This is a genomic window from Streptomyces virginiae (genome assembly GCF_040638905.1).
GTDB lineage: Bacteria > Actinomycetota > Actinomycetes > Streptomycetales > Streptomycetaceae > Streptomyces > Streptomyces virginiae_B.
Genome location: NZ_JBEZYV010000030.1, coordinates 55,532 through 96,227 on the forward strand (window position 1 = coordinate 55,532; position 40,696 = coordinate 96,227).

Sequence of the window (40,696 nt, forward strand, 5' to 3'; positions counted from 1 at the left end):
GAGCTGGGCGAGCAGGCATGGCGCGAGTCAGGGCTGGAGATTCCCACCGACGTCGACGCGCTCCAGCGCCGGATCACCGGCCTGAAACAGCGCAACGTCGAACTGACTGCGGCCCTAGAAGAGAGCCAGGCGGACCTGAGCGCGGCGCGGGAAGCCAACCGCGAACTGACCAAAGCCATCAACCAGCGCGGGCAGCCCAGCAACGTGGCGGGGTGACTGTCCAGTCCCGCCCGCCGCAGCGAGCGAGGTGTGCCTGTCGTGCGCGTCCGGTGCAGCCTGCCGTGTGACGCAGGGACTCAGTGGCCGTCCGACTGGCCATCCGCCTGCGGACAGCTTGCCAGGGGTGTTCACGAGAGAGTCTGACCAGCTCGGCTTCTCCGTCGTCGTAGATCGTTGCCCGTCTCGAGGGTGATCGTTGCCGGACTCAGGCGGGGTACAGGGCCGCGATACGGGGCAGGTGGCGGGCGATGCGTTCGTGGTCGCCGAAGTCGAAATCCCACTCCGGGTCGAACTCGGGATAGCGGATGGTGAAGCTATCGGCCGGTGGCTCGCTTCCTGTGGCGGCCCGGTAGGCGTTCCAGACGATGGGGAGGCTTGCTTCTCCGTCGAGGTCCCAGCCCTCTGCGGCAGCCAGTTGGACGACAGGAAGGTCGGCCAGGCTGTCCGGATCGTTGATGACCTGCTCGAAGGTGGCGCGGCCCTGTGCGATGAGCCAGCCTCGGAAGTAGTCGAAGCCGTCGTCGGAGCAGCCACCGTTGATCTGGTACGCGGCGGCCCACAGCGGGGCGAGGTAGGAAGCGGCCATCAAGTCCCACAGGACCTGCTCCGCTTGGAGGATCTCTGCTGGTTGATGGTCAGCGAGCAGTGTGGTGGCGTGGCTGGCGACCTCCTCGGCATCGGTCGGGTCGACGGCGAGGCGGCGGGCTTGTTCAATCAGGTGCCAGAAGCGGTCGTTGTCCATGGTCAGTCCCACCAGAACTCCCAGCAGTTCAGATCGATGAGGTGCTCGGCATACGCGACCAGGTCGCGGTGCGCGCCTTGCCAGATGTTGTCGGGGCAGAAGGCGAAGTGCTCAGCGGCAATGGCCAGAGCCTCCTCAAGTCCGCTGGGCGGTGCGGCAACGCTGAGGTGGAGGGTGCTGAATCCGACGCCGACAACGCGCACACCGAAGCGATCCTCCCAGCCGCGGACGACGGCCGAGAAGGTGGCTGTGTCGTTGTCGTAGTTGGCAGGTCCGTCCCACCCGACGGCGGTGAGGGTATCGGCTCCGCAGGGTGCCGAGACGAGGCCGAGACGTGCTTGCGGGTTCTGGGCCAGGAAGGCCCGCGCGTACTGCTCGGCCATTCCGTCGGGGTCCGCGGAGATCTCGCGGGTGGCTGCAGTACCGGGCCAGGTCTGGCCGAAGGGAGCGGTGACGGCCAGGCGTTCCTCGGCGGTGAGCTGGTCGTCGTCTTCGTCCGTGGCCGTGTAGTCCTGCCACCAGCGGGCGAGAAGTTCCTCGGCGTCGTGCTCGTCGGGGGAAGACATGCGCTCGGGAGACAGTTCGCCGCAGCCCCAGGGCCGGAAGTCTGCGTCGTGCGGGTCCAGGGAGTCGAGCAGCAGCGGCCACAGCCCGGAGGCGGCATGTTCGCCACGCAGCTGCGCCCACAGGTCGGCAAAGGCGGGGCTGTCGCTCAGCCACAGAGGTTGCAGGTCGCCGGCACCTTCATCCGAGGTGATCATGCGTCCAGGCGGCAGGGATATTCCGCGGGACAGAAGGAGGTCGAGGTTCACGAGCGGATGCTATGAGGTGGGTCTGACATCCGGTCCTTTCAGCGGGAGTGGTCACCACAAGTCGATGGACCAGACATCGCCCACCTGATGCCCGTCTGGATCAGGGGTCCCGGACCCGTATGGCTCGAGGTCGGAAATGACGTGGATGCGGGCCGCGGAATCGGATACGCGATAGCAATCCATGTCTCGCGACGTGTTGTCCGTGTCGAGCTCGAGGGTGTGCCCGAGGGCCAGGATGGCGGCCTGCAGTTCATCGAAACGGACTGTGGGCGCGAAGTCCCCATACTTCCGCGCGAGCACAGGGGGCACCATGTCCGCCGATGGGACGTACAGCAGCCGTTGGATCTTCACACCGAAGCCGAAGCATGACATCTGTCCCTGCAGCCCCGGCTGCTCTGCCGAGAAGTTGATCTCCACGAGTCCGTAGTCCCGGCGCAGGAGGCCGCCACCGGGCACGTCGAGGAATTGGCCGCCCAGGGCGGCTTCCCAGGCGTCGGGGTCAGAACCCAAGCCGATGTCGAGTACGTCGCTGTGGGTGGCGACATGGGCATAGAAGTCCAGTGCGGACACCCGCCGACCTCCTCAGCTGTGCAAACGGGGCTTCTTGCACGGTAACAACAGCGGTTTCGGTGGGTGCGGTTGCGTGGACTGGGGCAGCTGCAATTGATCCGCTAATGACTGGCTTGGGGATGTTGGGATCTGCCCCGGCGCTAGCGATTCGCTCGATCTAGCGATAGCACTACACCTGTTGCGCCCACTACCCTCGTCCGCAAAGCCGCTGAGCTGCACCGATCCCTCTGGGAACGTGTTGCGCCACACTTCTCCCCTAGAGAAGCGACGATGTCGCCGTGGTCGGCGCTGTCTTGGCGCCGGACGGTGACGATGTCGCCGTCGCAGATGGCGGCCTCGATCATGCTGTCGCCGACGACCGTCAGCGCGAACAGCTCGCCCTCGCCGACGAGGTGCCGCGGCAGCGGCAGGACGTCTTCGACGACCTCCTCGGCAAGTATCGGCGCGCCGGCGGCGATGCGGCCGACGAGCGGAACCTGGACGGCCTCCGGCGCCGTACCGAACTGGTCGGCGGGCTGGGCGCGCCGGACGCGGTAAGCGCGGGGACGGTGCGGGTCCCGGTAGAGCACGCCCTTCTTTTCCAGGGCCCCGAGCTGGTGCGAGACAGAGGAGGTGCTCCTGAGGTTGACGCCTTCGCCGATCTCCCGCATGGAGGGCGGGTAACCCTGGCGAGCGACGGCCTGCTCGATGAACGCCACGATGGCGGCCTGGCGGGTTGTGAGTCCATCGGGGCCCGGGCGGGTGACGCCGGGCGGGCGCCCAGGGCGGGCTCCGGATTCGACGACGTACATGTGGTGCTCCCCCCTGAAGGGATCTTGCGTGCAGGGACAGTAACCCGCATCCCACCTGTCCCGGAACATCTTTTCGATAACAGGGCGTGCCGACCTCACAGCGAATGGTGAGGGGATCAGAGGGCGGAGGCGCCCTCGCAGCTCCCGGCTTGCAGCACGGAGGCCGCCCGCTCATGATCCGCATGTGCCGTTTCACGTCAGGCTTCGCTTCGGGCCACCCACATCTCCCGCCGTCACCGGTACTTGGGACAGCTCAGAGAGCGCCGAGCGGAAGTTCCGGGGGTTCATCGGCCGCTACGGCAGCCGGGCGGACGTACGGATCGAGCTGGTCGAGGAGGGACCCGAGGGCGAGCACACCATGCGCTCCTGGACGCGGGAGCGCGGCGAGGTGGAAGGGCCCTGACGCCTGTCGAGGGCTTCCCTGCCGCGCCGGAAGGTGGCTGGCGGCTCGGCGGCCGGGGCTGCCGTTGCCGGTGGGGGGTGATGGGGCGCAGGGTGGGAAGACGCCCAGGTGGACCCGCGGTGAAGGGTGGTGAGGGCGATGGCCAGACCGGTGTGGACGGGGGTCTTGGGGTTCGGGCTCGTCAGCCTTCCCATCGGCCTCTACACGGCCACCGACAGCCACACGATCCGCTTCCACCAGCTACAACGCGGGACAGCGGACCGGATCCGCAACCGGCGCGTGAACGAGCGCACCGGCGACGAGGTGGACCTCGCGGACATCGTGAAGGGCTACGACACCGGGTCCGAGTACGTGATCGTCGAGCCGCAGGAGCTCGACGAGATCGCTCCCGGCCGGTCCCGTTCTATCGACGTCGTCGGCTTCGTCGACCTGGACACCGTCGACCCGGTCTTCTTCGACAAGACGTATTTCCTCGGGCCCCGGGGAGCCCAGTACGGGAAGGTGTACGCCCTCCTGGAGCGCGCCCTGGCCGAGTCGAACAAGGCCGGCATCGCCACGTTCGTGATGCGCGGGCGGGAGTACCTGGTCGCCTTGAAGGTGGAGGAGGCGGAGGGCCTGCTCACGATCCACACGCTGCACTGGGCCGACGAGCTGCGCGATCCGCACGCGGAGGTGCCTGACCTGCCGGGGAAGGTCGAGGCGACGGCGGCGGAGGTGAAGATGGCCATGCAGCTGATCGATGCCCTGGCCATGGAGTGGGAGCCGGAATCCTTCCACGACACATTCCGCGAGAAGGTCGAGGCCCTGGTGAAGGCGAAGGCGGCCGGAGAGACGGTGGAGAAGGCCGAACCGCCGGCGGAGCCGACCGGTGCCGTCGACCTCATGGAGGCCCTGCGCGCCAGTGTCGAGCGGGCCCGAAGTCCCAAGGACACCGGCGAAAAGGCCGCCTCCCCCGGCGCCCGGGCGGCCGGCGGAAAGAAGGCGCCCGCCGCGAAGAAGCGGGCGCGCTCCGGGCCAGCAGCCAAGGGCCGGGAGCTGATGGCACTGACGAAGGCGGAGCTGTACGAGAAGGCGGCCGCGGCCGGCATCCCGGGCCGCTCGTCCATGAACCACGACCAGCTCGCCGACGCTCTCGCCCACACCGGCCGCGACCGGCGCAAGGCCTGACCGCCACGTGGTGGGCGGTCTGACGGGCACAGCCGTGGTCAGGCCACCGTGACGCGCAGGACGTACGGCTCGCCCGTACTGATCGCCTGCGCCTGTTCCCGGAGGTCCGCGTCCGTGAAGCCGAGCAGCGCCTCGTCCGCGGCCCGGCGCAGCAACGGGAAGATCTCGGCGACGGGCCGGCCTCGGTGCGCTGCGGCGAGCTCGGCGAAGGCCCGCTGGTAGGGGGCTCCGTACGTGCTCGCGCTGTCGGCCAGCAGGTGGTCAAGGTGCTGTCGCTCGATGCTGATCTCGCCCATGGCCCGCTCCTTCGGTCCTCCGGGGCCCCGTCCGGTCCGGGGCCTCGCCGTCGACGCTACGAGGCCGGTCTGACATCGCCCCCCTACCCGGCAAGGGGCGCGTCCCGGCCGATGAGGTCCTGGAGCTGCTCGCGGACGGGTGGCGGCAGCAGCCCCTCGGTGGCGAGGAGGGGCCACTGGCAGCCGGGCATGAGCCGGTCGAGCCGGTGGAACTCCCCGAGCTGGTAGAGCAGCACCAGGGCGTCGAGGGCGTGCTGGACGGGGGGCCGGTCGCGCTCCTTCAGGGTGCTGAGCACGGCCAGCCCGGCCATCGCGTAGCGGCCGTTCATCCACTCCAGGGCCGCCTCGCCCAGCTGCCCGGCAGCGAGTTCCGCCTCGACCCGGTCGCACAGGTCCAGGGCCCACTGCCGTACGCCGGCGGCGGTCTTCCAAGTCCGCGCCAGGTCCTGGAGCGGAGCGGTGGCGGCCAGATGACGCAGATGGTCGCGGGCATCGCGCACCGGGCCGAGAGCCAGATGGTTGTCCTCGGTGAGGACCGCGTCGGCAAACTCGGGAACATCGTTACGGGTGGTCTCGACCAGGGACGCGATCGGGTTGGCCGTCGCGGTGGGGTTCATCGCGCGCAGCAGGTCACCGATTTCCACCAAGGACATCGTCCCGTTGATGGTGGCGGCGGCCGCGGCCAGCGCGGCGTCCTTGGGTGTGACGGTCGGCGTGCCGGGGTTCTTGTCGAGGGCCGTGAGCTCGGGCGGAGGCCAGGTGTGTCCGGCGGCGCGGGCGAGGCGGGCGATGCCTTCGTCGATCCGCCGGGCCCGGGCGGGGACCAGGGTCACGGTCAGGCCGGCGTCGGCGATGTGGTCGGCGAGGTCGTCGAGCCGTTGGTCCGGGTCGGTGTCCGGGTCGTCGTCGCCGGGGACCGTGAGGGTGTCCACCGCGGCGGTGAAGGCGGCCCGTACCGTCTGCTCCGGTACGGGCAGCTCTTCGTCGAACAAGAGCAGTGCCACGTCGGCCGGGCGTTTGCCGCGGACGGGCGAGGCCGAGGACGAGGTCGAAGCTCTCGGGCGCCGGGGTGGAGGTGCTGCCCCTGCCGCGGCCCAGGCCCCCGCCGGGGACATTGCCGGGCAGCAAGCGGCGGCTCCTCCAGACCTCCAGCATCTTCGCAGTCACGGTGAACCCGTGGCGGTACGCGTGGTCGATCAGCAGCTGATCGGCCGCGCTCGGGGTGTCAGTGGACATGCCAGGGAAGGTACCGACACCTCTCCTGGCCATGACGGGGCTTTCACCTCATCCGGTGACTCCCCGCGGAACTGAAGCCAAAGGGCTACCCCATGACGTATCGGTGGCGCCCCTTTAGAGCCCCCCTACCTCCGCCGGGTCACCTCGGAGCTCGTCCGCTCAAATGGCGTGGAGCTGAAGGGGGTTGCGTGGCTAACCCCCCGAACCCGCACTGTGCCGCCCGGGACGCGACGTCAGTGCGCGGCTCTTCATGCTCCGCCCGTCATCACACAGAGACAAGGACACCACCATGCTCACCGACGTGCTCACCGGCTGGACCGCGGAGACCCTGGGCGGCCTCACGCTGCTGGCCGGGGCCACAGCCTGGGGCTGGATCCGCCGGCGCCGGAACCAGGCCGGCCCCGGCGCGGCCCCGGCCATCGGGGCCGGCGAGGCCGTGCGGCCGGTTCGCATCTACACCCTGCTCGGAGCCCGGGCCGCCGACGGCCAGCCTGTGCACCTGCCCAGCAGCCGCCCCGCCGGCATCCGGGTCACCTGGACCGGCCCCGCAGGAAAGACGGAGCAGTTCGAGTTGACCGACGCCATGCTGCCGGACGGCACCTACGCGGCGGAGCGCGTATCGGCGTACCTGGAGCCCGGCACCCTGTGACTGGTCTTCATTGAAACGAGTCCTCACAGGCCGGAAGGAAGTCCCGTGGAACTCCACGTCATCGAGCGGTCCGCCAACGCCTTTCAGCAGGGTCTGACCGAGCGCCAGATCCTGGCGGTCGCCCGGCGCGCCTTCGGCCCGGGCGCCGAAGTACGTGCCGCGAGGGAGCTGGGCGGCGGCATGTACAACACCACCTACCGCATCGCCCTCGCCGAACGCGGGGAGCCGGTCGTCCTGCGGGTGGCCCCGAAGCGGGCCGCCAGTTCCGCTCCGAACGGGAGCTGATGCGCGCGGAGTACGCGTCGGTGCCGTGGCTCGCCCCGATCGCCGAACTGATGCCGCGGGTCCTGGCAGTCGACTTCACCCAGGCTGTCATCGGCCGGGACTGGATGATCCAGTCCTTCCTGCCCGGCACCCCGGCGCCGGACAAGGGACGGAATCAACGCCGTGGGGGGACCTGCGGTCCCAGGCTCCCGCCCAGGAGCGACGGTACCAGCGTGATCATGATCCGGGCGAGCGGTCTGCCTGAATGCTGCGCACTTGCCGGCTGCGCCATGGTGGGGCCGTGATGGCCGGTCAGCCAACAACGTCAGGCTTGTGACCTGGGCGTTTGCCGACGGGCGGTGGGGACGCCCGTCGGGGCGGACCTGCGGGGGGCGGTGGCTGCCCGGCCCACGCCTTACACGCTCCAGCCGACGAACCCGGTCGTGAAGGCGCTCCAGCCATCCCGGTCCCCAACCCCGGCCCGTGCAGGTAGCCGTACTTAAAGTCACGGACCCCAGGAACCTCTGGAGCCTCGCCACACGTCGTACCGGGCATGATCGTCATACCTGATGCCCGCACGGCCGAGCTCTACGCGCAGTGGTCCCGGACCGACGCCCGCACCGATCCGGCAGAGGCCGAGCCGCTCGTGCTCGAGCCTGCTCGCCGGCTGGGCGCGGTACCCGATCGTCGCGATGGACGAGCGGTACGAGGAGATGGACGACGAGGATGACGATGACGGATCGATCTTCCGCTGAGCGGGCGGACGCACTGGTCGACGCCTGGGACGAGATGAGGGAGTACGTCGACCACGAACCGCAGACGTACGAGCGGCTCGTCGTCGAGTGCGCCCGTGAACTGGCCGCCGATCCGCGCGGGCCGCTCGCCTACAGCTGGACGCTGGGTCTGGTGCTCGCGCTTCCGTACCTGGCTACAAGGAAACCGGAGGACGGTGACGTCGAGGCGGTGTTCGGCGCGGCGCAGGCCGTCGACCGGGCGCTGCGGGACGCGCCCTGCACGCACCAGGACCACCCCTTTCAGGGCGACTTGGAGGCGGAGCTCGGGAACATGGCGGACGTCCTGCGGGAGCTCGCCGACGACGAGCGGCCCTGGACGGACCTCAGACCGCGCGACGCATGGCTGTGCCCGCGCAACGTCGCCGGGCACGCGCGCGTGGTGATGGAGTCGCTGCGCCCCGGCTCGGCCGGCGACGTACCGCCGTTCCTGCCGTTCGAGGACCGGTACCAACTGGAGGGGCTCACCGCGATCATGGAGGGCTACCCACTTGCCAGGACTTTCGACGTGGCCTGGGACCTCTCCTTCGCGGCCTCCGCGCTGCAGGAGGCGGCGGACGACGAGCTGGCCGGCCGGGTCTTCGTGGCCACCGCCGTCGCGTGGTACATCGAGGCCGAGGCGGACGACGCCGACGCGCAGGAGCTCGTCGACGAGTTGGCGGACGCCTTCGAGCGCGCGATCGGCCCCCTCGACGACGGGCACTGCCCCCATGGCGCGCACCCGGACCTTCCGAGCGACACCACCGAGACCCTGTGGGTGGGCATGCACCTGGCGAGCGCCCGCGGCCGCGCGGTGTACGAGAAGTGGCCCGAGCCCTGGGCCCCACCCCTCGACACCGCCCTGTGTCCGGCGTTCGTCGCGGCCACGGCCCGAGACTCCCTGACACGGCTGAGGAACGACTGATGACGTACGAACAACTGGTCCGCTCCTGGAGCGAGACCGGACAGGACCGCTACGGTCCCGACGACGTTTAGGACCAGGTCGTCCTGGAGTGCGCACGGGCACTGGCGGACGATCCCGGCGGGGAGCTCGCGTATCAGCGGGTGTTCGGGCTTGTCCTGATGCTGCCGTACACCGAACTGGCCGGCGGGGACGTGCCGCTCGTGGTGGCCGATGCGGCGCGGGCCGTGCGCCGGGAACGCGTGGGGCAGGGCTGCGGTCATGAGGGGCACCCGTTCGACGAGCAGTGGGAGGACCTCGTCGACACGCTCCCGGACGTGCTGCTGATGCTGGCCGACGACAGTACGGAGTGGTGGGAGAACCACTCGCGGGAGCAGTGGCTCTGCCCGCGTTCCGTCACCGGGTTCGCGGCCATGGTCCTGGAGGCGGACCGCGCGTTCGCTGTTCACCGGGATCGAACACCGGCGTTGGTCGTGGAATGGCCGACTCCCCGACCCCCTTGTGTATGAATTCCTACGGGTGTAGCTTTTCGTACACCCAACTTTTGTGGAGGATTCCTGACCATGCGGATCACCTTCGACCTGCCCGGCGTCTCCGGCGGGTCTCAGACCGTCGACCTTCCCGAGGACGTCGCCCTCGCCCTGTACGACGGCCTCACGAACAGCCGTGCCGTCATCGACCCCAAGGCCGAGGACTTCGACGAGCTCATCGCCTCTACTAGCCTGCTCAGTCGGCTCATCGCCCACCTGACGCTGTCCCGCGAGCGCCACATCGCCGCGGCTGACGCCACCAGCCCGAACGCCAACCGCCGGGCCATCGGCATCGCCGCCGCGATGCAGCCCTCGCAGCTCGGTGTCGTGCTGGAACGCAACGGCCGGCCCCGCAACCGCAGGACCTGACCAGCAGACTCCAGCCCAGTTCCCCGAAGTCCTCACAGCCCGGAAGGAAGTCCCGTGGAACTCCACGTCATCGAGCGGTCCGCCAACGCCTTTCAGCAGGGCCTGACCGAACGCCAGATCCTGGCCGTCGCCCGGCGCGCCTTCGGGCCCGGCACCGAGGTCCGTTCCGCGACGGAGCTGGGCGGCGGCATGTACAACACCACCTACCGCATCGACCTGGCCGGCCGTGAGGAGCCGGTCGTCCTGCGGGTGGCACCCGAACCGGACAGGCAGTTCCACTCCGAGCAGGAGCTCATGCGCGCGGAGTACGCGTCGGTGCCGTGGCTCGCGCCGATCGCCGACCTCATGCCGCGGGTCCTGGCGGCCGACTTCACCCAGGCCGTCATCGGACGGGACTGGATGATCCAGTCCTTCCTGCCCGGCACCCCGGCGCCGGAACTCCTCGGGTCCTACCCGAAGGAGACGCACGGCGCGTTCTTCCGGCAGATGGGCGAGATCACGGCGGCCGTGCACGCCGTCGCCGGCCCGTGGTTCGGCCCGGTCACCGGTCCCGGGCACGCGCGTTGGAGCGAGGCCGTCGTCACCTCCCTGCACCTGATCGCCCAGGACGTCGAGAGCTGCGGCCTGGACGCGGCCGACCTCCGCAAGGCCGCCGACGCCGCCCAGACCGGCGCGCAGGTCTTGGACGAGGTCGCGGTGCCGCGGCTGCTGACCGGAGACCTCTGGACAGTGAACACGATGCTCGCGGCCGCCCCGGTGCCCACGATCTGCGGTGTCCTGGACATGGACCGCACCTGGTGGGGGGATCCGGAGGCGGACTGGACGATGCGGATGGCCCGGGCCAAGCAGGACGCCCGCCTGGCGTTCTTCGACTCCTACGGCCACCCGGAGGAGACCGAGGCCGGCGCGTGGCGGCGGCACCTGTACGAGGTGCGCCACCTCGGCGCGCTGCGCCTGGAGCGGCACCGACTCGGCAACCAAGCTGGCGTCCGGGATTCCTATCCGCTGGTGGCCGAGGAGGTGTCGGCACTCACGTCCTGACGGCGACGGGCGCCTTCCTGCCCGGAAGGCGCCCGTCGGGTGGTTCGGTCACGACGTCGGCAGGGCCCGGCCCAGGACGGAGGCGACGGCGCGGGGGTGGACGAGGCCGGCGCGGATGAGGTGGGTCTGGTCGTCAGCGCAGTCGACGATGGTGAGGTGGTTGGCCGCCGGGCATACTCCGCCGTCCATGACGACCGCGTCGAGGTCGACGCTGGCGAGCGTCGAGAACTTGGTGCCTTCGTCGCTTCCTGCTGTCACAGGTGCTCGGGGAGCCAGGGTTCGTGATCTGTGGTGGCGCGGATCAGCTGGGTCAGGGTTTCGTCGGACTTGGCGGTGACTCCTGTGAGGCGGGCTGCGGCGGCTGTTCGGTAGCCGCCGGCGTACCAGACGGCGAGCTGCCCCCGGGTGAGCTGGACGTCGCCATGGGTACGGGTCTTGGTGATCTGCGCCGTGCCGTTCTTCAATTCCAGGTGGTAGGACTGCCAGTTGCCGCGGTTTTCGCTTTCGATGTCCACGGGCACGGCGATGGCGAGGTCGTTGGGCCAGCCGCGCCGCCGGATGGCTTCGGGGATGTCGAGGATGCGGAGCATCCACGGGTGCCATGCCTCCGCCGTCAGGCGGTAGCGGTACAGGTCGTGCAGGAGTGCGGGGTAGGGCGGGAGGGCGGAGCGCCGGAAGTGAATGGCAGCGGCGCGCGTGTGGTGGCTGCCGAGAAGGGCCATCATCTCGTGGAGGGTCTCCACGTCTGCGGCCCAGAAGTCGTGGACGGTCAGGTCCGTTCCGTGCCGCTGATGCCGCTTCATGGCCAGGGACAGTACGCCCGTTGTCGTTTGCCCGGATCGGAAGCGGTAGGTGGTGAGCTGTTGCTTGTCGTCCATCCAGGCGGACCACCAGCCCGGACGCTGCACGGGGCCGTTCCACTGCCTGGCCAGGCGGCGTTGTAGTTCCTCACCTGCCCCGGCCCGGCCGTGCTCGATGTGGAGCCCGGGGCTCGTGAAGCTGCGTTTGAGGTCTTCGGTGGCGATGGACCAGGCGTGCACGGGGACGGGTGCTTGCCAGCCGAGTCGGCGCATGTGGGCGTTGGAGGTCGTCCAGACGGTGGAGATCACCGCGCCTTGTTCTCGAAGGGGGCGGAGTCGTTCGGTTAGGAGGCGGCCAGCGAGGTGGTCGCCGCGTTCTTCGGGGGCGACGCATCCGGCGCTGATGATCGCGGAGGGGACAGGGGCTCCGCCGAAGAACTGCTCGGTGAGGAGGCCCAGGCCGCCGGCGACGACGCGGCCGTTCCGGACAGCGACGCGGATGTCTGCGTGTGGGCGCAGTCGGGTGATGTCTCCTACGGGGTGGCCGTAGCTGCGGGTCGCGAGGGCGTTGTAGTCCTGCCACAGCTCGTCGTCGGCTTCCATGATCCGGAGCGGCTCGGGCATGCGGTGTCTCCCCTGTTTTAGTAGTTGGTGTGGGCACGGCTGGCTTCTGCGTCCACTGGTACGAAGAATCTGCGTGTGAAGGTGATGACGGTCTTTCCGTCCTGGTTGTGGCCGGTCGTGCGGCAGGTGACGATTCCGGTGCCCGGTCGGCTGTTGGACAGGCGGCGGCCGGTGATCTGTGTCTGCGCGTAGAGGGTGTCCCCTGCGAAGACCGGGTGGGTGAAGCGGACATCCTGGAAGCCGAGGTTCGCGGTGGTGAGGCCGCTGGTGCTGCGTACGGTCATGCCGCCCACGAGGTGGAGGGTGATGCTGCTGCACACCAGGGGGCGCTGCCATTCGGTGAGGCTGCTGTACTGGGCGTCGGTGTGGATCGGTGCGTCATTGCCGCCGAGCATGGTCATCAGGACGTTGTCGGTCTCGGTGACGGTGCGTCCGGGCCGATGCTCGATAACCAGGCCCTCCCGGAGCTCGTGGTAGCCGAGGCCGACGATCTCCCGGTAGCGGTCTTCGCCGACCTGCCGGTACCCCTGGGGCATGCCGCTGATCATGCGGTCACCTCTTGGGTGGTGCGTGCGGCGGCGCGAGCAAGCAGGGATCGGGCTGCCTGGACCATGGGAGGTCCGATCATCTGGTGGCCGACGCGGACGATGCGGCCGCCCGCGTTCTCGGCCGCTGCCACGATGGCGCGGGCGGCGGCGATCTCCTCGCCTGTGGATGTGAACACTTTGGTCAGGACGTCGAGATGGTGGGGGTGCACGCAGCTCTTGCCTGCGAAGCCGAGAGCCTTGACGCGTTCGGCCTCATCTCGGAGGCCCTCGAGGTCGTCGAGGTCGAAAAATGGTGAGTCGATGGCGGGGATGCCCGCCGCGGCAGCGCTGGCGACGAGCGCGGAGCGGGCGTGGAGCATCGGCTCCCAGGCCTTGCTGCAGCCGGTGGCTGTGGCGTAGTCGGCCGTCCCGAACAGGACGCCGGCGATGCGCGCGGCTCGCACGATCGCGGGCAGGTTCTCCAGGGCGCGCGGTGTCTCGATCAGCGCGTACAGGTGGGGAGCGTGGTCGGGGGTGTCCAGGGCTCCGGCGACGATGTCGATGTCGCGTGGCGACTCCACCTTGGGGATCAGCACGATCTGCGGCCTGTCCGGGTATTCGGCGAGGGCCGCGAGGTCGAGGATGCCGTCGCGGGTGGTGGGGGTGCTGATACGTACGCCCAGGGCGGTGTCGGCCGGGAGGGGGTTGGTGAAGAAGGCGCGGGCGGTGAGGCGGGCATCGGGCTTGGCCGCGGGAGGTACGGAGTCCTCGAGGTCGACCAGGGCGACGTCCGCGCCGCTGGCTCGCGCGCTGGGGAATCGGGTGGGAGTGTGGCCGGGGGTGATGATCCACACTCCGGCAGGCGCTGGCGTGGTCATCGGCAGGCCTCCTCGGCCTTGAGGTGGCGGGCGGCTTCGGGGATGACGTCTTCTTGGCCGGCGATGATCTGGCGCCGTCCGAGTTCGTGGAACAGGTCCCAGGGATGGACACCTTCGCTGGCGGCGGCCTCGAGGACCGGCTTCTTGAATCCGGAGAAGACTCCGGCGAGGCCGCTGGCGAGGCTGGTGGAGTCGATCGTGGGCGGGGCGGGCATCAGGGTGCGTTCGGCGAGGTCGGCGGCCTCGGCCAGTAGCCGCACGTCGATCCCGGTGGGGTGGCCGAGGCGTTCGAGGACGGGGACGAGGACTTCCAGTTGTGTGTTGCCTGCGCCCGCGCCGAATCCGCGGGCACAGGCGTCGATCACGCGGGCACCGGCCTCGACGGCCGCCACGGAGTTCGCAACGGCCATGCCGAGGTTGTTGTGCCCGTGGAAGATCACCGGCACGTCCACCGCGGTGGTGATGGCCGTGATCCTGGCGGTGACGTCGCCGGGCAGGTAGTGACCGGCGCTGTCCATGATTCCGACGGCCTGCGCCCCATAGCCGACCATCAGGGCGCACTCCTCGGCCAGTTGGCTGGGGGTAGCCATGTGGCTCATCATCAGCACGCCCTGGGCTTCGGCCCCGAGTTCGCGGATCACTCCGAGGTGGCGCTCGGTGGCGCTGGCCTCGGTGCAATGGACCGCCATGCGCGCGATGTCCGCGCCGCGGCGTACGGCGGCTGCGAGGTCGGTGGAGGTGCCCCAGGCCGGGGCCATCAGGACTGCCATCCTGCTGTGGGCCAGGGCTTCGCGGGCGGTGGAGAGCATCTCGTCGTCGCTGAGCCGGCCGTGCCCCACCTGGTAGGAGGAGGCGCCCAGTCCGTTGCCGTGGCCGATCTCGACCACCGGGACGCGGGCAGCGTCGGCCGCGTTGGCGTAGGAGCGGATCTGCTCGCGGTCGAGCTGGTGGCGCACGGCGTGCTGGCCGTCGCGCAGCGTCGGGTCGTGGATGATCAGCGGCGCCTGGCTGGGGGTCATCGGGCGATCTCCTTCACGGCGGAGGTGCGGGCGAGCGCGTGCTGCTCCGCCGCGTGGATCGCGGCCGCGCTGATGACTTCGAGGTTGCCCGCGTGGGTCGGCATGCCGCCGCGGGTGGCGGTGATTTCCACGACCGCGCGCAGCGTGTCGTCGGTGACGGTGCAGGAGATGAGGCGGTAGCCGGGGACGAAGGACTGCATGGTCGCCGCGACGGACTCCACGAGGTCGCGGACGGGGTCCTGCTCGAGGCCGGTGGCGACGATGGTCATCGCGGTGCGGAAGGGCGGCGGAGGCGATGCGGGGCTGATGTTCAGCATGGTCTTGGTGGTGGTCGCGTGCGTGAAGTGCTGGATCGCTGACTGGGTCGCGTCGATGTATTCGTCGAGGTTGAGGCGGCTGGCCCGGCCCACACTGCGGCTGGCGGCTGTGGCCACCATCTCCACGTGCCGGGGTCGGTAGTGCTGGGCGACGGCGTGCAGGATGGGGATCGAGGCCTGTCCGCCGCAGGTGATCAGCCCGATGTGCCGGTGGGCTGCGGCCTGGCCTCCGTTCACGGCGGGGACGATCAGGGTGCCGCCGCTGGTGGGCGTCAGGTCGATGAGGGTCGCGACGGTGCCCGCGAGCTGGGCCCAGTGGGCGGGGTGGGCGAAGGCGTTGGTGACGTCGAAGACGATGTCGAAGTCCTCGCCCGCATCGTCCAGGGCGGCGATGCCCCCGGCTGCGGTGGCGCAGCCCATGGCGGCGGCCTGGGCCATGCCGTTGCTCTGCGCGGTGCGGCCTATGACGAGTCCGCAGTGCAGGTGCGGGGAGTTCTGTATGCGCTCGACGAGGTCGAGGGCGAGGAGACCGGTACCGAGGACGGCCGTGTTCAGCACGGTGTACTCCGTTCGCTGGTGGTGGCGGATCACAGGACGCGCACGTGCACTGCGGGGAGGTGGGTGGATGTGGCCTGGATGTCCATGCCGACGGTGAGGGGGATGCTCGCGTGGACCGACCCGGCCAGGACGATGTCTCCGGGGTGCAGGGTCGTGCCGAGGGTGGGCAGGCGGTGGGTGAGCCAGACGAGCGCCTTCAGGGGGTCGCCGAGGATGTCGCGCCCCTCCCCCGTCGCCACCGGGTGCCCGTTGACGCATGCTGTGATCTGCTCGGCGCCGAGGTCCGCGGCCGGGTCGAAGGGGACGGGGCTGCCCAGCACGACTCGGGCGCAGGCGGCGTTGTCGGCGATGGAGTCGATCAGCGTGATGTTCCAGTCGGTGTAGGAGATGTCGAGGACCTCGAACGCGAGGAACACCTCGGCCACTGCCGCCCTGACATCGCTCAGGTCTGCAGGGCCTGCGAGGTGGCGCCCGATCCGGAAGGCGATCTCGGTCTCGATCCTGGGGTTCATGAAGTCCCCGGTCCGCAGGAGGGAGCCGCTCGCTCGGACCATGTCGCCCAGGATGAACCCGGAATCGGGCTCGTGAATGCCCATCTGATCCTGCATGGCGCGTGAGGTCAGCCCGATCTTGTGACCGGTGACCCGGGCACCGTCCGCGACCCGCCGCTCCACATTGATCTGTTGAATGCGGTAGGCGTCTTCGAGAGTCAGGCCCGGAAAGCGCCCCGCCAGGGACGGCACGGGAACGCGGCAGCGCACCGCTTGAGCCAGTTCCCCGGCCACCGCTGCAAGGAGCTGGGCCTTCTCACCGCAGGCAGTGCTCGCGAGGGCAGGGCGGTGAGAGCCACGTAAGGGCCTGGCCATCTGCTACTCCCCGCTGTCGGCCTGTGGAGGGGTGTCCGTCCGGGCGTGCCGCGCTGCGAGTACGGGCAGGAAGTCCACGCTCCGCCCGCCGAGGTGTCCGACGTCCGCGGCAGTGCGAACGAACGCGATCCGGTCCAGCTCAGGAACACGGCCCTGGGCCCGGTCGGCGGAGACGAGCTCCGCGTACTGGCGGCTGAGTGTCTCGGCGGGGCAGGCGGGGGCGCGGAAGTGGATGCCGATGTTGCCCTTGTTGCCGCGGGTGACTGCCCACAGGTTCAAGTCCTCCGGCGGGACGTCGCGGCCGATCTCCTCCAGGAGCTCTCGAGAGGCGTGGAGGCGCAGGGCGTCCTGGTCCAGGCCGGTTCCGTCGGCGGGCGGTTCGATCGTGCCGCCGGGCAGCTGCCAGCGCCCCGGTGCGGCGGTGGACGTTGCCATGCGTCCCACCAGCAGCCGGCCGTCGTCCGTGGGCTGGGCGACGGACACGAACACCGACGGCGCCGAAACTGCGTGGACCGGGTCCAGCCGCAGGACGTAGAGGCGGTAGGTGGCCGGGTACCAGGTCAGTACCAGTGTTCCGGGCTCTTTCCAGTCGAGTCCTGCGCACACCGCGACAGGCCCGTCGAACATCGACGGATTGTTCGCGGTCATCTCGTTCCACCCGCGGTCCATGGCCGCGATCTGCTCCTGCGTCAGGCGGGGCGGAACCGTCTCCACCAGGTGCAGCCGGTGGACGTCGAGGAGTTCTACTGCGAGGGGGTGCGGTTGGTCGGTCAACGAAACCTCCTGAGGATGCCCCTGTACGCAGAGCTGGCTGGACGAGATGGTGCTGGTGGTCCGTGCGGGCGCGGAGCCTTCTTGCCGTGCGCGTCGGGTGGATCCGCGCAGGCACGGTCAGGGGTCAACTCTCCGGATGTCCCGTATGAGCGCTTGCCGTTCCCGTCCGGATTCGAGGCGTACCCACACGTACGCCTTGGCGGCGTCGATACCGTCCCACCCGGAGCCCACTTGAACGACGCGGCCGGTGATCTCCTCCGGCTTCTCGCGGAGCCGGTCCTCGGGCGCCACGTAGGAGGTGCCGGTGACCAGGTCGCCGACGGCATAGGGCGCTCGGCGGGTGCGGGACGGGGCCATGATGGTCACTGCTCCCCGCCTGCTCGGTCGTGGGTGATCTCTTCCATGTCCTCCCACCGCGCGGTGAACGCCATAAGACCGCCGTGCTCGGCTCGAGCGACTGCGCCGAGGAAGGGGGTGCCGTCCAGCGCTCCCGGGCGGGATCTTGAGGCGGGGGCCGCGGGGGTGTTCTCGTCTGGTGCCATGGCGCTCCTCCGTCGCGTGGCAGGGGCTGCGGGTCCAGCACAGGACCTGAATCGCACCCCTCGGGGGGATGTGCTGTGGGTAGTCAACCGGTCACGGCGAGGCCGGTCGTGGGTGCGGCCGGACTTTCCCCCGGACTTTCGTCCTGGGGTCTGACTGAAAGTCCGGGCATCGGGGCTCTACCGTGCGAGGGAGACGCCGCATCGCCTTGCACGAGGGAGCCTGATGCTCGAAGGACCGGAGCCAGCAACACCGTTCGCCGACCTCGTCGACGGATTCGGGTGGCGCTCACCCGCCGAGTTCATCCGCGTGTACGCGGCGGTCGCCGCTCGGATCGGGGAACGCGACGACGTCACGGACCGACAGGTCAGACGGTGGCGGGCACCGTCCCCGCCGTGCCCGCAACCCGGCCGCCAGCGGGTCTTAGACCGTGTCCTATGTGGTGAGGCGGTCGTTGGGTCGTTCATGGGGCGGGGTACGTGGAGTTGGATTGTTCCGGACGGGTTGTGGGAGATCGCGGAGCCGTTGATCCCACCGTCGAGAGTGCGGCCGCAGGGCGGTGGGACGCAGGACACGCCTGATGAGACGCTGTTCGCCGCGATCATCTACGTGCTGGTCAGCGGGTGCGCCTGGCGGGCTCTGCCACCCTGCTTCGGGATATCGAAGTCGACGGCCCACCGCCGGTTCCTGATCTGGTCGAGGGCCGGAGTATGGGGCCGGCTGCACGAGGAGATCCTGCACCGGCTCGACGACGGGGGCCTCCTCGATCTCTCCCGAGCGGTCCTCGACTCCGCACACGTGAGGGCTAAAAAAGGGGCGAACTCACAGGTCCGAGCCCCGTGGACCGGGGCAAGCCGGGTTCCAAGATGCACGTCCTGTCGGACGCGAACGGACTGCCCCTCGTCGTCGGCGTCTCGGCCGCCAACACACATGACAGCCAGGCACTGAAGCCCATGGTGCTCGGTCACCAAACGAGACACGACCCCCACCGCGGCCGCCACTTCAAGCCTCAGCGCCTGCACGCGGACAAGGCCTACGACATTCCTGAACTGCGGAAATGGCTCCGCGGTAAGCGGATCGGCGTCCGTATCGCACGCAAGGGAATCGAGTCCTCCGAACGGCTGGGGCGGCGCCGGTGGGTGATCGAGCGGACCATGTCCTGGCTGACCGGCTACCGCCGGCTCAACCACCGTTACGAGCGCCACCCCCGCAACTACCTGGCCTTCCTCGGCCTCGCTGCAGCCCTCTGCTGCTACAAGCGACTCGTCCGCCTCACCACATAGGACACGGTCTTAGAGGCGATGCTCGGCGTCCCGTTGGAACAGTGCGGATTCCGAGTACCGGCGCACCGACGCAACCCGGTCACCGCCCCCGTGCCGGTCCTCGCCCCCATCCCCGAACTGCGTGAAAGGAAAGACCCCATGGAGCGCCGAACCCTCCTCGCCGCTGTGGGCGGCGCCGCCCTCGGCGCCGCCGGGATGGGGGCGACCGCGACGGCTGCCGCGTTCGAGGACGGACCCCGGGTCGGCACCGAGACAATCGCCGACCTGAGGTCCGGCCTTGCCTCTCTCTACGGCCTGGACGACCGGTTCGGCGGGGCGACCGTCGGCCCGCTCGCCGCCGCTCACCTTTCGCGCATCCAGAGGCTCATCGACACCGGCAGCTACCCGGAAACGATCGGCCGTCAGCTGCGGCTCATCGGCGGGGAGACTGCCGAGCACGTGGGGTGGCTGGCCTTCGACGCGGGAGACCACGCCCGCGCCCGCCGATACTGGACCCAGGCCAGGGACTACGCCACCGAGCTGCGCGACGACAGCCTCGCCGTACTGGTCCTCGCCTCCCTCTCACTCCTTGAGCTGCGTGAAGAACGCCCCCGGGACGGGCTCGACCACGCCCGCCGGGCCGCCTCCCTCGCGGCACCGTGGGCACCGCCATCCCTCATGTCCATCCTCGCCACCCGCGAGGCGCGGGCGTTGGCCATGCTCGGCGACTCCGCCTCCGCGCGCACCACCCTCGCCAGCGCCGCCCGCCTCTACGAACAGGACCGCGGCAGCCGTCCCGCCCCGGACTGGACCCTCTTCCACGGCCCCTCGGAACTGGCCGCCGCCCAGGCCGAACTGTTCACCGCCGCAGGACACCACAAAGCCGCCGTGACGTGGCTACGCCGGTCCTTGGAGCGCCAAGAGGTGACCTACGCCCGCAACGAGGCCCTGCACCGTGGCCGCCTCGCCGGCGCCCTCGCACGCTCCGGCGAAGCCGACGAGGCGGCACACCACATCGAGCAGGGCGAGGCGCTGCTGACCGAGGTGTCATCCGGTCGAGCACGGGACGGACTGGCCGTCGCCCGCCGCGAGCTCGACCTCATCCGCCCCGTACGCTGAGGAGACCCGTGGACTACACCGTGATCACAAACCCCACCGACACCGCGCGGGCGCTGGACGACATCGCCCCCGTCTACGAAGCCGTGTTCGCGGAACCCCCCTACCTCGAGGGACCACGCGACCTCGCGATGTTCCTCGAGACCTACCAGCACGAACACAAGGCCCCGGGCTTCCGCCTCGTACTCGCCCGCACAACCGATGGAGATCTCGCCGGGTTCGCGTACGGGCTGCCCCTCTCCTCCGGCACCGGATGGTGGGACGGCCTCCTGGACACCACACCAGAAGCGGAATTCACCCGCGAGGACGGCCGACGCACCTTCGTGGTGAAAGAACTCGCCGTCCTCTGCGACCGACGCGGACGCGGCGTCGGCCGCGAGCTCCACCAGTACCTGCTCCACGGGATCACGGCTGACCGCGCCACGCTCACCGTGCGCCCCGAAGCCCGAGCAGCCGCCTGGTACGAACGCCTCGGCTACACCCTCGTCGGTCACACCCAACCCTGGGACGACGCGCCGATCTACCGCACCCTCCTCAAACCCCTGCAGGCAACTCGCGTCCACGGATGACTCACCCCACCGCCCGCACCGACCCGGGCCAGCGGAAGAAATCGTGAGGTTCCGGCCAAGGGCGGGGGCTTGTCGGAACCGAAACTGGAGCCTCTGGGGTCGCTGGTAAGGGTGCCGTTCAAGCCCTCGATGGGGCCGCAGCCTCACTCCGGCCCGCCGTCCGCAAGCTCCGCCAGGCCCTGACCGCCCTGCCGATCCAAACGGTCAGGAAGCCCGTCATCCGCTCGATAACCCCCCTTGCGATCAGTCGCCACGAGCTCCGAATCGCATCGTTGATCGCGGGGAGAGACCTTCTCCGACGACGTCGTGGCCGCTCAAGGGCGGCGACGCCGTCACGGACGAAGGAGAATAGAGACCGTGGGAGACATCGACGACGCTCTGGAGCGCGCGGACCGGGAAGTCTTCACGCGGGAGCCGCCCAAGACGCTGAAGGGCCGCATCAACTTCCTGATGGGCAAGCTGAAGACCACCAAGGCCGTCGCCGCAGAGCTGGGGGTCAGCCAGCGGTCGGTGGAGCGCTACCGCACCGGCGAACGCAAGACCCCGCCGAAGGCGATCACCGACCGGATCGACACCGCCGTGCGCGCCCGCTGGCAGCCAAGGGTCCGCGACCGCCGGCGCAAGGAAGCCGCCACCCGCACCGGCATCACCGTCGAGACCCGCGCCCGCTTCGGATACACCGCACCCATCGGCACCACTGACGACGGCCGGATGCGCCGCCTCACCGTCCACCTCCCGCCCGCCTACGCGCAGCGCCTCTTCGACGCCCAGCAGCACGGCGCCCAGGATACGGAGCTGCGCGCGATCGTCGCCGAAGGCCTGCAAGACATCTACTTCACGGACGGCGGAACCCGCGCCGACCAACTCGAAGTCGAATTCACCGACATCGACTACATCGACGTGTCGTTCTAGGCGGTTACGTCCACCCGGAGCAGTCATACCCCGTGTGGCTGAGCAGCTCGGTTGTCCCGAGCACTCGGCTTGGCCGGCCTCGTGATAAGTCGCGTGGGTTCGAGCCAGCGCGAGACTCGAAGCTGGCCGCATCCGCTCAGGACGTCCGGGAGCCGTATCCGGCCGGCGGCCAGACGGGGTCACCGCCCCATGTGTCCTCAGCGGTCAGGGTGAGTACCAGCCTCCCGTCCACCACGGCTGCGGCCACGTCCTCGTCGTCGGCGGCGGCCTCGGCGAAGTCAGCGGGTGGCACGCGGTCGAGCAGGAAGACGAAGTGGAGGGCGAAGGGTGAGCCGTAGGAGTGGGGCTCACCGTCGGGGTCGACCATGAGGTTGGCCCGCCAGGCGCCCGCGCACAGGGTCCACACGAGATCACCGAGAAACTCCGCCCCCAGCAGCCGGTCCGCGCCGTCGATCACCACCGCAACATCCTGCTTGCCGTGCCCGGGCCCGTGCCAGTCGCCGAGGCAGTCCACCATGGCGTCCCAGTTGTGCCCGAAGTATCCGGGGAACCCCAGTTCACGGGCGAACGCCCGGTACAGACAGCCCTCCTCGTGCAGCTCCTCGCCGTCCAGGCGCAGAACGATCCCACCCCGAGCCCGCAGCTCGGCCTCGGCCGCGGCCACCCAGGGGTCGGCGGAGGAAGTGAAGGTGACCCAGGGCGACCGGCGTTCGGTGAGGGTGGGAAGGAAGCTGCTCATGCGGCATGCTCGCACCCCGCCCGCCCGGGGCGCCCCCGGATTACGCGCCTGCTAAACAGTTGGGGGAAGGTCGGGTGCTGATCCTTTTCCCGTCCTCGCGAACAGCGCCGCCGGTGCGGGAACAGCAGCGCACTTCACCGCATCCGCTTAACCGGGCGGCCGGCAGCGAGGCGGGGACCCGCTGACAGCGCGCTGCGCTGGCGACGCGCCCCGCCGCCGATACGGATAGGTCGGCCCGGCGGTACTGCCCCCAACGGATGGGCACCGGGCCTGACCCGCGCACGCCATATCGGCACGGGCTGCCACGACCCTAACCGGAGCCTGCTCGGTGGTCCCACCCACTTGTGTGGCACCGAGCAGGGCAGCCCCGGACAGCGGGCCCCGTCGTTATACCGGGCATGATCAGTACGCAGCAGATCACCGGTGAGACGGCCGCCCTGAACCTGATGCTGGCCCACCTCACCCACGACCCGGAGGCCATCGCCTCCGCCACCGCCGACACCGCCGCCTGCCCGACCACGACGGCGCGCCCGCCAGCAGCTGGCCGGGCTGCTCCACGACGCCGTCCTCGCCCACCCCGATATCTCCCTCCACCGCCCTGCCGTCCTCGGACCCGCCGGACGCGCCTGGCTCCAACACGTCAGCATGCACGGACCCGTCGCGGACACGGTCATGGCCCTGGTCGACGACGGAGCAGCCCCCCGCCACCATCTCGATGACGCCCAGTGGATCGCCACCTACGCCATCAGCGCCGTCGCCCGCATCATCGACGTCTACGGACCCGACGAACCTGCCGAACGCCTCACCCAACTCCGGGACGCCGCCTCCCTCCCCCTCATCCAGTAGATCCGCGGACAGAGCTGCCACCAGCCAGACGGCCCAGGCGCAGGCGCAGGTCCATGCAACGGATCCCGCCCGCGGGGTGCCACTACAGGGCCGGGCCGACGGCGTCGCCGTGCTCGGCGCACCAGGAGACGGGGACCGCCCCACCGCAGTCGTGCCGCCTGCACACGCAGGCCGCGCCCGGCCCCGCGTACGCGGGGCCGTGGCGGAGCAGCCCGCCCACCGGCCCTGACGCGGGGGTGCCGCGCAGGCCGGCCACGCGATCGTCAGGCGCAAGCCTCCCGTACCCGACCGGAACCGGTCGACCACGCGTGCCTCGGCGAGGACGGCCAGGGGCGGCGTCTTGGGCGCGGCCAGGTACTTGACGGTCAGGCCGAACGTGCCTGCGGCCAGGGTGGCGAGGGTGTCGGCGTCTTCGTCGGTGGTCCAGCCGGACAGGCGGTCCTCGTCTTCGGCGTCGTTGGCCAGGAGCAGGTGGGTCCTCGAGCCGGAACCGGCGCGTCCCGCCCTTGCCGTCGGCAACGGCCAGGGCGGCGGACGGGGTCTCCGTGGGTACGGCGATCTTGCCGTGGACCAGGAGCCAGGCGACGACCGCGGCCCGGTCGAACTCCGGGCTCGTCTCCGTACCGCCCACCGGCGCCGGGAAGTCGTCGTGCCGGCGGCGCCAGTTCGCGGCCGCAGCCCGGCCCACCCCCGCGATCCGCCCCACCTCCGCCAACAGCACCCGGTCCTCGCCCGGGACGACCAGGGTGAGAGCGGCGAGCGGAGAACGGCGCCCGGGCCGGACGGTGGCCACCGCCTGCCAGTCCACCAGCGGCCGGACGACGGGGAGCAGGGCGACGTCCTGGGCGGAGTAGAGCGGCACCGTGGTCCACCCGCCGTGGGACTTGTAGTCGACCTCCACCGTGCCGACCGGGGAGAGGAACCCGAGCCGCACCGCGGCGTCGAAGTCGCCCCTGCGGACGCCGAGCCGGCGGGCCGCCTGGTCCGGGCCGAGGGGGACGTGCCGGTCGAGGAGGGCGGGCAGATCCCGGCGGCGGGCGAGTGTGTTGACCTGGTCGGGGTGGACGTCGGAGAAGGCGACTTCACCGCCGAGGTAGACGAGGAGCCCGGCCCGGACCAGGTGACCAACCGCCGCCGCGGTCACCCGCGGCCGGCACCGTCGCAACGGGGTGCCGAGCGCCTCCGTCAGCCGGTCCGCGGCCCACCCCGCCCCCACCTGGCCCCGCAGCGCGGCGCGGACCGCCTCGGGGTCGGCGGCTTCCACCAGCTCACGCGACCACCGGCCGGGCCCGACGTCCGCGGCCGGGACCAGGCCCGAGCCGGTCGCCCACCGCCACGCCGCGACCGGCACCCGCAGCCGGCCCGCCGCCTCGGACTCGTCGAACACCTCACGCACCGAACGCGCCATGAACCCCAGCCCATCGATCCCCGTGCGGGGCCCTCGGACGCGATACCGGCACTCATCAGGCTGACACAACTGTGACCGCTACGTGGATGTCTGTCTCCGGTGCCCGGCTGTCGTTGCTGGGGTGGCGGCGCTGTTCAGGCAGTGGTCGAGGAGCGCATGCATGCGGGGGACGGGCAACGATGGGTTGGCGGCAGCGCCCTCCGCGGTGCGGGGGTCGGCGAGGAGGGTCTCCAGGGTTTCTGATGCCAGGCTCGGGTTGGCGGCAGCTGCCCGGCACACCGACTCATCAGGGTCTTCCAACGGGGCTTCAGACAGGCCGGGGTCGGCTGCGGCCAAAGCGCGCACCTCGGGATCCGGGTGGCCGCTGAGGTGGGTCAGGCCGGTGCGGGGGAATCCGGGCAGGGTCAGCAGGTGCGGTCGGTGGACAGGGCGGGTGACGAAGACGTCCAGGAGGAGGTGTTGCGGGGCCAGGGGGTGGCGGCAGGCCAACTGGATCCGTACCTCCTCGTCGTCGTCCCGCGCGAGTGTCTCGACGAGTTCCGCGGGCAGGCCGGGCCAGCTCGCAGCAACCCGGCGGAGTACCGGTTCTCCGGACGCCGCGCAGGCGGCGAACCAGTCGGGCGAAGGCTCGTCGGCCAGCTCGGTGATCGGGCAGGTGCAGTCCGGCCCGTGCCCGATGATCCGGTTGATCGCCCAGTACTCGGCCCAGGTGCGGGGAAAGGGGTGGAGGCGTGCGCGCATCCGCACGTCCTCGTCCGGGTCCTCCCTCAGCTCGGTGACCAGGTCCGGTCCCACGTCGGGCCGGGCGGCGATCATCTCGCGGACCTTTGCCTCGGGGTGGCGTGCGAGCCGGGCGACGGCGTCGGCCGGGGTGTGGCGGTTCCAGGTCAGGGGGTGCACCGTGTCGTCCGCGAAGCACTGCTCGACGAGCGCGGGGGACAGGGCGCACGTGCCGAGCACGAACGACTTGCTGTGCGAGCCGATGGACGGCAGCTTGGCCTCCACCGCTTCCGGGTCCAGCTCCCAGCTGCTTCCCTGCGCCGCTTCCCGTACGGCGGGGTCGGGGTCGTCGAGCAGGGCCTGCCGCTGCGCAGGGGTGAGTGACTGCCACCTCCAGGTGGCGCGTTTGCGGATTTCGGGGTGCTCGTGCCCGGCCATGGCGCGGTAGAAGGACAGAGGGATTTGCCGAGAGGAACTGAGCTCCTGGGTGATCTCGTGCTCGGTGAGCATGCCGTCCTCGCCCCCGTCCTGGGCGGTCATGAAGGTGACGAGGATGTCGTCCGGCAGCGGTCGGACCCGTCGGGGCCGGGGATAGCGGGACCCTCCGGCAAGTCCCGCGCGGACGATCCCCGACGGGTCGGTTGCCAGGGGGGCGAGTTGTGCGGGGTCGACGTGCTGGTTGCGGGCCAGGTGGCCGCGGATCGCCATGGCCGGGTGCCGCAGGGCTGCGTCGATGACGGCAGCGGGCAGGTCACGGCCCTCGCACATCAGCTGGCCGGCCTCACCGGCCGCTCGATCCAGCAGGCGTATCAGTACGTCGGAGGGCGCCGCCGGATTGAGAGCGATGCCGCGCAGCCACAGTTCACGGAGAGAGTCAGACACCGCGTCATCCTGCCACCCCCTCCCTTGCCCGTCGTGCATTTGATGACCAGCCGCGGCACACAGCCACGGGAACGCACAACATCAGGGCCGAGTCAAGCAACCGGGCGTTGCTGAAACCCGGCTACATCGTCTGCCTTGTCTGCGGGGTGTTCCTGTCCTTGGGTGACAAACGCTCTCGCTCCTGGGTTCTGGCACACATTCCGTGAGGACGATCAACGACGCTGGAGTTCGTCACCACCCGCAGGCCATGGCGTTCAATCGAGCAATGCTCAATATCCGTGGATCGGCCTCGGGTTCGGGACGTGAAAGGGCGTACCTTCCCGAGTGATCGATAGGTCACCGAGTAGGCCGACTACGCGGGCAGGTAAGTTGGTGGAATGGCAAGGTACTACCGGGATGAGCGGGCGGCGAAGCGTCAGCCCGCGTTGTTGCCAGTACGGTCGCAGGAGGTGGACGAGGGCTACCGCCTTGTTAGCCCTGGCGGCACGTTGTCGCCTGTCGTGGCGCACGTACAGTGGCTGGACAATCACCGGGCCGGACCAGACACGCACGTGATGATCTCGTTCGAAGACGGCACGAGAATCGAGTTCCCCTTCGATGCACTCCTGGCTGCCGTCTGGCATGACGAGCAACGCGCGATCAACGAGCCTGAGCTCAGCGCTGCCGCTCCCGCGGTATGGGGAAAGGCGGAGGCGTCCTGGGGAGAAGTGCCGTGATTGCCGAGCTGATCCACAAGTCTTGACAATTACTCCGTTCAATCAGCCCAGCCCTCGGTGTTGGAGCAGGATTCGTAGGAGTAGCGGGTATCGCGGTTCCACTCCTCCCCGGTGATGCGTTTGTATGCCCGGTCCGCTGTGTAGAGCAGGTGCTCGGCCCAGATGAGGTCGGTGGCGTAAGGAGTGAAGGCCGAAGGGTTCTGGAGGACGCTGTCGAATTCGGTGCGGCCGGCGGCGACGACCGCGGCACGGGTGTAGAGGAAGGCGTCATCGGACAGGTTGTGTCCGTACTCCTTGCGGTCCAGCCGGTAGAGCGTCCACGCCAGTTGTTCGGCAAAGCCGATGACTAGCGACAACGGGGACTGCGCAAGTCGCTCGGTGAGCGTGGCTGCAAGGAGTTCGGCGTCCGGGTCGTGTTCCGCGGGGCTGCAGTCCTCGATGAGCTGCCAGAAGGCGTCTTCGTTCATGCCGGTGAGCATGCCGCAGCGGTCTGACAGTCCTGGCTCCGGGTTACCAGTTTGCTGCGGCTGTGAGAAGGACGCGTTTGCGGAGCAGGGGGAGCTTGGCTCGTCCGAACATCTGGCGTTTGACCATCTTGATGTGATTTACGCGGCCCTCGACGGGGCCGGAGTTCCAGCGTGTACTCAGGCCCTGGAGCACGGCATCCCAGTCCTTCTCCAGACCCGTGGCGAAGGCATGCAGACGGGGCAGGCCTGCGGTGCGGACGGCGATGATCCAGTCTTTGAGGTGCTGACCGGAGCGGGTTTGAAGGATCTCTGCGAAGCTGCGGACGTGCTCGTGGAGGGCCTTCAGCTCAGGGCATTGGGCAAGTAGGGCGACGAACTGTTGGCGTTCTCCGTCGGCCAGATGCTCGGGGTGCCGCATCATCCAGCCGGTGATCCGGCGGATTCCTGGTGGTGCGGGTGGGACAACGCGGATGCGTCGGCGGCGCCTCGGTCGCAGATAGTCGCTGATGATCTGGTAGCTCCCGCGGTAGCCAAGGATCTGGAGCTCGGCAAGCAGCTGGAAGGCGTTGGTGTGTCCTTCGGCCCAGCGTTTGTCCAGGTGGGACTTGTAGGGGTCGAGCTGGCTGGCCCGGGGCTGGCGCCTTCCGGTCAGCAGCTGTTCGGGGACTGCCGCGCGGGCGTTCCGGCGGACGGTGTTACCGCAGTTCCCTGGCGATCTCCCTGATCCCGTGCCCCTGGGCCAGCAGGGCATGGATGGTCGCGTGCCGCTCTCGCATGCGAGCTTCGATCGGCGACATCGGCTTCGTCGTATCCGCGCTGTCGCCATCGCTCGTAGGGCCATCTGCGCTGGTGAAAGCCGTCTTGAGGCACGTGCTGTGGAGTCTGACGGTGGCTTCGACGGCGGTGCCGAGGTTCTGCCAGAGGTGGAAGCGGTCGGCCACTTGGATCGCGTTCGGTGCACCGGTCCGGGCGCCGTCGGCGTAGGAGCCGGCCCGGTCACGACAGATGATCTCGGCGCCAGGATGCTCGCGCAGCCAACCCGCGAGGGTGGAGGCGTCCCGGCCCGGCAGCAGGTCGAGAGGCCGGCCGGTCTCGCAGTCGATGAGGACAGTGCCGTAGTGGTGCCCGCGACGGGTGGCGAAGTCATCGACACCCAGGACCTTCGGAACGGCCCAGAGCGGATCAGGCACGGCCATGATCGCCCGCAGCAGCGTTGTCCGGCTCGCCCTCGTCTGCAGGACGGCTGCCAGACGGGCCCCGGCCCGGCCTGCAAGGGCAACTGCAACGACCGTCAGGACACGGCGCGAGGCAGGAGTCCTTCTCCCGTACCTGAACGTCAGACCCGCGACCTGCTCAACGAACGTACGACGCCCGCACAAGGCGTTATCGCAGTACAGCCGCCGCACGGTCAGCGCGATCACCACCGGCTGGTCACCGACCGGAGTGTCGGCCAGCCGGCGTTCGTAGCAGCTGTGCACATGGCTCGACGGAAGCTCGCAATCCGGGCACGAAGCCGTGCCATCGAGGGTTCTCGCAACGATGTGCACCACACCGCACTCCGTGAACACCCGCTCCACCAAGACCGACCTGAACTGCGGAAACAGCACCCCTATGAGGTCATCACACCGCACCACGGTCCCAGATGACGCGACGTCACCGTGGCAGAACGCCGGTGATCGTCCTCACGGAATGTGTGCCAGAACCCCGTTCTCGTGGACAAAGCCATGCGGCGCGATGCCCGGCCCATCACGCCCCCGCAGGGGAGCAAAAACCGGTGCCGGGCACGTCGGTGCCGGCCGTCGGGAGAGGTGTCGGCGAGAACATGCCTGCACCGTACGCGAAGCGTCCGACAGGCTGCGGCCCGATCCGTGGCACCGCACCGGCTCTGACGTCGCAGGATCGTTTCGCTGTCCCGCGCCGGCTTTCCCGCCTTCGCTGTGCCCCATCGGCCCGCGAACCGCACGGGGCCCGGTCACCTGGCGCGCCCATCGGCGGCTGGCCTACTCGGCGGGCTGGAGGAATGCGGTCTGGACCCGGAGCAGGTGGGTTTCGGGGTGCGTGGCCTCGTACCTGTCGAGGACCTTCTGCCAGTGGCCGCGTCCGAAGTCGCTGCGGGCTTGATCGTCCTCGTCCATCCCGCAGGCCATGGCCAGCTTCGCGCCCTCGCGCAGAGCTTCCGTTCTGGTGGGGTAGACCCACCCGTCAAGACGCCCGTTCCCGCTGTAGCCGCGGTGCGCCAACGTCCACACCGCGGGCTCGCGTGTGGTCTCCACCCGTCTGTCAGGGTGGTGCAGGCGGCTCGCGACCTGCCGCTTGATGTAGCCGAAGTAATCGTCCACCCCGGGACCGTACCGACCGTCCGCCCCCTGCCGGGGCGCAGCCGGGAAAACCCACTCGACCCAGAAGCGGGATGCGTACGCGCGGGGGCCGACGGCCGACTGCCCGAAGCCGACCTGAGCAGCCGATGGCCTTGGGCGGCAGGTGGGGTGGGGGCGGCCCGGTGGTACTGCTTGCCCCCAGAGCGCCTGGGCACCGGGCCTCACCCGCACACGCCACATCGGCACGGGCTACCCGGACCCTAGCTTGATCGACAGCCCGCCGAGGGGCTTCCCGATCTTTTTGCCCTGGCCACCCCCTGCCGCGCCAGGTCAGCCTGACGCGGCGCATACCGGCGGCCAGAGCTTGGGCCCGCTCCGGGCAGACCCGGGGGAAACGGATAGAGCCCCCGGAGCGGTATGCGTCCCAGCCCTTCAACGACCAGACACGCCACCAGTTGCGCACGCCGGACGCCACGATGCGAAGGGCATGCCGACCCCGCCGCCCGGACACAGGCGTGGGCCAGCCAGGGCGTACGGCTGCGGGAGCGGGTTCCGCTCACCCCGCTGTGCCGGAGCACGGTGAAGTCACCGCGCTCCGGCCAAGGGCAACGTGGTGGCATTCGAACCCACGACCTCCGACCGGCTCCGGGGAGCGCCGGCCGCGCGAGCGGGTCCTGCTCCTCTGGATCACTGCGCGTAGGAGACCGGCTGCAGGGGCCCCCAGAGCGATGCGGGCCTCCTTGAAGGCCTCGTCGGCGGGGGCCGGCAGCCGGCAGGCGTGGCGGAGGGTCACCTGCATCTCCTCCAGCCCGTCGAAATTCTCGTGCAGCGAGGCCTTGTCGTCGGGGACGGCCGTCCGGGCCGCCCACCCCCGCAGCGCACGCAACGCGGTCTCGGCTTCGGCCGCGGTCGTGTTCGCCGCGGACACCGAGCAGTTTTTGCCCGCGCGGAACGCACCCGCCTCGGACTCGGGATACCGACACCCCTGCCGGCCTGTCCGTACCCACGAACAACCCGTGTCCGCCGCAGCGGGCGAGGAAGACCACGACACGGGAACGGTCCTTCCCGGCCGCGACGTCCTTGGCCGCGGGGACAGACGCACCGCTTTGATGGGCCACAGCGGTGTGGGGGACGGAAACGGTCAGACGTCTTCCGCCCGTGCACGCAGCTCCGCCAGGCTCACAGGCCCCTCGGTGTCGCTCAGTGATCGTCCCGTCAGCTCCGTGAGGGCCTGGCACGGTGACAGTCCCCGATCGGAGGCGGAGCGCAGGCGGTCCAGCCCCGTGAGCGCCGTCCGGTACCTCTCGTCGTCGTCGAGATCGAGGGGCTCGAAGCTCGCCGCGGGCTCGGTCTCAGAGGCCCAGAGATATCCGAGCACCCCGCGGTCGTCGGTCACCGGCACGTACCGGACCTCGCCCGGCACCGAGCGTCGGTATCCGATGTGCCCGAATCCGGGCGCATGGGTGAAGACGTCGTACCGCCGGGCAACTTCGTACCGGGACCAGGAGTCGGACGGAGTTCCGTCCGGGTCGACATGGGGAACGACGCCCGTCTCCGTCGGCGTGCCGAAGTAGGTGGGGTCCTCGGGGTCCAGGTCGGATCCCAGCACATCGGTGAGCTCCGCGAGCACGGACGCCAAGCGAGGCGCGTTCGCCTCGTAGACGGCGGACTGGGCACGGCCTCGGAGGTCGTACTGCATCCAGGCATCGGAGTATGTGACCAGATCCACTGTGGCGAAGCTGGGGTCCACGAAGACGGTCAGGTCGAAGATGCCTTCCGTCCGGATCTCCTCCGCACCGGTGGACAGCGAGCCGGCCACGGTGCACCGGGCATCCACCAATCCGATGCGACCGGGGCGCATGGCAGACCTGATCGCGCCGGCCAGTTCCTCAGCGGATCCGGCAGCGGTGAGTTCGCTCTGGAACAGCATGCCGGCCGGTGTGCCAGCCTCGGAGATGGAGAGACGGAAGGTCGGCTCGCCGAGCGCGAGCCGGTACGAGGCCAGCACGGACCGAGCCGCCATCAGGTCTCCGAGGCACCGGACCAGCGGGTCCACATCCTCGATGAAGTCGCCCCACGTCCATCGGGCGACCGGCGTACTGGCGATCACGGCGCCACCTCCGGCAAAGGCATGCTCGCTACCCGCCTTCTCCGAAATTCAGCCTCGGGGACGGATCAGCGTGGAGAAGGCCCGGCCCAGGACAGGCACTTGCGCAGAACCACGGACCCACAGTCCGGAAATCCGGGCGCCCATCACTGCGCACACGTGAATCAGGCCCTGGAATCACGCCTTGTCCCGATCCCAGGTTCGCGTAGGAGCACCGTTTTCGTCCCATTCGAACGCCTGGAGGGAAAACCGGCCGTCCTCGCTCTGAACCAGTCTTTGCGCAAGGACCCCGTTCTCATGCCATCGCCGGGCCTCCCCGGCCAAACGCCCCGTGCGCATCACGCCCTCGGCCTGCAGGACCCCGCTCGCGTACCACTGCCGATAGGGGCCGTCCTTGATGCCTTCCCTGTACGTCGTGAGGCTCACGCGGCGCCCGGCGACGAACTCTTCGGCCTCGCCCGTGAACAGCTCTCCGCGGTAGAGCAGCCGGTGAGCGTAGTCGCCGTCCACTTCCGGGTCGTCAATGTCAATGCGATGCATGCCCTCACCAAGCCTGGAAGTTCGTGTTCATGTCCGGCGGGAATCCTGTGAACCTACGAAGCCCCCCTCGACGTCCTGTGGTGTCTGCCGAGTCACCCGCCCACCCCACCCCGGCACGACCCGAGGAAGCATATGGGCACAGTTGGCACAGAAGGGAGCCCGCCTCGGCGGCACCTTGGCTCCGGCGTCGTTCGCCTGCCCTTCAGACCCTGGTCGTGGTCCTGGCCTGCCTCCTGGCTGGGGGCAGGAGCGCGTCGAGCCGGAAGAGGTCCTCGCGCAGGTCGGTGACCGCGTGGCGGGCGTCCGGCCACCTGCCCTCCTACAGGGCGGCCGCGAGAGCAGCAACCCCCGTGCAGAGCCCCACCCGCCGCCACGGCCGGCTGCCACTCCAGTCCCGTCGCGGTGGTCGTGACGGTCGCACGGCTGTCCATCGCGCTGCTCGTCGGCGTGTTCAACGAACCCGCCGCCCAAAGGGCCCTGTCGGCTGGGTTCTTTGCCGACTGTCAGGGATTTTGGGGGTCCAAGTCGGCTTCTCCGTTGGTGAAGTAGTCAGCTGCTGGCATTGCAGGCCCGGCATTGACGGCAGCTTCGTAACTCTTTTCAACTATTTTAGCGAACGCTGCAGCCCTTCGCCGATTCCCCCCTATGGCGCCGCGAAGCCAGTCATGGCCGCCATATTCCCAATGCAATCTCCCAATCTCACCACGAAAATGCCGCTCCAGGGTATACCTGAGAGTTGAGTCGTCCACGTCTCCCAGTTGATATGCTGCGTACCACCTACCCATGATCAGATTGGCAAATATGATCTGCCGGTACCGCTCGAAGGGCATCGGACTGTTGGGGGGTTCCAGGCATTCTGCCAGAGCACGATCCCCCATAGTCAGATAGATCATTTGCCTATGGGTCGACCTGTCTCGTTCATCTCTGGCGGCCTTTGTCTGCTGCCCTTGAAGCGTGAGCGAGATCGCGACCCCAGCTAGGGCAATTCCAGAGATCAGTACCGACGCTGCACTGAAGGCTTGCGTGCGGTTTTCGATCAATCTGAACACTGAGGCCAGAAGCACTAAAAGCAGGGTTACCGCTAGAATCGCGGAGAACAGGGGTTTACGAGGAAGCATCGCATCCATACCTCAGCATAGATTTCAGCCAGGCCCCCCTATGCTGCCAGGCGAAGAACCCTTGAACAACAGGGGATGGATCGGAAGGTATCCACTCTGTTCCCTTGAGTAACATCCGTCTCACTACAGTACGAATGCTCAGCTGATCATGTTGGGCCATGTGCCCGGAGCGGCCCGAGCGTGCGAAGCGGGACAGGCTACTGGGCTCTCGTCGGGCTACGGGGGCACCGACGGGGAATCCCCCGCCCCGGTAGACGGGAGCAGAGCGCGGCAGCCACCGAGACCAGGTGCGGCTGCCTCGCTCTTGTCCGGCGGAGCTGGCACGGCTGGTCGCAGTGGTCATGGGTGCTGCCGCGCTCGCGGTGCTGTACACGCCTGCCGGGACCGGGCTGGATGGTCACCGCAAGCCGCGCAGGCAGACGCCGGCGCGCGGTGCCGCAGCTGTCCTACATCAACGTGCGGTGCGGGCAGAGGCCGGGGTGGGAGGAGCAGCTGGATGCTGTCGACCGGGGCGATGACCGGCGACGTGTGACGGCTGCCGTTCCTGCCCGCGGTCGACAGCGCCACGGGGGCCGGGAGCGGCCCGTGCGGAGGTCGGCTCCACAGCAGTCCCCATTGCATCCTGTGTCCGCGTGCGGCCGGGCGTTGACGCGCGGGGGCGGGGTGAGCCCCACCCGGACAGAGTGCTCGCCCCCGGCCGTGGGGCGACGCTCCGCAGACGGTCCAGGCCTGCGAACGTGTCCGCGTTCCCCGCCCGCAGGTCGGCCACCCCTGTACCCGGGCGGAACCGCTGACAACCAGCTGACGTCACTGCACTGGCATTCCCCCGCCGATCATCAGGAGCGCCTCGGGTCGTGCCGGGGTGGGGCGGGCGGGTGACCCGGCCGGCACACCACGGCGGCGTCACCGCGCCCAGCCGCTGCCCGGGGTCGAGCATGGGCCCGTATCCCTTGTCGTGCCCGTCAGGAGCCCTACCGTGCTGGAACGCGCCCTGCGCAAGAACTCCGCCAAGGTCACCTTCGTCCTCCCCGCAGACACTCCCCCGGCCGAGGTCAGCGTGGTCGGGGACTTCAACGACTGGCGCCCCGGCGTTCATGCCCTCACCCCGCGCAAGGACGGCAACCGGGCCGTCAGCGTAGAACTCCCCAAGGGCAGCACCCACTCCTTCCGCTACCTCGCCGCCGACGACCACTGGTTCAACGACGACACCGCCGACGACCAGGACGGCCCCAACAGCCTCATCCACACCTGACCGGCGCGGCCACAGCGGCCTCGCGTCGTGGCAGCCCTTCCGGAAAGGGCGGGCGACGAGGCCGGTGAGCGCCGCGCCGACAAAGTTCGGCTGCGGTGTCCCTGGGAGTTGCACCGGTGACCGGTCGGACCGCGCAGCTCGGCCTGCCGTCGTCCGGCTGCGGCGGCAGGCCGGCCGAGGTCCTGGTTGGTCACGCGCGCTCAGTGGCACAGCAGCGGCCGCGGCGGGGCCTGCCGTCCTTACCCAGCTAGGACCTGTCTGACAAGTGATCAAGAGCTTTGTCGATGCGCAGAAGAGTGCCCTTGTGCCGGACCCACCTGCGGAGGGTCTCCAACTCGCACCGCGCTGCCGGGTCTGCGGTGAGGGCCAGGGCTACAACGCCCGCTTCCGCCACATGAGGGGCTCGGGGAACCTCACCGGAGCGCTGGTCCAGAGAGGTCTCGACGAGTCCGGCGAGAGCGTCGACGATGCCCGGCCCGGCGGGCACGAGAGCGAGAGTCCAGGCGAGCCCGCGCAGTACATGGGAGTTGTGGGCGTCGAAGCAGGTGTTCACGTCGAACGGAAGATGCGGATGGCCCACCAGAGGGACCGTGCGGTCGAGGCCGGCCAACTCGAACCATCTCGGCACTGCCTCCCGTACTGCCTCCGGGCCGATCTCCTCGATCAGGGCCAGGGAATCCCGTCGCCATCTCGCCGACGGCGCGCTCGCGGTCGCCGGAGCAGCGTGGGACAGCAGCCGACCCCACGGCTCACCACCCACGCCGGCGTCCTTGAGCGCCTGGTCGGCCCAGACCTCCCCGGAGTTGAGTGGCGGACCGGGCCAGCGCCCCATGACCTCGCGCAGGCCGACCTGGGCTGCGTTCGCCGACGCCTGGGTGCGCCGGAATCCGGGCAGCGTCGCCGACGCCACGGTACGACGGAAGGCGGCCAGGACCGCCGGGCCGGGTATGCGCCCGGCCGCGAGCTCCGCGTCGGCCAGCTCCCAGATCCGGTGATGCGACCAGACCACGTACTGGTCGCCCAATGCGGCGAGCTGTGCCGCACGCTCGGCGGCCAGAATCCCACCGTCCAGGCCGCGGGCCACTCCGGAAGCGACCATGAGCAGTTCCGTGCGGAGGTAGTCGACGTCCCGCCTGAACTCCTCAGCCGTCCAGTCGTTCTCCACGCGTGCGTGCCACTCGGCCCACAACGCAGCCAGCGTCAGACGGTCGCAGTCGGGCAGTGCCCGCAACAGGTCCATGTTCTCGACGCCGACCCCGGTCATCGAACCGTTCGCGCAGGCGGCCCGCATCACCGCACGTGACAGCTCGCGCAGCTCACCACGCCCGGCGAGTGCTCTGTACGTTGCTGCCTGTTCGACCAGCACCTGAGGGTTCCGCAGCCATCCGCTCATGATCCGGAATATAGAAGAGCGCACTGACACCGACGCCAAAGCCTCGTAAACCGCGGCCCGGTTTATCCCCTGACACCTCCACGCCCCTCCGCGTTCGGTCAGCCACCTGCCCAGGCCGTCTATGCGTGGTTCGACCGTTGGGAGGCGGGCGGGACGGATGCCGAAGACGCCGAGTCCTGACCGCGGGGACGGGGCCAGATCGGCGCGCCAGCCCTGGGGGACATGGTCGGCACACGCCCCACGGGCCGGAGCGCCGCCCGCCCGCCCCGGTCATACGGCGGCCGGTTCTGTGCTGACCCCGGCTTGGAGACGAGTGCGGCGAACCCGACGCTGCAGTGGTGCGCGGCCACCGGTCGATTGTGCCTCGTGAGTGACCGCCCGCCAGGGGACTCACCAGTAGGCGCTGTCGTCCCAGGGCTCGAAGCCCGCGAACTCGACAGGGTCATCGTCCTCGTCCAGGGCGGCGAACCCACGGGTGACGAGCGTGCCGCGCTGCCAGTCCAAGAGGGTGTCGATCAGGCCGCCGTCGAGTGGCGGTCCCTGGTCCGCGTGGCGGGGCCAGACGATCAGCGGCCAGGTGTCGGGATCCCCGCCTTCGGTGAGCCAGCCGAGGTAGTCGCCGTCGATGGAGTTGGCGAAGGGGAGGAAGCCGCCGGGCTCGGGCCAGACGGCCAGCGGGTACGAGCCCGGGTGGCCGTCCTTGAGCTGCCGGTAGGCGTCCACGGTGTCCTCGACATGTGTGAGGAAGCGCCGCTCGCCGGTGCGGAGCGGGGTGTGGAAACGCAGCCATCCGCTCCAGGTGCCGGCGCCGTACCCGTCCATCAGCCGCACGTACTCCCCGGGCAGCCGGGTACCCAGCTCGGCGAACAGCCCCTCCCAGGAGCCGTCGCCGAGGTACGGCCGCTCGGGCGGCGGCGTCAGCACCCGCAGCCCGTCCAGCCCGGTGCCGGTCTCCAGCGCGACACGGCGCTCGGCCCCGGTGAGCCGGGGCGGGACCGGCGCGGGCGGAATCCACGCCTCGGCGTCGGGAAGAAAAGCGGTCCGCGCGAAGGCGCCCGGCAGCGGGCCCAGCAGCGGGCCGGGAGGAGAAGGGAGCTCCCAGGCGTCACGGACGGTATGCCGCAGATAGTCAGTGAGCGTCAGGTCGTACCGGTGCCACCGCAGCAGGCCACTGCTCGGCACCGCGCCCGAGTGCTGCACCACCACGGTCCACCGGTCGGGGTCGGCGGAGGCCGAAGTGTCCCAGAACAAGACGTCGCTGCCCCGCGTGCAACCCCAGGCCAACAGACCGCCGGGCTCAGGGTGGAACACCGGCCGCTCAGCCTCGGGCAGCTGCCGCGCCCCGATCCGGGCCTCCCGGTGCGTCGCACGCAGCCACTCACCGTAGTCGAAGCGCTCGCCCTGCACGCACGGCACGTGGATCCACACGTACTCACCGAAGTCCACCGGCCCGTACCGGTCGGCGAGCCGCTTGTAGTCAGCCGGCAGCCGCAGCCCAAGCCAGTCCTCCACGGCCGCCCAGTCGACAAGTACAGAGACAGGCGAGCACCTGGCAGAGGGAGTGGCAAACGTGCCTATGTCCGATGTCAACTGACGTCCTTCCAACATGCGCCATCTACTCGGCCGAGTCTGCTGTCTCCGCGAACCAGGAGGAAATCGGGCGGCAGCAGACGGCCACTGCGCTGCACCGGACAGCTGCGAACGGGAAGCCCGAAAACCGCAACGCGGGTCCCGGCGGGAGCACATAGAGTGCGCCTACCGCGGCCGGGGGGCTGTAGCGCAGAGGTCGACGTGCCCTCTTGCTCAGAGGGAGGACGCCGGTTCGATTCCGGCCTGCTCCCCCGCCGTGTGTGGAACGCCCGGTTGCAGGTTGCGGCCGCCAGGCATGGACACCGTGAGCCCCTGGAGGTTCAGGGGCAGGCCGGTGCCGACGGCCACGCCGATCACCTCGCCGTCGGATTCCGCGACCAGCCCCCGCGCGAAGTGGGTTTCGGGCGTCGGCCTCTGCACATGGCCGGACCACTTCTCCGGGGAGAACGGCTCAACCGTGCCCCTGGACAGCTCCATCGCGGCCGCAAGGTCGCCTTCGGCCATGGGGCGGAGCGTGACGGCCGGCGGAGCTAGGCGGCGTTCGGCCTAACGGCGCGAGGCCCGGCCCATCACGCCCCCGCAGGAGAGCGGAAACCGGTGCCGGGCACGGCGGTGCCGGCCATCGGGAGGAGTGTCAGCGGGAGCATGCCTGCACCGTACGCGAAGCGTCCGACAGGCTGCGGCCCGGTCCCTGGCACCGAACCGGCTCTGACGCCGCGGGGCCAAAAGCCGAGCCGTGTGCGCGCCGGGGGGCTCTGCGGGCGGCACGCCCAGCTGGTGGGCGTCAGGATCTGGAGGACGCCTTCGGGTCAGGCGGGGGCTATGAGCGCGAGCAGCGCCCGGATCTCACCCATCCGGGGGTGGCTGGGGTGGAGGCGGCGTTCGCTCGCGGTCAGCGCCCGCCGGGCCTCCTCCTCCGCCTCCGTGTGGCGGCCCAGGCCGTGCAGGGCCACGGCAGTTGCCAGCTCGTGCGCGCCGGCGTAGGCGGTGACAGCTCGGGAGAGTGGCGGTGGGTCTCGGCCAGGGCTGCGCCGCCGCGTCCGCGGCATGCTCCACCCCGAACCACCCGAACTCGGCGACGGCCCCTGGACCCTGCCCTACTGAGACCGAAAGCGCGCCAGGCACGCCGCGGCAGAAACCGCGGGACCCGCTAAGAAGTTGCGCATCCCATCAACGGTAGGACAGCCCCCGCCGAGGACGATCGCTTCAGCAGGCGGCCGCTTCGACACCTTGGGGCTGTGGTCAGCACCCGGCGCAGGCAGCACACCGGGCCGACGGCCCCACAGCGTCGGCTCTGTCGTAAGCTCCCGCGAGGGTTTGACCTCGTACGGACGGTGAACCACGACCGGGAAGGGCACAGCCTCAAAGGCCCGGAAATGAACCAGGACCGGGATTGAGGGTGTGGGGGGACATAAGAGACGCACGTGGCAGATGGGCAGTCGCAGGCGCGGCCGTTCTCGTCCTGTGGGGAGCCACAGGCTGTGGCGCGGTCATGACGGCAGGACGTAACGGCCCGCCGCCCGTTGAAACGCACATTGTGGTGCACGACGACGCCAGTGCTGGGAGCGAACGCATCGCCGCTGAGGACCACTGGACGGGGGGCGGCATGGCAGCCGTGGCCCGCAACGACGCCAAAGAGGACCTGGTCCAGCCCGCCTGGACTGCTGGTGGCTCGATTGCCCGCACGGTCGGCCGGTTGTACGCCGCGGGCGCGGACGGCAACTCCGGTGCCTGCACCGCGACCGTTGTCGGCGTCCGCACCGTGATCACTGCGGCGCACTGCGTCAGGACGTCGGTCAAGGGAGCTCCGGCGAGGGCGGCCACCTGGGACAACGGCCTCTACTTCGTTCCGGGGTATCAGAACGGGACGGGACCTCACGGTGGCTTCACCGTACGCCGGGTGAGGATGGCCGAGAACTGGCAGAAGGACGGCCTGGACGTCGCGATGCTGGAGATGAACCCCGGCCGCGACGGGCGGAACATATCGGAGGTGACCGGTGCCCAACCCATCGCGTTCCTTGCGGAACCGGGCGGGTCGGCTCACTTCTTCGGTTACCCGTACACCGACCGTGTCCTGCACTGCTCGGGTGTCACCACATGGGCGTCCGGCAAGACAATGTTGCGCGTCCCCTGCCTGATGGGGATGGGCTCGAGTGGCGGCCCCTACCTCTCGGGCGATTCCGCGGCGGAGGGAACCGTCGTCGCGGTGAACGTCAGCGGTGACGGGAAAGCCAGCTACGGAACAGCGCTCGGCGCCTTCGCGCAGCGTCTCTACCAGCAGTCCGAGTCCGGCTGACGAAGCCATGGGTACCGTCTGCACCCACACGGGCGGGCGGGGTTGACGATGCCGTCCCATTCCAGGACGTCGACCACCGGCCGTCCGTCCATGACCACCCAGCCGGCGCCGGCGACCTGCCGCGCCCGTCGGCGGGCCGGCTCTACCCGGCGGGCTGGAGGAATGCGGTCTGGACCCGGAGCAGGTGGGTTTCGGGGTGCGTGGCCTCGTACCTGTCGAGGACCTTCTGCCAGTGGCCGCGTCCGAAGTGCCTGCGGGCCGTGTGAGGCCGCCGAGCGTACGTCGTTGGGGAGGCCACCGGCGTCGCAGTGCTTGAAGCTGGCGCGCTGGTAGCCGTCGCGTGATTCGTAGGCCAGGGCAGGGCGTCCACGGCGAGGCTGATCGGCAGGGTCTGGGGTGTCAGGCGGGGCGTGGTACCGGCTGCCTGAGCGGTGGTGGGGAGGGCGAGAGCGAGGGTGGCGGTGGCTACTGCAGCAGCTCGCACCACAGTGGTGATCACGTGCCCGGTTGCAGTGGCTGACGGCCGCTAGCAGAAGCCTGTGGCGGGGGATTTCACCCGGCTGAGCAGGGGTGGTTTCACCGGGGAAACGAAACTGCGCCAGCCGCCGGGGACAACCACGGTGGCGAAGCGCCAGCAGGACCTTCCTTCTATTCGTACCGCTGCCTCTAGTGCTGTGACCGGGAAGGTTCGCCGGGTTGCTCGTTGTGCTGGTTGGAAATGAGTTCTCCAAGCAGCGTGGGGAGGCGGGATGGCGAAACCG

At 69.6% G+C, this 40,696-nt stretch carries 45 protein-coding genes, 1 tRNA gene and 1 pseudogene (1 of these 47 only partly in view); 19 read left to right on the forward strand and 28 right to left on the reverse strand.

The window, feature by feature from the left end; all coding sequences use genetic code 11:
* Nucleotides 1-216: the final stretch of a DUF6262 family protein gene (locus tag AB0F82_RS30005; RefSeq protein WP_362632932.1), read on the forward strand. 327 nt of this gene lie to the left of the window's left edge; the window shows 216 of its 543 coding nt (coding positions 328-543); its start codon lies beyond the left edge, outside the window; its stop codon occupies nt 214-216.
* A gap of 208 nt (nt 217-424) precedes the next feature.
* Here AB0F82_RS30005 and AB0F82_RS30010 read toward each other — a convergent pair whose 3' ends face one another.
* The 4 genes from AB0F82_RS30010 to lexA all read right to left on the reverse strand — a co-directional run bounded on the left by AB0F82_RS30010 (nt 425) and on the right by lexA (nt 3,134).
* Nucleotides 425-961, reverse strand: a complete 537-nt coding sequence (locus AB0F82_RS30010; RefSeq protein ID WP_362633033.1) for a DUF4240 domain-containing protein — start codon at nt 959-961, stop codon at nt 425-427.
* Nucleotides 962-963: 2 nt separating this feature from the next.
* Nucleotides 964-1,722, reverse strand: coding sequence for a DUF4253 domain-containing protein (locus AB0F82_RS30015; protein WP_362632935.1), 759 nt, complete (start codon nt 1,720-1,722; stop codon nt 964-966).
* A 102-nt stretch (nt 1,723-1,824) separates the two neighbouring features.
* Nucleotides 1,825-2,343 (reverse strand): hypothetical protein, encoded by a 519-nt coding sequence (locus AB0F82_RS30020; RefSeq protein WP_362632938.1) that lies wholly within the window; start codon nt 2,341-2,343, stop codon nt 1,825-1,827.
* A 140-nt stretch (nt 2,344-2,483) separates the two neighbouring features.
* The gene (lexA, locus tag AB0F82_RS30025) at nt 2,484-3,134 is read right to left on the reverse strand and encodes a transcriptional repressor LexA (RefSeq protein ID WP_436842189.1); all 651 of its coding nucleotides are present in this window, start codon (nt 3,132-3,134) and stop codon (nt 2,484-2,486) included.
* A 184-nt stretch (nt 3,135-3,318) separates the two neighbouring features.
* Here lexA and AB0F82_RS30030 point away from each other — a divergent pair, with 184 nt between their 5' ends.
* Together AB0F82_RS30030 and AB0F82_RS30035 are read left to right on the forward strand one after the other, a co-directional pair.
* The gene (locus tag AB0F82_RS30030) at nt 3,319-3,537 is read left to right on the forward strand and encodes a hypothetical protein (RefSeq protein ID WP_362632940.1); all 219 of its coding nucleotides are present in this window, start codon (nt 3,319-3,321) and stop codon (nt 3,535-3,537) included.
* Nucleotides 3,538-3,675: 138 nt separating this feature from the next.
* Entirely contained in the window at nt 3,676-4,704 is a 1,029-nt protein-coding gene (locus tag AB0F82_RS30035; RefSeq protein WP_362632942.1) for a Ku protein, read from the forward strand.
* A 38-nt stretch (nt 4,705-4,742) separates the two neighbouring features.
* Here the strand turns inward: AB0F82_RS30035 and AB0F82_RS30040 are convergent, their stop codons facing one another.
* Nucleotides 4,743-5,000 (reverse strand): hypothetical protein, encoded by a 258-nt coding sequence (locus AB0F82_RS30040; RefSeq protein WP_362632944.1) that lies wholly within the window; start codon nt 4,998-5,000, stop codon nt 4,743-4,745.
* A gap of 83 nt (nt 5,001-5,083) precedes the next feature.
* Nucleotides 5,084-6,004, reverse strand: a complete 921-nt coding sequence (locus AB0F82_RS30045; RefSeq protein WP_362632947.1) for a hypothetical protein — start codon at nt 6,002-6,004, stop codon at nt 5,084-5,086.
* A gap of 521 nt (nt 6,005-6,525) precedes the next feature.
* Here AB0F82_RS30045 and AB0F82_RS30050 point away from each other — a divergent pair.
* From AB0F82_RS30050 to AB0F82_RS30080, 7 genes are all read left to right on the forward strand, one after another.
* A complete protein-coding gene (locus AB0F82_RS30050; RefSeq protein ID WP_362632950.1) occupies nt 6,526-6,885 on the forward strand; it encodes a hypothetical protein in 360 nt (119 codons plus the stop codon).
* A gap of 45 nt (nt 6,886-6,930) precedes the next feature.
* The gene (locus tag AB0F82_RS30055; protein WP_362632951.1) at nt 6,931-7,170 is read left to right on the forward strand and encodes a hypothetical protein; all 240 of its coding nucleotides are present in this window, start codon (nt 6,931-6,933) and stop codon (nt 7,168-7,170) included.
* Nucleotides 7,170-7,454: a hypothetical protein gene (locus AB0F82_RS30060; protein ID WP_030965108.1), complete on the forward strand. Its 285-nt coding sequence runs from the start codon at nt 7,170-7,172 to the stop codon at nt 7,452-7,454. Before AB0F82_RS30055 ends, AB0F82_RS30060 begins: the two co-directional genes overlap by 1 nt.
* A 427-nt stretch (nt 7,455-7,881) precedes the next feature.
* Nucleotides 7,882-8,844 (forward strand): hypothetical protein, encoded by a 963-nt coding sequence (locus AB0F82_RS30065; protein WP_362632954.1) that lies wholly within the window; start codon nt 7,882-7,884, stop codon nt 8,842-8,844.
* A 140-nt stretch (nt 8,845-8,984) separates the two neighbouring features.
* Nucleotides 8,985-9,350, forward strand: a complete 366-nt coding sequence (locus tag AB0F82_RS30070; RefSeq protein ID WP_362632957.1) for a hypothetical protein — start codon at nt 8,985-8,987, stop codon at nt 9,348-9,350.
* A 54-nt stretch (nt 9,351-9,404) separates the two neighbouring features.
* Nucleotides 9,405-9,740, forward strand: a complete 336-nt coding sequence (locus AB0F82_RS30075) for a hypothetical protein (protein WP_030965104.1) — start codon at nt 9,405-9,407, stop codon at nt 9,738-9,740.
* Nucleotides 9,741-9,794: 54 nt separating this feature from the next.
* Nucleotides 9,795-10,781 (forward strand): phosphotransferase family protein, encoded by a 987-nt coding sequence (locus AB0F82_RS30080; protein ID WP_362632959.1) that lies wholly within the window; start codon nt 9,795-9,797, stop codon nt 10,779-10,781.
* A 48-nt stretch (nt 10,782-10,829) separates the two neighbouring features.
* Here the strand turns inward: AB0F82_RS30080 and AB0F82_RS30085 are convergent, their stop codons facing one another.
* The 10 genes from AB0F82_RS30085 to AB0F82_RS30130 all read right to left on the reverse strand — a co-directional run bounded on the left by AB0F82_RS30085 (nt 10,830) and on the right by AB0F82_RS30130 (nt 17,686).
* Nucleotides 10,830-11,039 (reverse strand): hypothetical protein, encoded by a 210-nt coding sequence (locus AB0F82_RS30085; protein WP_362632961.1) that lies wholly within the window; start codon nt 11,037-11,039, stop codon nt 10,830-10,832.
* Nucleotides 11,036-12,205 (reverse strand): GNAT family N-acetyltransferase, encoded by a 1,170-nt coding sequence (locus AB0F82_RS30090; protein WP_362632963.1) that lies wholly within the window; start codon nt 12,203-12,205, stop codon nt 11,036-11,038. Before AB0F82_RS30090 ends, AB0F82_RS30085 begins: the two co-directional genes overlap by 4 nt.
* Before the next feature lie 17 nt (nt 12,206-12,222).
* Nucleotides 12,223-12,753, reverse strand: coding sequence for a MaoC/PaaZ C-terminal domain-containing protein (locus tag AB0F82_RS30095; RefSeq protein WP_362632965.1), 531 nt, complete (start codon nt 12,751-12,753; stop codon nt 12,223-12,225).
* On the reverse strand, nt 12,750-13,610 hold the full coding sequence (locus AB0F82_RS30100; protein WP_362632967.1) for an HpcH/HpaI aldolase/citrate lyase family protein: 861 nt from the start codon (nt 13,608-13,610) through the stop codon (nt 12,750-12,752). Before AB0F82_RS30100 ends, AB0F82_RS30095 begins: the two co-directional genes overlap by 4 nt.
* Nucleotides 13,607-14,629, reverse strand: a complete 1,023-nt coding sequence (dmpG, locus tag AB0F82_RS30105; RefSeq protein ID WP_362632970.1) for a 4-hydroxy-2-oxovalerate aldolase — start codon at nt 14,627-14,629, stop codon at nt 13,607-13,609. The genes AB0F82_RS30100 and dmpG overlap by 4 nt, the downstream gene beginning before the upstream one ends.
* Nucleotides 14,626-15,504 carry an acetylating acetaldehyde dehydrogenase gene (locus AB0F82_RS30110; RefSeq protein ID WP_362632973.1) on the reverse strand — a complete coding sequence of 293 codons (879 nt, stop codon included), beginning with the start codon at nt 15,502-15,504 and terminating at the stop codon, nt 14,626-14,628. The genes dmpG and AB0F82_RS30110 overlap by 4 nt, the downstream gene beginning before the upstream one ends.
* Nucleotides 15,505-15,533: 29 nt before the next feature.
* A complete protein-coding gene (locus tag AB0F82_RS30115) occupies nt 15,534-16,100 on the reverse strand; it encodes a 2-keto-4-pentenoate hydratase (RefSeq protein ID WP_362632976.1) in 567 nt (188 codons plus the stop codon).
* A gap of 273 nt (nt 16,101-16,373) precedes the next feature.
* Nucleotides 16,374-17,144, reverse strand: coding sequence for an NUDIX hydrolase (locus AB0F82_RS30120; RefSeq protein ID WP_362632978.1), 771 nt, complete (start codon nt 17,142-17,144; stop codon nt 16,374-16,376).
* Nucleotides 17,145-17,261: 117 nt separating this feature from the next.
* Complete coding sequence (locus AB0F82_RS30125) at nt 17,262-17,510, reverse strand: hypothetical protein (protein WP_362632980.1); 249 nt, start codon at nt 17,508-17,510, stop codon at nt 17,262-17,264.
* On the reverse strand, nt 17,507-17,686 hold the full coding sequence (locus tag AB0F82_RS30130; RefSeq protein ID WP_362632983.1) for a hypothetical protein: 180 nt from the start codon (nt 17,684-17,686) through the stop codon (nt 17,507-17,509). Before AB0F82_RS30130 ends, AB0F82_RS30125 begins: the two co-directional genes overlap by 4 nt.
* Before the next feature lie 463 nt (nt 17,687-18,149).
* Here AB0F82_RS30130 and AB0F82_RS30135 point away from each other — a divergent pair.
* From AB0F82_RS30135 to tpg, 4 genes are all read left to right on the forward strand, one after another.
* Nucleotides 18,150-18,967, forward strand: a protein-coding gene (locus tag AB0F82_RS30135; protein ID WP_362632986.1) for an IS5 family transposase whose coding sequence is annotated in 2 segments (ribosomal slippage) — nt 18,150-18,498 and nt 18,498-18,967 — 819 coding nt in all. Because the reading frame shifts where the segments join, the coding sequence is not laid out codon by codon here.
* Between the two features lie 138 nt (nt 18,968-19,105).
* Nucleotides 19,106-20,065 carry a hypothetical protein gene (locus AB0F82_RS30140; protein WP_362632988.1) on the forward strand — a complete coding sequence of 320 codons (960 nt, stop codon included), beginning with the start codon at nt 19,106-19,108 and terminating at the stop codon, nt 20,063-20,065.
* A gap of 8 nt (nt 20,066-20,073) precedes the next feature.
* Nucleotides 20,074-20,631, forward strand: a complete 558-nt coding sequence (locus AB0F82_RS30145) for a GNAT family N-acetyltransferase (protein ID WP_362632990.1) — start codon at nt 20,074-20,076, stop codon at nt 20,629-20,631.
* Between the two features lie 357 nt (nt 20,632-20,988).
* Nucleotides 20,989-21,543, forward strand: a complete 555-nt coding sequence (tpg, locus tag AB0F82_RS30150; protein WP_362632992.1) for a telomere-protecting terminal protein Tpg — start codon at nt 20,989-20,991, stop codon at nt 21,541-21,543.
* A gap of 136 nt (nt 21,544-21,679) precedes the next feature.
* Here the strand turns inward: tpg and AB0F82_RS30155 are convergent, their stop codons facing one another.
* Nucleotides 21,680-22,282 carry a barstar family protein gene (locus AB0F82_RS30155; protein WP_362632994.1) on the reverse strand — a complete coding sequence of 201 codons (603 nt, stop codon included), beginning with the start codon at nt 22,280-22,282 and terminating at the stop codon, nt 21,680-21,682.
* A 645-nt stretch (nt 22,283-22,927) separates the two neighbouring features.
* On the opposite strand from AB0F82_RS30155, the gene AB0F82_RS30160 reads away from it, so the two are divergent.
* The gene (locus AB0F82_RS30160) at nt 22,928-23,128 is read left to right on the forward strand and encodes a hypothetical protein (RefSeq protein ID WP_362632996.1); all 201 of its coding nucleotides are present in this window, start codon (nt 22,928-22,930) and stop codon (nt 23,126-23,128) included.
* Nucleotides 23,129-23,210: 82 nt separating this feature from the next.
* Here AB0F82_RS30160 and AB0F82_RS30165 read toward each other — a convergent pair whose 3' ends face one another.
* Together AB0F82_RS30165 and AB0F82_RS30170 are read right to left on the reverse strand one after the other, a co-directional pair.
* Entirely contained in the window at nt 23,211-24,536 is a 1,326-nt protein-coding gene (locus AB0F82_RS30165; RefSeq protein WP_362633038.1) for a hypothetical protein, read from the reverse strand.
* A gap of 78 nt (nt 24,537-24,614) precedes the next feature.
* On the reverse strand, nt 24,615-26,138 hold the full coding sequence (locus AB0F82_RS30170) for a hypothetical protein (RefSeq protein WP_362632999.1): 1,524 nt from the start codon (nt 26,136-26,138) through the stop codon (nt 24,615-24,617).
* Between the two features lie 377 nt (nt 26,139-26,515).
* On the opposite strand from AB0F82_RS30170, the gene AB0F82_RS30175 reads away from it, so the two are divergent.
* Complete coding sequence (locus tag AB0F82_RS30175) at nt 26,516-26,854, forward strand: hypothetical protein (protein WP_362633001.1); 339 nt, start codon at nt 26,516-26,518, stop codon at nt 26,852-26,854.
* A gap of 38 nt (nt 26,855-26,892) precedes the next feature.
* Here AB0F82_RS30175 and AB0F82_RS30180 read toward each other — a convergent pair whose 3' ends face one another.
* The 6 genes and pseudogenes from AB0F82_RS30180 to AB0F82_RS30210 form a co-directional block, all read right to left on the reverse strand.
* On the reverse strand, nt 26,893-27,321 hold the full coding sequence (locus AB0F82_RS30180) for a DUF4240 domain-containing protein (RefSeq protein WP_362633003.1): 429 nt from the start codon (nt 27,319-27,321) through the stop codon (nt 26,893-26,895).
* Nucleotides 27,322-27,364: 43 nt separating this feature from the next.
* Nucleotides 27,365-28,952 (reverse strand): annotated as a pseudogene (locus AB0F82_RS38760) (ISL3 family transposase).
* A 369-nt stretch (nt 28,953-29,321) separates the two neighbouring features.
* The gene (locus tag AB0F82_RS30195) at nt 29,322-29,660 is read right to left on the reverse strand and encodes a hypothetical protein (protein WP_362633008.1); all 339 of its coding nucleotides are present in this window, start codon (nt 29,658-29,660) and stop codon (nt 29,322-29,324) included.
* A gap of 1,120 nt (nt 29,661-30,780) precedes the next feature.
* Nucleotides 30,781-31,749 (reverse strand): hypothetical protein, encoded by a 969-nt coding sequence (locus tag AB0F82_RS30200; protein WP_362633011.1) that lies wholly within the window; start codon nt 31,747-31,749, stop codon nt 30,781-30,783.
* A gap of 174 nt (nt 31,750-31,923) precedes the next feature.
* The gene (locus AB0F82_RS30205) at nt 31,924-32,286 is read right to left on the reverse strand and encodes a toxin-antitoxin system YwqK family antitoxin (RefSeq protein ID WP_257858003.1); all 363 of its coding nucleotides are present in this window, start codon (nt 32,284-32,286) and stop codon (nt 31,924-31,926) included.
* Between the two features lie 503 nt (nt 32,287-32,789).
* Nucleotides 32,790-33,413, reverse strand: a complete 624-nt coding sequence (locus AB0F82_RS30210; protein WP_159040625.1) for a DUF6082 family protein — start codon at nt 33,411-33,413, stop codon at nt 32,790-32,792.
* A 967-nt stretch (nt 33,414-34,380) separates the two neighbouring features.
* On the opposite strand from AB0F82_RS30210, the gene AB0F82_RS30215 reads away from it, so the two are divergent.
* Nucleotides 34,381-34,656 carry an isoamylase early set domain-containing protein gene (locus tag AB0F82_RS30215; protein ID WP_362633014.1) on the forward strand — a complete coding sequence of 92 codons (276 nt, stop codon included), beginning with the start codon at nt 34,381-34,383 and terminating at the stop codon, nt 34,654-34,656.
* Nucleotides 34,657-34,903: 247 nt separating this feature from the next.
* Here the strand turns inward: AB0F82_RS30215 and AB0F82_RS30220 are convergent, their stop codons facing one another.
* Nucleotides 34,904-36,049, reverse strand: coding sequence for a hypothetical protein (locus tag AB0F82_RS30220; protein WP_362633017.1), 1,146 nt, complete (start codon nt 36,047-36,049; stop codon nt 34,904-34,906).
* 390 nt (nt 36,050-36,439) lie between these two features.
* Nucleotides 36,440-37,561 carry an SMI1/KNR4 family protein gene (locus AB0F82_RS30225; protein ID WP_362633019.1) on the reverse strand — a complete coding sequence of 374 codons (1,122 nt, stop codon included), beginning with the start codon at nt 37,559-37,561 and terminating at the stop codon, nt 36,440-36,442.
* A gap of 256 nt (nt 37,562-37,817) precedes the next feature.
* Here AB0F82_RS30225 and AB0F82_RS30230 point away from each other — a divergent pair.
* A tRNA-Ser gene (locus AB0F82_RS30230) sits at nt 37,818-37,890 on the forward strand.
* Nucleotides 37,891-38,448: 558 nt separating this feature from the next.
* Here the strand turns inward: AB0F82_RS30230 and AB0F82_RS30235 are convergent.
* Nucleotides 38,449-38,592, reverse strand: coding sequence for a hypothetical protein (locus AB0F82_RS30235; RefSeq protein ID WP_362633022.1), 144 nt, complete (start codon nt 38,590-38,592; stop codon nt 38,449-38,451).
* A gap of 539 nt (nt 38,593-39,131) precedes the next feature.
* Here AB0F82_RS30235 and AB0F82_RS30240 point away from each other — a divergent pair.
* Nucleotides 39,132-39,935, forward strand: a complete 804-nt coding sequence (locus AB0F82_RS30240; protein ID WP_362633024.1) for a trypsin-like serine peptidase — start codon at nt 39,132-39,134, stop codon at nt 39,933-39,935.
* Nucleotides 39,936-40,696 lie beyond the last annotated feature (761 nt).

Bases quoted from the DNA above. Each gene is read 5' to 3' on its own strand.
- AB0F82_RS30010 (WP_362633033.1), bottom strand. From the start codon at position 961: ATGGACAACGACCGCTTCTGGCACCTGATTGAACAAGCCCGCCGCCTC.
- AB0F82_RS30015 (WP_362632935.1), bottom strand. From the start codon at position 1,722: ATGATCACCTCGGATGAAGGTGCCGGCGACCTGCAACCTCTGTGGCTG.
- lexA (WP_436842189.1), bottom strand. From the start codon at position 3,134: ATGTACGTCGTCGAATCCGGAGCCCGCCCTGGGCGCCCGCCCGGCGTC.
- AB0F82_RS30035 (WP_362632942.1), top strand. From the start codon at position 3,676: ATGGCCAGACCGGTGTGGACGGGGGTCTTGGGGTTCGGGCTCGTCAGC.
- AB0F82_RS30040 (WP_362632944.1), bottom strand. From the start codon at position 5,000: ATGGGCGAGATCAGCATCGAGCGACAGCACCTTGACCACCTGCTGGCC.
- AB0F82_RS30050 (WP_362632950.1), top strand. From the start codon at position 6,526: ATGCTCACCGACGTGCTCACCGGCTGGACCGCGGAGACCCTGGGCGGC.
- AB0F82_RS30060 (WP_030965108.1), top strand. From the start codon at position 7,170: ATGCGCGCGGAGTACGCGTCGGTGCCGTGGCTCGCCCCGATCGCCGAA.
- AB0F82_RS30065 (WP_362632954.1), top strand. From the start codon at position 7,882: ATGACGGATCGATCTTCCGCTGAGCGGGCGGACGCACTGGTCGACGCC.
- AB0F82_RS30075 (WP_030965104.1), top strand. From the start codon at position 9,405: ATGCGGATCACCTTCGACCTGCCCGGCGTCTCCGGCGGGTCTCAGACC.
- AB0F82_RS30090 (WP_362632963.1), bottom strand. From the start codon at position 12,205: ATGCCCGAGCCGCTCCGGATCATGGAAGCCGACGACGAGCTGTGGCAG.
- AB0F82_RS30095 (WP_362632965.1), bottom strand. From the start codon at position 12,753: ATGATCAGCGGCATGCCCCAGGGGTACCGGCAGGTCGGCGAAGACCGC.
- AB0F82_RS30100 (WP_362632967.1), bottom strand. From the start codon at position 13,610: ATGACCACGCCAGCGCCTGCCGGAGTGTGGATCATCACCCCCGGCCAC.
- dmpG (WP_362632970.1), bottom strand. From the start codon at position 14,629: ATGACCCCCAGCCAGGCGCCGCTGATCATCCACGACCCGACGCTGCGC.
- AB0F82_RS30115 (WP_362632976.1), bottom strand. From the start codon at position 16,100: ATGGGCATTCACGAGCCCGATTCCGGGTTCATCCTGGGCGACATGGTC.
- AB0F82_RS30130 (WP_362632983.1), bottom strand. From the start codon at position 17,686: ATGGCACCAGACGAGAACACCCCCGCGGCCCCCGCCTCAAGATCCCGC.
- AB0F82_RS30140 (WP_362632988.1), top strand. From the start codon at position 19,106: ATGGAGCGCCGAACCCTCCTCGCCGCTGTGGGCGGCGCCGCCCTCGGC.
- AB0F82_RS30155 (WP_362632994.1), bottom strand. From the start codon at position 22,282: ATGAGCAGCTTCCTTCCCACCCTCACCGAACGCCGGTCGCCCTGGGTC.
- AB0F82_RS30160 (WP_362632996.1), top strand. From the start codon at position 22,928: ATGCACGGACCCGTCGCGGACACGGTCATGGCCCTGGTCGACGACGGA.
- AB0F82_RS30165 (WP_362633038.1), bottom strand. From the start codon at position 24,536: ATGGCGCGTTCGGTGCGTGAGGTGTTCGACGAGTCCGAGGCGGCGGGC.
- AB0F82_RS30175 (WP_362633001.1), top strand. From the start codon at position 26,516: ATGGCAAGGTACTACCGGGATGAGCGGGCGGCGAAGCGTCAGCCCGCG.
- AB0F82_RS30180 (WP_362633003.1), bottom strand. From the start codon at position 27,321: ATGAACGAAGACGCCTTCTGGCAGCTCATCGAGGACTGCAGCCCCGCG.
- AB0F82_RS30205 (WP_257858003.1), bottom strand. From the start codon at position 32,286: ATGCATCGCATTGACATTGACGACCCGGAAGTGGACGGCGACTACGCT.
- AB0F82_RS30210 (WP_159040625.1), bottom strand. From the start codon at position 33,413: ATGGATGCGATGCTTCCTCGTAAACCCCTGTTCTCCGCGATTCTAGCG.
- AB0F82_RS30220 (WP_362633017.1), bottom strand. From the start codon at position 36,049: ATGAGCGGATGGCTGCGGAACCCTCAGGTGCTGGTCGAACAGGCAGCA.
- AB0F82_RS30240 (WP_362633024.1), top strand. From the start codon at position 39,132: ATGACGGCAGGACGTAACGGCCCGCCGCCCGTTGAAACGCACATTGTG.